We start from the raw sequence: 55,737 nt of genomic DNA, 5'->3' as shown, positions 1-55,737 counted from the left end.
GCACGTCGGGGACCAGGTCAGCGCGGGCGACGTCATCGCCGACATCGAGACCGACAAGGCGATCATGGAGCTCGAGGCCTACGACGACGGCGTGCTCGAGCGCATCCTCGTGCCGGAGGGCGCCAGCGCCCCGATCGGCGCGCCCATCGGGCTGCTCGGGGACGGCACGGGCTCCGCCCCGGAGCCGTCGGCGCCCGAACAGTCGGCCCCTGAGTCATCGACGCCGGAGGCGTCGGCGCCCGCAGCGGAGCCCGAGCCCGCGCCCGAACAGCAGGCGCCCGCGCCCGCTGCGCCCCGCGACGGCCGCCCGCCCGCCTCCCCACTGGCCCGCAGGCTCGCCCGCGAGCGCGGTGTCGACCTGGCCGGCGTGCAGGGCTCCGGCCCGCACGGGCGGATCGTCCGGGCGGACATCGAGGCGGCCGCCGCCGCGGCAGCGGCCGTCCCAGCCCCCGCCCCCGCACCCGCACCTGCGCGGGAACCGGAGAGCGAGGACGTCGAGGTGCTGCCGCTGCCGCAGATGCAGCGGGTCGCCGCCGAGCGCCTCACGCGCAGCAAGCAGGAGGCGCCGCACATCTACCTGACGCGCGCCGTCGACGTCACCGACCTCCTCGCGTTGCGCGTCACGCTCAACGAGACGCTGGCCGCGGCGGGCGAGGTGAAGGTCAGCGTCAACGACCTCGTCGTCAAGGCGGTGGCCGGGGCGCTGCGGACCCATCCGGAGATCAACGTCTCCTACGCGGGCGACTCGGTGCGCCGCCACCGCCGGGTGCACGTCGGTATGGCCGTGGCGGTCGAGTCGGGGCTGCTCGTGCCGGTGGTGCACGACGCCGACCGGCTGAGCGTCTCGCAGATCGCGGCGCGGACCCGCGACCTGTCCGCGCGGGCGCGCGAGCGCAAGCTGCGGCCCGAGGAGATGAGCGGCGGCACGTTCACCGTGTCCAACCTCGGGATGTTCGGCATCGAGCAGTTCACCGCGGTCATCAATCCGCCGGAGGCGGCCATCCTCGCCGTCGGTGCGGCCGTCGACGAGCTGCGCCCCGGCGACGCCGGGCCGGTCGTGCGGTCGGTCATGAAGGTGACGCTGTCGTGCGACCACCGCGTGGTGGACGGCGCCACCGGCGCCCGCTTCCTGCAGACCCTGGCCGCCCTGCTGGAGGCCCCGCTGCGGATCCTCGCCTGAGCCGCTGCGGAACCCTTCCCGACCACGCCCACCCCCGGTGACGGGCCCACCACCCGCAACGGTGACACCGCCCCTCCGATGAGACGGCCTTCAGGCTGTGCGGGCATCATCGTTGCGGAGCGCGTGCGTCCGAGCACGCCCGATCGAACGGGGTTTCAGTGGTCCAGGTCCGCAATTCGCCACCCGTCGCGCCTGCGCGGCAGTCCCGCACGTGGCGCAACCTGGCGTTGGGCGCCGCAGCGGCTGTCGTGGTGCTCGTCGCCGCGATCCTGGTGCTGGCGCCCGGACCGACCCCACCCCCGCCCCCCGGCCCGCAGCCACCACCGGCGCCCACCGGCCCGCAGCTCTACGTCGACCCCGCGGGCAACGACACGAACGACGGTTCCGCGGCCAGGCCGTTCAAGACCATCCAGCAGGCGCTGGACGAGGCCGGGCCGGGCACCACGATCAACCTGGCTCCCGGCGAGTACCGCGAGCAGCTCGCCACCCAGCGCGACGGCGCCCCCGGCGCGCCGATCACCGTCAAGGGGCCGGAGACGGGCCAGGACCGGTCGGGCCGCTACCAGGCCACCGTGTACGGCACCGACCGCGTCATCAGCGTGGACCACAGCTACTACGTGTTCGAGGGCTTCACGGTCGACGGCCAGGAGAAGCTCAAGGGCCGCGAGTTCCCCGAGGACCTGTCGCGGATCACGGCGTTCAAGCAGAGCGTCGCCCAGGACGTCGAGGACGGTCGCCTGATCTACATCGGCGCGTCCGAGGAGTCCCGCGACATCACCGGTGTCGAGATCCGCAACATGTTCCTGTCCGGGGCCGGCGGTGAGTGCGTCCGGTTGCGCAACAACGCCCACGACAACGTCATCACCGACTCGGTGATCCAGTACTGCGGCCTGTTCGGCAAGAAGAGCGACGACGGCGGGCGCTTCGAGTTCCACAACGGCGAGGGCGTCTACATCGGCACGAGCCCGAAGTCGGACAGCCAGCCGATGGCCGAGAACGACACGAGCTCGGGCAACCGGGTCGTCGGCAACATCATCCGCACGTTCGGCTCGGAGTGCTTCAACGTCAAGGAGAACGCGCACGACAACGTGTTCGAGAACAACCAGTGCTCGGGCAACGCGGAGACCGCCGAGTTCGACGGCAGCAACATCGAGCTGCGCGGCCACGACAACATCGTGCGCGGCAACACGATCACCGGCTCCGAGGGCGTCGCCATCAAGATCAAGAGCGACAGCGAGGAGTACGACAAAGGCGGCAACGTCGTCGAGGACAACGAGATCTCCGACGTCGCGGGCGAGGTGTTCCAGGTCGAGTCCGACGCCCAGCAGGGCGCGGTGTGCGGCAACGAGGTGCGGGGCGCGAGCCTCGGCGAGGACGCCCCACCGGGGGCCGACCGCCCCTGCTGAGAGCACGGCGTCACGCGGTGTGACATCAGGCGTATCTCGTTCGCCCGTTCGGGTGTTGTAAGGGCGTGAGAGAACGCACCGGCGGAATGGCCCGCCTACCGCTCGTCGCCGCCCTCGTCGCCGTGGCGTGCACGGTGCCCGCCACGGCGTACGCCGCGTCGGCGCCGGCGTCGTCATCGGCGGGGGACGAGATCGACACCGTGGTCGCCCTGGTCAACCAGGAGCGCGAGGAAGCGGGCTGCGACCCCCTCGGGGTCGACCCGAACCTCACCGAGGCCGCGGAGGACCACTCGCAGGACCAGGCCGACATGGACGAGATGACCCACACCGGGTCCGACGGCTCCAAGGTGGGCGAGCGCGCCACCCGGGCCGGCTACGACTGGAGCAGGGTCGGGGAGAACGTCGCATCGGGCACCACGTCGCCCGAGCGGGTGATGACGCTGTGGATGAACAGCGAGGCCCACCGCGACAACATCCTCAACTGCTCGTTCGAGGACATCGGCGTCGGGCGCGTCGGCGGCTACTGGACGCAGGACTTCGGCACGCCGCGCTGACGAGGGGACGGGCGGCCCGGCCGGGACTAGACTCCCGCGTCGTGGCCGCCCCGACCCGCCGGGCCCAGAACGACCTGCTGGTGCACCTGCGCCGGGCCCGTGACCACGTCGACCGCCACTACGCCGAGCCGCTGGACCTGGAGTCCATCGCAGCGGTGGCGGGGATCAGCAAGTACCACTTCCAGCGGTTGTTCACCGCCACCTACGGGGTCTCCCCCGCCACGCACCTGAGCCGCCGCCGCGTGGAACGCGCCCAGGACCTCCTGCGCGCCACCAACCTCACCGTCACCGAGGTCTGCCACGCCGTCGGCTTCTCCAGCCTCGGATCGTTCAGCAGCCGGTTCCGGGAGCTGGTCGGCGAGTCACCCAGCGAGTTCCAGCGCCGGTGGGCCACCAGCGGCGCCCCCCACATCCCGGGGTGCTTCGTGTTCATGTGGGGCCTCGCCGAGCGCCGCGACAGCGCAATCGAGGAGAAGCCGAGCGACGCACCGCGCTCCTAGCCTGAGCACATGATCACAGCAGTTTCGATCGCCAGCGTGTTCGTGAAGGACGTCGACGCCGCCAAGTCCTTCTACATCGACGTGCTCGGCTTCCAGGAGCACACCGACATCACCCTCGGCGAGGGCTACCGCTGGTGCACCGTCAAGTCCCCCACCCAGCCGGACCTGCAGATCCACCTCACGGTGCCGGGCCCGCCGATCCCGGACGACATGGTGGCCGCGATCAACCGCGCCCTCGACGCGGGCAACATGTTCGGCATCGGCGTGAACGTCGACGACTGCCGCAAGACCTACGACGACCTCACCGCCAAGGGCGTGGAGTTCATCCAGCCGCCCGAGGAGCGCCCCTACGGCGTCGAGGCGGTGGCCCGGGACAACTCCGGCAACTGGATGGTGCTGGTGGAGCCGAAGGCGTACACGGCGGCCGACTTCGCGTAGGTCACCGGCCGGCCCGATCGGCCGGCACCAGCCGGTACAGCAGCAGGGCGACGGCGCCGCTGACCACACCCACCAGGGTGCCGGTGACCAGGCTGGAGATCACCGCGCCGGCCCGGAGGACGCCCTCTGGCAGGGCGTCGCCGGCGCCGGCGGGGAACGCGGCGTGCCAGAGCAGCTGGTGGCCCAGCGCGAGGAACACCCCGTAGATCGCGCCGATCACCACGACGGTGGCGAAGGGCCGTGGGCCGCGGCGCCACAGCACCGCGGCGACCCAGCACGCGGGCGGGACGAGCACCAGCAGCACGTTCGCGAACGATCCGGCCTCCAGCATCCCGAGGTCGTGCAACACGACCCGCGGGACGGCAAGCGCGGCAAGTGCGACCAGCACCGGCCAGGAGAACCCCAGCGCCCGCTCCCCCCGGCTCACCGCCGCACCCCCGGCGGCACCTCAGCGGGCACGTCAGCGGGCCGGGTGGTGACATGGCGCAGCAGGGCGGTGAACGCCAGCGCCGCGGCCACCGCGCCACCGGCCAGGCGCACCCGGTGCCCCGCCACGAATTCCTGCGCCACCTGGCGCAGGTACTCCGGGGAGTGGGTGCCGAGGGCGTCCACGAACATGATCTCGTTGCGCGGCCAGAAGTACAGCGCCGAGAACACGAACTCGCACCCGATGAACACCGCGGCCGCGGCGAGCACCCACCACCGCACCCGCGGGTCCCGCATCGTGAGCAGCACGGCCACGATGCCGGTCAGCACCACGCTCGCGCCCAGCGGCGGGAAGTAGTCGCTCGGGCCGCCCGCCACCATGAACTCGCGCGCCCGCTCCAGCGACGCCGGGGCGTCGCCGAAGATGTTCGGGTACAGCATCACCGTCTCGGCGGCCACGCCGCCTAACGACATCATCGACGACCACACCAGCGCGATCAGCACCACCGTGGTCCACGTTCTGCGCGACATCCCTTCGCGTCTCCCGGTTCCCGTACTCGGCGGCCCGTCCGGGCTGCCCCTCTCCATCGACGCTAGGTCGCCGGTCGCCCACCCGGCTGCTGCTTCCCGGCGCGACCGGGTGTCGCTTCTCGACGTACGCCCGCCCGGCACCTGCCGCACTACTCTCGACCACCGTGCGAGAAGGCCGTCCCACCCGCTCGGACGCCCTGCTGGCCGTCGCCGTGTCCTGCCTCGTGGCGGCCGCCGTGATCACCGATGCCGGGCCGGTCGAGCACGCCCTGCCCGCGTACGCCTTCGCCACCGCGTTCGGCGCGCTGGTGCTGGTGAGCCGGCGTTGGCCGGTGGGGGCGCTGGTCGCCACCGCCGCCGGGCTCGTCGCGTACTACCTGCTCGACCTGCCCCCGATCGGCCTGGCGGCGCCGGCGGCGGCCACGCTGTACGCCGCGTCCGCGCGCGGGCGCCCGTTCGTCGCGGCGGCGGTCGGCGCCACGCTGCTGGCGGTGTCGGTGGTCGCCCGCCTGGCCGAGGGCGACGACATCGCCTACGTCCTGGGCCTCAACCTCGGCGCCGAGGCCGTCCTGATGTTCGCCGTGATCGCACTGGGCGATGCCGTGCGCAACCGCCGCGCGCTGCGGGCGCAGATGGCGCGGCAGGCCGCCGCGGCCGCCGAGGAGCGCCGCCGGGAGGCGGCGCGCCAGGTCGACATCGAACGGATCCGCATCGCCCGCGACCTGCACGACACCCTCGGCCACACCATGTCGGTGATCACCCTGCAGTCCGCGGTGGCGGAGGAGGCGATGGACGACGGCGCCGCCGCCGACGCGCGCGCCGCCGTCCGCACGATCCGGGAGGCGGCCCGCAGCGCGACGTCCGAACTGCGCGCGACCCTCGGCACCTGGCTCGGCGGCCGGCCCCGCGAACCGGCACCGGGGCTCGACCGGCTCACCGCGCTCGCCGACGGCGTCACCCGCACCGGCCTCCCCGTCGACCTCGAGATCACCGGCGACGCGGCCGCGGTGCCCACGGTCGTGGGCAGCACCGCCTACCGCGTCGTCCAGGAGGCGCTGACCAACGCGCTCAAGCACGCCGCCGCCACCCGGGTCACGGTCGCCGTCCACGTGTCCGCCACAGCGGTCACCGCCGAGATCCGCGACGACGGAGCGGGCGCTCCCGCCGGGGACCCCAGCGAACGCGGGCACGGGCTGCGCGGGATGGCTGAACGGGTCGCCCTGCTCGGCGGCACCGTCGACGCGGGCAACCGGCCCGGCGGCGGGTTCCGGGTGCACGCCCACCTGCCCCTGAAGGGAACCGCGCCGTGACCGACATCCGGGTCGTCCTCGTCGACGACCAGCACCTCGTGCGCGCCGGCCTGCGCGCCCTCCTGGAACGGGCACCGGACATCACCGTGGTGGGCGAGGCCGACAACGGCGCGAGCGGCGTCGCGGTCGTGCGCACCCACCGCCCCGACGTCGTGCTCATGGACGTCCGCATGCCCGGCACCGACGGCCTCGAAGCCGCCCGCCGGATCCTCGCCGATCCCGCCCTCAGCGGCGTCCAGGTCGTCATGCTCACGACCTTCGACGACGACGAGTACCTCTTCGAGGCCATCCGCGCGGGCGCGGCCGGCTTCCTCCTCAAGGACACCGACCCCGACGGCCTGCGCGAGGCCGTGCACGTCGTCGCCCGCGGCGACGCGCTCCTCTCCCCCTCCGTCACGCGGCGGGTGCTCGCCGCGGCGGCCCGGTCGACGGTGGCGCGGCCCGAACGCCTCGCCGGGCTCACCGACCGCGAGCGCGACGTCCTGGCCCAGGTCGGCGCCGGCCGGTCCAACGCCGAGATCGGCGCGGCCCTGCACATCAGCCCGGACACCGCCCGCACCTACGTCGGGCGCCTCCTCGGCAAGCTGGGCGCCCGCGACCGCTCCCAGCTCGTGGTGATCGCCTACGAGAGCGGCCTCGTCCGGCCCGGGGAGCGGTAGCGGCCCCGCGCGCCCCACCCCATGATCACCGGCCGGGAGCGAAACCCGACACCTGGCGTCGGGAAACGCGCCAATCCGCCGATCAAGCCCTGACATGGCCTGTCCCACGGTCATCCACCCGGGTTCCGCGGAACCCGGCCCGCGCAGCGATCTCGATGCGGAGGCCCTCCCGGGCCGCCTCCTGGCGGGCGCAGTGGATCAGGACCGCTGCTGCGCGAGGGCCACGAAGGGGTCCAGCGACGCCGGGTCGGCGAGGACGTCGCGGCTCATCACCTCGTCGGGGGCGGCGCCGAGGAGGATCCGCTTCACCGGCACCTCCAGCTTCTTGCCGGTGCGGTTGCGGGGCACGGCCGGCACGGCGAGGATCCGGTCCGGCGCGTGCCGCGGCGACAGGGCGGCGCGCAGCTCACCGGCGATCCGGGCGCGCAGGGCGTCGTCCAGGGTGGCGCCCGGTGCGGGCACGACGAAGAGCACCAGCTCACCGCGGCCGCCGGCCGCGTCGTCCAGGTGCACCACGAGGCTGTCGGCCACCTCGGGCAGTTCCTCGACCACGCCGTAGAACTCGGCGGTGCCGAGCCGGACGCCGCCGCGGTTCAGGGTGGCGTCCGAGCGGCCCGCGACGACGACGGTGCCGGCCTCGGAGAAGCGCACCCAGTCGCCGTGGCGCCACACGCCCGGGTAGCGGTCGAAGTAGGCCTCGCGCAGGCGGGTGCCGTCGGGATCACCCCAGAAACCGACGGGCATCGACGGCATCGGCTCGGTGATCACCAGCTCCCCCAGCTCGCCGACCACGGGTCGGCCGTCCGGGTCGAACGCGGCCGCCGCCACCCCGAGCGCGGGCCCCGAGATCTCGCCCTCCACGACCGGCTGCCAGGGCCCGCCCTGCACGATCCCGGAGCACACGTCGGTGCCGCCGCTGCCCACGTTGAGCAGCACGCCGGGCAGCTGCTCGGCCACCCAGCGGTAGCCCTCGGCCGGAAGCGGGCTGCCCGAGGAGCCGATCTGGCGCAGCCGCGACAGGTCGAGGTCGCGGCCCGGTGCGATGCCGGCGGCCCGGCAGGCCATCAGCCAGCCCGGCGAGGCGCCCATCAGGGTGGCCCCTGCCTCCTCCGCCAGCCGCCACTGCCACCCGATGTCCGGGTGCACCGGGTTGCCGTCGACCAGTACGAGCCCCGCCCCGACGAGCAGGCCTCCGACCAGCGCGTTCCACATCACCCATGCCGTGGTCGTGAACCACAGCACCCGGTCGCCCGGGCGTAGGTCCCAGCTCAGGGCGTGGTTCTTGAACTGCTCCAGCAACACGCCGCCGTGCCCGTGCACGATCGCCTTCGGACGGCCGGTGGTGCCCGAGGAGAACAGCACGCAGAGCGGGTGTGCGAACGGGACCGGGTCGAACGCGAGCTCGCCCGGCTCGGCGAGCAGCTCGTCCCACGCCAGCGCGCCCGGCACCTCCCCCGGGCCGTACGGGATCGCGACGACGTGCCGCACGGTGGGCAGGCCCGCCCGCACCGCGGCGACCTCCGCCGTGCGGTCGATCTGCTCCTCCCCGTGGACGTACCCGGGCACGACGAGCAGGACGGCCGGCTCCACCTGCCCGAACCGATCCACCACGCTGCGGGCGCCGAACTCGGGCGCGCAGCTCGCCCAGACGGCGCCGAGGCTCGCGGTGGCGAGGAACGCGACGAGGGTCTCCGGGAGGTTCGGTGCGTAGGCCACCACCCGATCGCCCTGCCCGACGCCGAGCCGTTGCAGGCCTGCCCGGGCGCGGGCCACCCGGTCGCGCAGCTGCGCCCAGGTGAGCTCGACGCGGTCGCGGGTCTGCGAGTACGCCACCACGGCCGTGCCGTCGTGGCCCACCAGCGCGTGCTCGGCGTAGTTCAGGGTGGCGCCGGGGAACCACTGCGCCCCGGGCATCTCGCGCCGGCCGAGCACCGCGGTGGGCGGCGTGTGGAAGCGGACGCCGGAGAACTCGGCGACGGCCGACCAGAACCCGTCGAGGTCGGTGACCGACCACGCGTGCAGGTCCCGGTAGGACCCGAACTCGAGCCCGCGGTGGGTGCGCGCCCAGTGGAGGAAGCGGGCGAGCTCGGTGCCGACCGGTGTCACCGGCTCCCGCCCGCGAACTCGGTGGCCGCTCGGGCACGCAGCTCGATCCGGCGCACCTTCCCGGTGGCGTTGCGGGGCAGCTCGTCGGCGAGCACGAGGTACTTCGGGATCTTGAAGCGGGCGAGGTGGGCCTCCAGGTGGGCGCGCAGCTCCTCGACCCCGGTGTCCGCGCCCGGGCGCAGCTGCACGTACGCGGCGCCGACCTCGCCCCACCGCGCGTCGGCGACGGCCACCACGGCCGCGTCGGCCACCGCGTCCAGTTGCACGAGCACGGCCTCGACCTCCGCCGGGTAGATGTTCTCGCCGCCGGAGATGATCACGTCCTTCACGCGGTCGACGACGTCGGCCCAGCCGTCGGGCGCCACGCGCAGCACGTCGCCGGTGCGGAACCACTCGCCGTCGACGAACGCGGCGGCCGACTCCTTCGGCCGGTTCCAGTAACCGGTGAACACGTGCGGCCCGCGCACGAGCAGCTCGGCCGGTTCGGGGCCGACCGGCGAGGGCTCGCCGTTGCGCAGCATCGCGACCTCGGTGGCGAAGTGCGGCACCCCCACCGACGTCGGCCGGTCGGCGCCCGCCCCGCGCGGCACCATGTACACGCCGGGGGCCGCCTCGGTCATGCCGTAGCCCTGCTGGACCTGCACGCCCCGGGCGAGCCACGCGCGGGCCACCCGCTCCTGCACGGGCGAACCGCCGTAGAGCACGGTGTGCAGCGTGCCCAGCTCCGCGGTCTCCCACCGCGGGTTCTCGACCATCATCTGCAGCATCGTGGGCACGGCGGACAAGCTCGTGATCCCGGCCTCGCCGATGCGGGCGAGCACGGCGCCGGCGTCGAAGGACGCGAGCGGCTCGACGCTGCCGCCCTTGAACAGCGTCGGCAGCGTGACCTGGCCGAGCCCGACGCAGTGGAAGAGCGGGGAGATGCAGAGCGCCCGGTCGGTGCTGAGCACGTCGACGTGCGCGAGCTGGTTGACGGTGTTCCAGGTGAGGTTGCCGTGTGTGAGCACGGCCGCCTTGGGCCGGCCGGTGGTGCCGGAGGTGTAGAGCAGGATCGCCGGGTGGTCGAGGGTGACGCGCGGCGGCGCGGCGAGCGGGTCGGCGGCCGCGATCGCGGCATCCAGCTCCGGGCCGACCCGCAGCACCGGCACGTCCGCACCCGTGGCGGCGACGAGGGTGTCGGCGTCGCCGCCGTGCACCAGTACCGAGGCGCCCGAGTCGGCCAGCATGTACCGGATCTCGGCGGCGGCCAGCCGGTAGTTCAGGGGTGTGGCGATCGCGCCGAGCAGCCACGTCGCGAAGTAGGTCTCGAACACGCTGATCGCGTTGACCCCGAGGTAGGCCACCCGGTCGCCGGGCCCGATGCCCCGCTCGGCCAGCACGTGGGCGAGCCGGGCGGTGCGATCGGCCAGCTCGGCGTAGGTGACCGTGCGCTCCCCCTCGACGAGCGCCGCGCGGTGCGGCGCGATCCGCGCCCGGCGCTCGGGCCAGCTGCCCAGGGCGGGCGCGGACGCGTGGCGCAGCGCCGGAATCCCGGCCGCGATCTCCATCGAACCTCCGGCCGATGACAGGTTCCCTGACAAGCCCGGGCGACCCTAGCCCGCGTCGTCGCGTCTGCGGAAGACCTGCTCAGCCGGGATCCGGGCGGTACGGGCAGTCGCGGCAGCGCTCGGCGGTGCGGGCGAGGCGCTGGCGCTCCGCCCAGTTGCGCCTGCGCTCCGCGGCGATCGCGCGCCACGCCCGCGCGGTGCTGCGCCGCTGGGTCACGCCGACCAGACCGATGGCGACCGCGAGCCCGATCAGGAGAACGATGCCGACCACGACGACGGCCACATGAAGATCCATCTGACGGCCCCTTCCCTGCAGGCCGGAACCTCGCGACACCACCCCGCAGACCGCTTGCTAGCTTAATGCCAGGTAGCAGATCGCACCACTCGTAACGCCTGCAGGCGGAGTGCAGGTAACAATCTGGCATCTCACCGCGAGCCTCCCGGGCGCCTGCTCGACGACCGAAAGGATCACTACGTGGCCGACTCCGCGGCGATGCGCCGCCGACTCCGCATCGAGCTCAGACGGGCGCGGAACACCGCGAAGCTCACCCAGCGCCAGGTCGCCGACGCGCTCGAGTGGTCGCCGTCCAAGGTGATCCGCATCGAGAGCGGCCAGGTCGGCATCAGCGTCACCGACCTCCGCGCGCTGGCAGGCCTCTACGGCGTGCACGACCCGGCCGTCCTCGGCGAGCTCGAGACGCTGGCCCGTGGCTCGCGGCGCCAGCCGTTCGCCGACTACCGCGACATGATCCCCGCGGACACGATCAAGTACTTCGGTTACGAGGCGTCCGCATCCCTCATCCGCCAGGTACAGCCGCTCGTGCTCCCCGGGTTGCTGCAGACCGAGGACTACACCCGCGCGCTCCTGCGGGCCTACGGCACCGAGGCCGCGGCGATCGACCGCGTGGTCGACAGCCGCCGGGAACGGCAGGCGCTGTTCGACCGGGCCGAGCCACCCCAGATCTTCACGGTGCTCGACGAGGCCGTGCTGCGCCGCCGGGTGGGCGGCACCGCGGTGATGACCCGGCAATTGGAGCGCCTGGTGGCGCTCGCCGAACGGCCACACGTCACCATCCAGGTCGTCCCATTCGACGTGGGTGCGTACGAGGCGATCCAGGGCCCGTTCATCCACCTCGAGTTCCCGGACGTCAGCGACCCCGACGTCGTCTTCCTCGACGGGCAGCAGGGCAGCGCCACCTTCATCGACGATCCGGAGATCACGGGTCGATTTCAGGAGTCGTTCCTCGCGCTCGAGGACCTCGCCTCGGCGCCCGATCAACTCCCGGCATACGTCGAACGCGCCATCCGGAGCTGGTGAGGCCACCGCCACCACCGCGGGCGCTGGCACCGCGACCGCCCGTTACCTAAGCTGTCGGGAGCGGCAGAGCCCGGGGGTGGGGGCGTGACGAGCCAGCGCGGCAATGAGCCGGAGTGGCGCAAGAGTTCGCAGAGCGGCCAGGGGAATGACTGCCTCGAGGTCTGTTTCGGTGACGACGGGGTACTGGTGCGCGATTCGAAGGAACGCGACGGCCACGTGATGCATTTCTCCGCGGCGCAGTGGCACGCATTCGTCGCCGCGGTGCGCTCCCGGGAGTTCGGCGACTAGTTCGGCGCCGGAGTTCGGCGCCTTGCCGGCGTCAGCTCATCCCCGGCGGCACGAGCCCTTCCCGGATCGCCAGCAGTGCGGCCTGCGTCCGCGAGGCGAGCCCGAGTTTCCCGAGCAGGTTGCTCACGTGGGTGCGCGCGGTGCGTTCGCTGATCACCAGCTCCGCGGCGATCTCCTTGTTCGACCGGCCCTCCGCCACGAGGCGCAGGATCTCGCGTTCGCGCGCGGTGAGCGCGCGCAACCCGCTGCGCGGCGCGCGGATCTCCTGGGCGAGCCGGCGGGCCACGGCCGCGTCCAGGAAGACCTCACCGCGAGCGGCGGCCTCCAGCGCGGCGGCGATCTCGGCCGGCCCCGCGTCCTTGAGCAGGTAGCCCGCGGCGCCCTCCTGCAGGGCCGCGTGCACCCGCTCGATCTCCCCGAAGCTGGTGAGCACCACGACCTGCACGGACGGGAAGCGCCGCCGGATCTGCGCGATCGCGGCGACGCCGTCCATGCCCGGCATCTGCAGGTCCATGAGCGCCACGTCGGGGAGCCCGCCGTGCGCGGCGAGGTCGGCGAGCACCTCCAGCGCGGCGGCGCCGTCGCCCGCCTCGCCCGCGACCTCGACGTCGTCGAGCACCTCGAGATAGGCGATCACGCCGCGCCTGACCACCGCGTGGTCGTCGACGACCAGCACCCGCACCCCCGCGTTCACGGGGTCATCATCGCGTGCCACCCGATCGCTACGTCAAATGACGCGGCGCTCGGCGTTGCGGTGGCCGTCCCGGTCGCGCCATTTCCCCGTGTCCGCGCGGGTACACCCGTTCCTAGCGTTGCTGCGACGACAGCACCGACTACCACACCGAGTCAGAACAGGGTGGCACGCATGAGCGCGAAGAACCTCCAGGACGTGTTGGACCAGGCAGGAGGCACCGTCGACCTGCTGCGCAACTCGCAGCTCGGCGCGTACATCTACCCGGTCGTGCCGGCCGAGTTCACCAACTTCCGCCGCGAGGTGATCGCCTGGCGCGAGTCGGCGGTGCTGTTCGACCAGAGCCACCACATGGTCAACCTGTTCATCTCCGGCCGGGACGCGCTGAAGCTGATCACCGACAACGGGATCAACAGCACCGCCAAGTTCCCGGTCGACACCGCCAAGCAGTTCGTCCCGGTGTCCCCCGAGGGCGGTGTGATCGGCGACGGCATCCTCTTCCGGCTGGCGGAGGACGAGTTCATCTACGTCGGCCGCGCCCCGGTGGCGAACTACCTGCAGTTCCGGGCCACGCAGGGCTACGACGTCGACATCAAGCTCGACCAGCGCTCGCCGATGCGCCCCTACGGCAAGGCCGTCTCGCGCGACCTGTGGCGCTTCCAGATCCAGGGCCCGCGCGCCTGGGACGTCATCGAGAAGCTCAACGGCGGCACCGTCGAGCAGACCCGGTTCTTCACGCTGGGCCACATGAAGATCGGCGGCGAGGACGTCCGCACGCTGCGCCACGGCATGGCGGGTGCCCCCGGTCTGGAGATCTGGGGCCCGTACGACAGCTACGACCGGGTGCGGGAAACGATCCTGGAGGCCGGCCGCGAGTTCGGGCTCGAGCCGTGCGGGTCGCGCGCGTACGCCTGCAACACGCTCGAGTCGGGCTGGATCCCCTCGCCGCTGCCCGCGATCTACACGAGCGAGGGCCTGCGCGACTACCGCCAGTGGCTCGGCGCGGACAGCTACGAGGCCACCAACGCCATCGCCGGCAGCTACGTCTCCGACAACATCGAGGACTACTACCTCAACCCGTGGGAGATGGGCTACGGGTCGTTCGTGAAGTTCGACCACGACTTCGTCGGCCGCGAGGCCCTCGCCGCGATCGAGCCGGAGAAGCAGCGCCGCAAGGTCACCCTCGCGTGGAACGCGGACGACGTGGCGAAGCTGCTGGCCTCGCCGGTGACCGACGGGCCGGACTACCAGTTCTTCGACCTGCCCAACGCCAACTACGGGCCGTCCAACTTCGACTCGGTCGTCGACTCCGACGGCACCCTCGTCGGGCTCTCGCTCTTCACCGGCTACAGCGCCAACGAGCGCAAGGTGCTCTCGCTGGCCACCGTGGCCCCCGACGTGCCGCTCGGCGCCGAGGTGCAGGTGATCTGGGGCGAGCCCGACGGCGGCACCCGCAAGCCCACCGTGCAGCCCCACGAGCAGCTCGCGGTGCGCGCGGTGGTGAGCCCGGCCCCGTACGCGGAGGTCGTGCGCGAGAGCTACCAGCCGGGGTGGCGCAGCAAGGTCACCGTCTGACCCTCCCCTCCCTCCCATCCCCAGCGCCGTCGGCGGGGCCGAGCACGAGCCGGCCCCGCCGACGGGTTTCACCGGGACCGCCGTGCAGGAGAGGATGCGGCTGTGGCCACCGTCCGGAACACCGTCCACGACCTGCTGCGCGCCTGGGGCCTGACCACGGTCTTCGGCAACCCGGGGTCGAACGAGCTGCCCTTCCTCGACGGCTTCCCACCCGACTTCCGTTACGTGCTGGGCCTGCACGAGGGCGCGGTGCTCGCGATGGCCGACGGGTACGCCCAGGCCACGGGACGTCCGGCGCTGGTGAACCTGCACTCGGCCGCGGGGCTCGGGCACGCGGTCGGCAACCTCGCCAACGCCCGCGCGAGCCAGACGCCGCTGGTGGTGACGGCGGGCCAGCAGAACCGCTCACTGGTGGGCCTCAACGCCGTGCTCGGCGAGCCCGACCTGGTGCGCGTGCCGGAGCCCCAGGTGAAGTGGGCGTGCGAGCCGGCCACGGCGCAGGACGTGCCCCGGGCGCTGTCCGAGGCGTTCCACCGGGCCACCCTGCCGCCCGCCGGTCCCGTCTTCGTGTCGCTCCCGATGGACGACTGGGCGCAGGAGGCCGACGCCGACGCCGTGGCCCTGCTGCCCTCCCGCCGGGTCGGCTGGGCGGGCGCCGCCGACCCGGACGTGATCGCGGAGCTCGCCGGGCGGATGGCGGCGGCCACCGCGCCCGCCCTCGTCGTCGGCCCCGAGGTCGACGACGAGCGGGCCCACGCCACGGTGGTGGCGCTGGCCGAGCGGTGGCGGGCCGCCGTGTGGACCGCGCCCACTCCCCCGCGCTGCCCGTTCCCCACCCGCCACCCGCTGTGGCGCGGTGTGCTGCCCCCGAGCATCGCCGGCGTGGCCGAGCACCTCGAGGGCCACGACCTCGTGCTCGTGCTCGGGGCGCCGGTCTTCCGCTACCACGCCCACCGCCCCGGACCGTGGCTCCCGGACGGCACCGATCTGGTGGCCGTCGGGTCGGACCCGGGGGTGGCGGCCCGGGCGGCGTTCGGCGACGCGCTCGTGGGCGACGTCGCCGCGATCGCCCGCCAGCTGCTCGCCGCGCTGCCGGCCGACCCGGACCGGGCCGCCCCCGCGCCTCGCACCGTTCCGCACGCCGAGCTGCCCGACGAGGGCCCGTTCCCGGCCGACGCCCTGTTCGCCGCGCTCACCGAGGCCCTGCCCGCGCACGCGCGCCTGGTGAACGAGTCCACTGCGAACACGACACAGTTCTGGACGCACCTGGACCTGCGCGAACCCCGCTCGCTGCTCTTCCCCGCCGCGGGCGGGCTCGGGTTCGGGCTGCCCGCCGCCGTCGGCATGGCGCTGGCCGACCCCACCCGCCCGGTCGTGGCGGTGCTCGGCGACGGCGCCACCCAGTACGGCATCGCGGGCCTGTGGAGCGCGGCGCAGCACCGGCTGCCCGTCACGTTCCTCGTGCTGCGCAACGGCGGCTACGGGGCCCTGCGCGGCTTCGTCCACCAGCTCTCCGTGCAGAACGCCCCGGGCCTCGAGCTGCCCGACCTGGACGCCGTCCGGATCGCCGAGGGCTACGGCGTGCCCGCCTGCCGGGTGTCCACCGCCCGCGAGCTCAAGGCCGCCCTCGCCGAGGTGGCCACCGCGACCGGGCCCCGGCTCGTGGAGGTCCCGGTGCCGACGGAGCTGCGGAAGCTGGGCTGAGCCCGATCCGGCGGCCCGTCAGCCGTCGCTGGCCGCAGGCAGCGCCTCTTCGGCGTGGTCGGGCACCCGCAGCGCCACGACGCCGAGCAGGCTGATGAGGCAGATTCCGGTGAGGTAGAGCGCGATGGGCGTGGACGAGCCGTATGCGGCGAAGAGCGCGGTGGCCGCGATCGGGGTGATCGCGCCGCCGATCATGCCGCCGATCTGGTAGGCGATCGAGGCGCCGCTGTAGCGCACACGCACGTCGAAGATCTCGGTGAACAGCCTGCCCTGCGCCCCGACGATGAGGCCCTGCACGATCGCCGCCACGCAGAACGCGATGAAGGCGAGGCCCGCGCTGCCGGTGTCGACCATCGCGAACATCGGCAGCGGCCACACGACGGCGGTGATCGCCCCGATCACGTAGATCGGCTTGGCGCCGTACTTGTCGGCCAGGACGGCCGACACGACGATGGTGGCGATCCACACCACGGTGGACAGCAGGATGAGCGTGAGCAGCAGCGGCCGGTCGAACCCGACGACCTGGGTGCCGTAGGTGAGCATGTAGACGATCACCGAGTAGCCGATCGCCGGTGGGGCGATGGCGGCGAGGCTCGCCAGCACGAGCGTGAGCGGGTCGCGGCGGAAGAGCTCGGCCACGGGGACCTTGCTCACCGCCCGCTCCTTCTTGAGCCGCTCGAACTCGGGGGCGTCCTGCAGCCGCCTGCGCACGAGCACCCCGACGACCACGAGCACGAGGCTCGCGAGGAACGGCAGGCGCCAGCCCCACGCGAGGAAGTCCTCGTTCGACAGCGGCGCCACGGCGAGGAAGGCGAGGTTGGAGGTGAGCACGCCGACGGGCACGCCGAACTGCGCGAAGCTGCCGTAGACGGCCCGCTTGCGCGGTGGGGCGTGCTCGGTGGCGATGAGCACCGCGCCGCCCCATTCCCCGCCGACGCCGAAGCCCTGCGCGATCCGCAGGATCACGAGCAGCAGCGGGGCGGCGATGCCGACGGCGGCGTAGGTGGGCAGCACGCCGATCAGGAACGTGGCACCACCGGTCATGAGCAGGGTGAGCACCAGCATCGACTTGCGGCCGAGCCGGTCACCGAAGTGGCCGATCACGGCGGCGCCCAGCGGGCGGGCGATGAACCCGACGGCGAAGGTCGCGAACGCGGCGAGGGTGCCCGCGGCCGGGGAGAAGTCCGGGTAGAACAGCTGGCCGAACACGAGCGCGGCCGCCGTGCCGAAGATGTAGTAGTCGTACCACTCGATCGACGTGCCGATGAAGCTCGCCACGAAGATGCTCTTGCGCGACGGGCTCGCGGCAGGTGTGGAATCGGGTGCTGTCACGGCTGCGCACTCCTTCGGACGCCGAACGCTGGGGTGATCCAAGCAGGGCGCCGGGGCGATTTCACCTGCTCGGGGACGCGTGCGGAGTACGTCATCTGTCCCACGTCGCGCCTCCTCACGCCTCGGTGTCGGACAGCCACGCGTCGGCCAGCCGCCGCCCCTGGTAGATGGGGCTGGGCCACAGGTCCTGCACCCGCTCGTTCACGATCGCGTAGTCGAACTTCTGGATCGGGTAGAACGCCTGGCGGATCTCGGTCTCCATCCGCACCTGCATCTGCCGGTAGATCTCGGCGCGGGCGGCGTCGTCCACGGTGGCCCGCGACTGCTCGACGAGCCGGTTGAGCTCCGGGTCGTCCACGAGGGCGTAGTTCTCGATCGAGTCGGGTGCGAAGTCGCGCCACACCTGGTCGGGCAGGTGCACGCCGCGCAGGGCCTTCGTGATCGCGAAGTCGTGGTTGCGGCGCCGGTCGATGCCGGTGGCCGGGTCCACGATCTCGATCTCGGCCTGGATGCCGACCTCGGCGAGGTCGGCCTGGATCCACTGCGCCTCGCGCACGTCCTCGTCGTCGACGCGCTGCACGAGCAGGGTGGTGGAGAACCCGTTCGGCACGCCCGCCTCGGCCAGCAGTGCCCGCGCGTGCGCCGGGTCGAACGGGCGCAGCTCGAGCACCTCCTCGGGGGTGAGCGCGGCCGGGCTGGTGTCCGGGCGCAGCATCGAGGTGAGGTTGAAGTGGCCGCGGATGTTCTCGCCCATGCCGACCCAGTCGACCGCCTCCATCACGGCCTGCCGCACCCGGATGTCGTCGAACGGCTCGACGGTGGGGTTGAGGTAGATGCTGATCGGGGCGCCCGGGGTCTCGGTCACCGTGAAGCCGCCGCGGTCGCGGAACTCGTCGGCCACGTTGACGTCGCTGGTGATGCCGGAGTCGAGCCGGCCGCTGCGCAGGGCCGCGGTGATCGCCGCGGTGTCGGACAGGATCGGGCGGCGGATCTCGTCGAGGTAGGGCCGGCCCGGGATGAAGTAGTCCGGGTTGCGCTTGAGCGCCCACTCGACGTCGGGGGTGTGGCTGTCGAGCATGAACGGCCCGGTGCCGATCGCCTGGGTCTCCAGGTCGAACCGCCCCTCCACGCCCTCCCGGGGCAGGATCATGTTGAAGTGGTAGGCGAAGTACTCCATCAGCGGGCCGTAGGGCCGCTCGAGCGAGAACACCACCGTGTGCTCGTCCGGGGCGCTGATGCTCGTGACCGGGTCGATCATCCACGTGTGCACGCCGGTGGCCTGCTTGAGGCCTTCGAACGTCGCCACCACGTCGTCGGCCACGAACGGCCGCCCGCCCACCGGCGGGACGTCGTGCCAGCGCACGTCGCGGCGCAGGTGGAAGGTGTAGGTGAGCCCGTCGGGCGCCACCTCCCACGACTCGGCGAGGTCGGGCACGATCTCCAGCGAACCCACGTCGGGGCCGGTGCGGAACTCCACCAGCTTGCTGTAGACCGTGCCGGAGATGATCCCCATCGTGGTCGGGTCGCTGGTGGTGAGCGGGTTGAGGCCCCGGCTCACCTCGGACGTCTGCTGCACCACGAGGGTGCCCCCGGGGCGCGGGTCCCCGACCGGCCCCGACCGGCTGCTGCGCCCGCCTCCTCCGCACGCCGTGAGGCCGAACGCGGCGGCCGAGGCCAGGAGCAGGGTGCGGCGCCTGATTTCCGTCATGCCAGCTCCTGGTCCAGTTCGCCGGTGACGTCGAGCGGGATCAGCGGCAGCGGCCCGGCCAGCTCGGAGGCGGGCGCCGGTGCGTAGGCGAAGTTCTTGGCCCGGGCACCGCCGTCCACCACGAAGTCGCAGCCGGTGATCAACCGGGCGTAGTCGGAGCAGAGCCAGGCGACGGCGTGGCCGATGTCGGTGGGGGTGCCGGTGGTGCCCATGGGCACGAGCGGGGCGCGCTGCCCGGTGAACCGGGACGGGCGGCGCCACTCCTCGTCACCGGTGGCTCCGCCGATGCCGTGCGCGCGCGGCCGGTCGAGCACGCCGCCCGCGCCGCGCTCCTTGATCAGCTCCGGGTTGTCCGGCGTGGGCGCCGTGGGGGTGAAGCTGTTGACGCGGATGCCGTAGGGCGCGAGGTCCATGGCCGCGGCCCGCACGAAGTTGTTCACCCCGCCCTTGTGGAACGCGTAGGCGATCACGCCCGCGGAGCCGGACCACCCGTTGGACGAGGAGATCGCGACGATCGAGCCGCGGATGCCGCGCTCGGCCATGTGCCGCCCGACGTGCTTGGTGTTGAGGAAGTTGCCCAGCGCCGCCACCCGCACGGCGCGGTCGAAGAACTCGGTGCTCTCGTCGAGCACGCCCTTCCCGCCGAGGAGCGCGGCGTTGTTGACCAGGATGTCGATCTGCCCGTACTCGTCGATCACCCGCGCGAGGTAGGCCAGCACCTGCTCCTCGTCGCTGACGTCGCCGGGCACCGCGATGGCCGTGCCGCCGTTGCGCTCGACGCGCTCCACCGCGGTCTTCGCGGCCGCCGGGTCGATGTCGTTGCACGCGACCTTCGCGCCGTACCGCGCGAGCGCCAGCGCGATGCCGCTGCCGATGTTCGGACCTGCCCCGGTGACCAGGGCGACTTTGCCCTCCAGCGAGATGTCCACGTTGCTCCCCTCTGAGCGGTCAGGTCTGGGTTCGGTCCCCGGCGTCCTTCTCGTCGGCCGCCCTCTCCACGGCCCGGGCGAGGCTCGGCGCGAGGCCCGCAGGCGGGCGGCCGCGCCCCCACCAGCGCCGGGCGGCCCTCGCCACGGGGCGCTGCAGACGCGGGTCGAGGTGGTCGCGCAGGGCGTCGCCGAGCAGGTTGAAGCTGAACACCGCCAGCGACAGCAGCGCGGCGGGCACGAGGATGATCCACGGCGCGCGCTCGACGTACCGCACGCCCTCGGACAGCATCGCGCCCCACGACGGCGTGGGCGGCGGCGCGCCGATGCCGAGGAACGACAGCGCCGACTCCGCGATGATCACGCCGGCGAAGATCAGGCTGCCGAGCGTGAACACCGGGGCGAACATGTTGGGCAGCACGTGCAGCGCCAGGATCCGCGGGGTGCTCGCCCCGGTGGCGCGCGCCGCCTCCACGTAGCGCTCCTGGCGGATGCGCAGGGTCTCGCCGCGCGCGATGCGGTTGAACGACGGGGTGATCACCACGGTCAGCGCGATCACGGTGTTGCGCACCGACGGGCCCAGGATCACGGCGATGAACAGCAGCAGCACGATCCCGGGGATCGCCTGCACGGCGTCCATCACGCGCTGGATCACGACGTCGACGGCGCGGCCGAAGTAGCCCGACACCACGCCGATCGCGGTGCCCAGCACCAGGCTGATTCCCGTGGTCGCGACGCCGATGAGCAGCGAGGTGCGGGCGCCGTGGATGGTGCGGCTCAGCACGTCGCGGCCCAGGTCGTCGGTGCCGAGCGGGAACTGCGCGGAGGGCTCCTCGAGGATGTTGCGGCGGAACTGCTCGAGCGGGTCGTGCGGCGCGAGCCACGGGGCGAGGACCGCCGCCAGCACGAACACGACGATCAGCACCAGCGCGACGGCGCCCAGCGGCTGCGCGCGCACGAACCCGCGCAGCGCGCCCGCCGCGTCGCGCAGCGGCGTGCGCCGGTCCGCCGCCCGCTGCGGGATCGTGGTCGTCACGACAGGGCCCTCCCGGTGCGGATCCGCGGATCGACCAGCGCGTAGAGCAGGTCGATGATGATGATCGTCACGACGAACAGGCCGGCGTAGAAGATGGTGCAGGCCACGACCACCGGGTAGTCGCGGTCTAGCACGGCCTGGTAGATCAGCTGCCCGGTGCCGGGGATCGCGAACATCTGCTCGAGGATCACCGTGCCCCCCAGCACCGTGGCCAGTTCGAGGCCGAGCAGGGTGAGCACCGCGATCGTGGAGTTGCGCAGGGCGTGCTTGAACACCACGGTGTGCTGCCGGGCGCCCTTGGCGTGGACGGTGCGGATGTAGTCCGAGCCCAGCGACTCCAGCATCGACGAGCGGGTCATGCGGGCGATCGCCGCCATGCCGCCGGTGCCGAGCGCGAGCACCGGGATGGCGATCTGCTGCAGCCAGCCGACGGGGTCCTCCGACGGTCCCGCGTAGACGATCGGCGGCGACCACGCGAACCACAGCGCGAGGAACGTGAGCACCAGCAGGCCGACGACGAAGTTGGGCACCGACAGGAACGCCACCGCGAACACGCGCACGGCGGCGTCGAGCACGGTGCCGCGGCTGACGGCGGCCACGATGCCGAACCCGACGCCGAGAAGCGCGCCGATCACGATCGCGAGCAGGCCCAGCTGCAGCGTGACCGGCACGCGGTCCAGGAACAGCTCCGCCACCGGCTCGCCGCCGTAGAACGAGGTGCCCAGATCGCCCTGCACGGCCCCGGCGAGCCACGCCGCCAGCTGCGCCCACACCGGCTGGTCGAGGCCGAACTGCGCCCGCAGCGCCTCGGCCTCCTCCGCGCTCACACCGGTCTCCTGCAGCTGCAGCGACACCGCGTCGCCGGGCACCAGCCGCATGACGACGAAGACGAACACGGTGACCAGCACCATCACGAACAGGCCGTAGCCCAGCCTCCGCAACGCGTAGCCGATCATGTCTGCTCCGGGACGGGGAGGTGGCGGACCGCGCCGACGAGGGTCTTGGTGTACGGGTGCTGCGGGTCGGCGAACAGCGCGTCCCCGTCCCCGCGCTCGACGATCTCGCCGAGGTGCATCACGCAGACCTCGTCGGACATGTACCGCACGACGTTCAGGTCGTGCGCGATGAACAGGTAGGACAGGCCGAGCTCGGCCTGCAGGCGCTTGAGCAGGTTCAGCACCTGGGCCTGCACCGAGACGTCGAGGGCGGACACCGCCTCGTCGCAGACGATGAGGTCGGGTCCGGTGGCGAGCGCCCGGGCGATCCCGATGCGCTGGGCCTGCCCGCCTGAGAACTGGTGGGCGTACTTGTGCAGGTCGCGGGCGCCCAGGCCGACGCGCTCGAGCAGCTCCACCACCCGGTCGGTGCGCGCCCTGCCCCGCGCGAGCCGGTGCACGGCCAGCGGCTCGCCCACCGCGTCGGCCACCCGCATCCGCGGGTTCAGCGAACCGAACGGGTCCTGGAACACGATCTGCATCCGCCTGCGCAGCGCCCGCACCTCGGCCCGGGAGGCGCGCAGCAGGTCGACGCCGTCGAAGGTGAGGCGGCCCGAGGTGGGGTCGAGCAGCCGCAGCGCGAGCCGCGCCACCGTCGACTTCCCGGACCCGGACTCGCCGACCAGGCCGACGGTGCGCCCCCGCGGGATCGTCAGCGACACCCCGTCGACGGCCTTCACGACGGCGCGGCGCATCCGGAAGTGCTTCACGAGGTCGTGCGCCTCGAACAACGGCGCGGGTCGCGGCGGGGTGAGCGCCTCAGCCGGCACGGGCCACCTCCTCGGCGGGGACGTGGCGCCAGCACCGGCTCGTGCGCCCCGGCGCCAGGGCGTGCAGCGGCGCCTCCTCGGTGGCGCACCGGTCGAGCGCGGCGGGGCAGCGCGGGTGGAACCGGCAGCCGCCGGGCAGGTCCGAGGGGTGCGGGACGTTCCCGGGGATCGCGGGCATCGGCAGGTCCCGAGGGGTGGCCGGCGTGGGGATCGACTCGATCAGCGCCCGCGTGTACGGGTTGCGGGGGTCGCGCAGCACCTCGCGCACCGGCCCCTGCTCCACGACCCGCCCCGCGTACATCACGAGCACCCGGTCGGCCATCTCGGCCACCACGCCCATGTCGTGGGTGACGAACAGCAGCGCCGTGCCGTGGTCGCGCTGTGCCCGGCGCAGCAGGTCGAGGATCTGGGCCTCGACGGTGACGTCGAGGGCGGTGGTCGGCTCGTCGGCGATGAGCAGCGCGGGTTCGCAGGCCAGCGCCATCGCGATCATCACGCGCTGCTGCTGCCCGCCGGACAGCTCGTGCGGGTAGGACCGCACCCGCCGCGCCGGGTCCGGGAGCCCCACCTCGGTGAGCAGCTCCACCGCGCGGCGGCGGGCGTCGCGGCGCGACACCGGGCGGTGGATCCGCAACGCCTCCGCGATCTGGTCCCCCACGGTGAACAGCGGGTCGAGGGAGCTCATCGGGTTCTGGAAGATCATGGCGATGTCGGCGCCGCGCAGGCGGCGCAGCCGCTCCGGGTCGGCGCCCACGAGCTCCTCGCCCTGGAACCGGATCGAGCCCCCGGTCACCCGGCCGCCGCCGAGCAGCCCGAGCACGGCGAGCGAGGACACGCTCTTGCCCGATCCGGACTCCCCGACCACGGCGAGGGTCTCGCCGGCACGCACGTCGAACGACACCCCGGAGACCGCCTCGATCGGCCCCGTCGGCCCCGGGAACCGCACCGTGAGATCACGGACGTCGAGCAGCGGAGCTGTCATGATCAGCTCGCGTCCGCCGGGTACACGAGCGTGATGTCGTCCTCCGGCACGCCGAGCGCCGCGTGCAGGATGTTGCGCATGAGCGGCTTGGGCACCAGGCATTCCTCGCACGCGTCCGGCCCCGCGGTGATCGTCACCTCGATCGAGCTCCCGGACTCGCTCACCGCCATCCGGTAGTCGTCCGCCTCGAGCGTGCTGCGCAGCCCGGAGAGCGCGCTCTCGTCGATGCTCACGGGGTGGGACCTCCTTCGGGCCGGATCGGGTGGGAGGTGCGCGACCAGCCGCCGAAGCCGAACGGGCGCACGACCATCGACATCGCGGCGTTGCGCGCCCCGGCCACGACGATCGGGATCTGGTCCGGGTCGGGCACCACGTGCAAGCCGTGCTCGTCGACGCCCGGCCCCTCCTGCCCGGCCAGGCTCTTGCCCGCCAGCTGCATCTCCTTGTGGGTGCGGAAGGCGTGCTCGGAGAGCCAGCGCTGCACGTCGGCCTTCGAGAAGCCGCCCGCCGCGAGCAGCTGGGCGTGCTCCACCCCCAGCACGAGGCCCGCCGAGGAGTGCCGCCCGATCGCGGCGCCGGTGCGCGCCACGGTGTCGGCGATGTCCCAGAGCACCTGCTCGGGATCCTCGGTGTGCCGGTTGTCGACGAATTCGCAGGTGCGCAGCAACAGTGCCGACACCGCGTCGGTGCCCGGGGGCAGCCCCAGCTCGGTGGCGAGGGGCTCCCAGGGGCTCTCCTCCTCGTTCTCCCCGATGCACAGCGTGAACCGGCCCGGGATGCCCTGGGTGGACTGCTCCAGCTCCTGGGGCCGGATCCCGAACACGTTGCGCACGACGAGCCCGATGGCGCGCGCGATCGTCGCGTTGGCCCGGAACCCCGGGCCGAGCACGCCCCCGGTGGAGTTGATGGACAGCTCCGCGCGGATCGGGCCGTTCACGACGATCAGCGGCGCCGGCCCGCTGGTGCTCTGCCAGCCGCCGCCGGTGACCACCCGCTGCCGCATCAGCGCATCCCACGCGGCCAGCACCACGGGCAGGTACTCCGGGCGGCAGCCGGCCATCGCGGCGTTCACCGCGATCTGCTCCACGGTGCACTCGCGCCCGAGGTGCGGCACCGCAGCCACGACCTCGTCCCGCGGGCGCGGCGTGGCGGCGAGGAACTCCTCCACCACGTCCGCGGTGACCGGCACGACCGGAAGCCCATCGGTCCAGCCCTGCTCGTAGGCGTGCTCGATGGCCGCCCGCGCGTAGTGCAGCCGGGTGGCGTCCTCCCGCACCGCCGTCACCGCGCCACCGCGGGCACCGGGTCGGTGAGCAGCCCGACCAGCTCCGGCAGGGCCAGGCGCGCCCGTTCCCGCACACCCGCGGCGTCCAGCGGCGCCACCGGGTGCGGGGTGGTGACGTAGGTGTAGCCGGGGCTGCCCTGCACCCGCGCCATCGCGTCGGCGCTCATCCGGAAGGCGTCGCTGCAGATCACCGCGGCGGGCACGCCCGCGGCCTCGAACGCGATCCCGTCGGCCACCGCCGCCGCGCTGCACGAACCGCAGTCGCCCACGCCGATGAGCACCACGTCGCAGCGCTGCACCAGCTCGTCGAGGGTGGCCGGCGGGATCGGGTCGGTGATGCTCGTCTTGCGGGTGCGCACCACGTCCGCCGCGCCGTGCTCGGCGGCCAGCAGCTCACCGACGGCGTCGAGGAACGGCTCCGCGTTCTTCTTCGGGTTGGCCACCAGCCCGACCACCAGCCCGTCCAGCCGGGCCGGGCGCGCCGCCAGCCGCGGCCCGGCGGCCGCGGCGGACGGGCCGCCGGTGGGATCGACCATCGCTTCGAACATCAGAGCCCTCCCCTGCGGGCGCTAGGCCCGCTCCGGCCCGAGCACGGATTCGTGCCACGGGATGATGAACCGCTTCGCCCCGTTGACGATCAGGTACAACAGGCAGCCGAGCACCGCGAGCAGCAGGATCACCGCGAACAGCTGCGGCGCGTCCAGGGCGTTGAGGCTCACCACGACCATGTAGCCGAGGCCCTCGCTGCCGCCCAGGTACTCGCCGACGATCGCGCCGATCACGGCGAACACGACCGCGACCTCCATACCCGCGAACACGTAGGGCAAGGTGCTGGGCAGCTCCAGGTCGCGGAACGTGGGCCAGCGCTTCGCGCCGAGCCCGAGCATCACGTCGCGGTGGCCGCGGTCGACCGAGCGCACCCCGAGCATCACGTTGAGCATGATCGGGAAGAACGCCAGCGTGGCCGCCATGATGATCTTCGACGTGACGCCGAAGCCGAACCAGATCACGAACAGCGGGATGAACGCGACCTTCGGCACCACCTGCACGGCCACCAGCACCGGCCGCAGCGCGCGTTCGAGCCACTGCGCGCGGCCCAGCACCACCCCGACGACGACTCCGGTGAGGAGCGCGACGAGGAAGCCCACCGTCACCTCGGCCAGGGTGATGAGGAGGTGGCTCCAGGTGGTCGCGTCGGTGAGCAGGCCGCCCAGCGACCCGGCGACCGCCGCGGGGGTGGGGAGGGTGAACTCCGAGACCCCGAACACCGAGATCGACAGCTGCCAGGCCAGCAGCACCAGCAGGAGCACCACCGGTGTGCTGACCCAGGGCAGCCACTTCATGCGCGGGTTCTGGTCCATCAGCCGCCCTCCTCGTCGAGCTCGTGCCGCAATCGCCGCACGACGTCCTGGAACGCGGGCTCGCTCTCCACGTCCAGCGAGCGCGGCCTCGGGAACTCCACCCCGGTCACCGACCGGATCCGCCCCGGCCGCGGGGACAGCAGCACCACCCGGTCGGCGAGGAACACCGCCTCGGTGATCGAGTGCGTCACGAAGACGACGGTGGCCCCCGTGACGACGGAGATCTTCTGCAGCTCCAGGTTCATCCGGTCCCGCGTGAGCGCGTCGAGCGCCCCGAACGGCTCGTCCATCAGCAGGATCGACGGGTCGTAGGACAGCGCCCTGGCGATCGCGGCCCGCTGCCGCATCCCGCCCGACAGCTCCCGCGGCAGCGACTTCTCGAACCCGCTGAGGCCGACCAGGTCGCACAGCTCCGCGGCGCGGGCCCGCCGGGCGCGCTTGTCCATCCCGCGCAGCTTGAGCGGCAGCGCGATGTTGTCCTCCACCGAGAACCACGGGAAGAGGTTCGCGTCCTGGAACACCAGGCCGAACCGCTCCGCGGCCTTGAGGTCGCGCTTGCCGCCCTGCCACAGGTCGCGCCCACCGGTGAGCACCTGGCCGCTGCTGGGGCTCACCAGGCCGGCCAGGATCCGCAGCAGCGTGGTCTTGCCGCAGCCCGAGCGGCCGACCAGCGAGATGAACTCGCCGGTGCGCACCGACAGCGAGATGTCCTTCAGCGCCTGCGTCGTCGCGCCGCTGCGCGACCGGTAGATCTTGTCGACCCCGCGCAGCTCCAGCTCGACGTTCCCGGTGCCCTCCTCTGCCGCCTCGACGGCCTGCTCGGCGGCCGCGTCGTCCACCGCCTCGGCGTGCGATCCCCGCGTCACGACGACGCCCCGGGCAGCAGCTCGTTGGTGAACCACGCGCTCGGGTCCAGCCCGCCGGGCACCTGGCCCACCTCGACGGCCTCGCCGTAGATGGCCTTCCACTTGTCGGCCGGGGTCTCCAGCAGCGGGCCCTTGTTGGCCTGCCAGCTGGCGATGTAGGTGCGCAGCGTCTCCTTCGCCACCTCGGGCTGCTGCAGCACCGGGATGTCGTACTCCGAGCCGAGCAGCTCGAGGGTCTGGTCGAGCGACTGGTCGGCGATCACCTGCTCCATGGCGGCCTTGATCGCGCGCAGGTAGCGTTGCACGACGTCGCGCTTCGCGGGGTCGCCGAGGGTCTCCTGCGAGGTCATGTAGACCTGGGTGCCACCGGCCATGAACTGCGCCGGGTCCAGCACCACCGCGGTCGGCTCCTGCTGCTTCACCACCACCGAGGCGTCCATCGCCACGAGGTAGGCGTCGATCCGGCCCTGCTTCACCAGGTCGAACACGCCCGGGCTCAGCCCCACCACCTGCTTGTTCAGGTCGCCCTCCGCGAGGCCCGCGGAGTTGGCGAGGGTGTCCACCAGCGTCTCGCTGGTGCCGCCCTCGGACGGGATGCCGATCATCTTGCCGCGCATGTCCTGCGGCGTCGCGACGGGACGCTCCGCCGACGACAGCACGCGCAGCGTCGACGCCTGGGACGGCTGGGCGACGGCCTTGACCGGGGCGCCCCGCTCCCCGGTGGCGACCATCATCTCGGTGTCCCCGACCCGCGTGATCTGAGCGCCACCGGCGATGACGGTCTGGATCGCCTGGGCGCTGCCCCGGGTCACCTGGAACTCGACCTCGAGGCCCTCCCGCGCGAAGTGCCCGCTCGCCTTGGCGATGATCTCCGGGGTGTAGGTCAGGCTCTCGATGGGGATGACGTTGAGGAAGGTCACGGGGGTGACCTCGCCCCCGCCGGGTGCTTCACCCGAGGTTCCACCACCGCCGCAGCCGGCCACGGCCAGGGCGAGACCCGCGCCGAGCGCGGCGAAAGCCCTGGTGAGTGGCCTGCGGCGGCGGGATCGGTGGGGTGGGGAGTTGTCGCGCATCGGGGGAACCCACTCTCTGACGGCGTCCATGCCGGATGTCCAGTCGGATGCTAGGAAGCCCCGGCATGGGGCTCGACCTGCAGATGTCCGCCGGGTCCTGCCGAGCCGTCGGGCGCGGGGCGGGTCAGATGTCGCGGTCCCCCGTCCCCGCCCGCCGGCACGTCCAGCGGGAAGTGGCACGACACGCTGTGCCCCGGGGCGCGCTCGCGCAACGCGGGCTCCTCGGTGGCGCACTTCGCCTGCGCACGGGGGCAGCGGGTGCGGAAGCGGCACCCGCTCGGGGGGTCGAGCGGCGAGGGCGGCTCACCCGTCAACGGCACCGGGCGCCGGGCGCGGCCGGTGTCCGGGTCGAGGCCGGGCACGGACGCGAGCAGCGCCGCCGTGTACGGGTGCAGCGGGCGGCGGTAGAGCGCGTCGGCGGGCCCGACCTCGGCGAGCTGCCCGAGGTGCATCACGGCCACCCGGTCGCTCACCTGCCGCACCGTCGCGAGGTCGTGCGCGATGAACACGTACGACAGGCCCAGCTCGGAACGCAACCGCTCGAACAGGTTCAGCACCTGCGCCTGGATCAGCACGTCGAGCGAGGACACGGCCTCGTCGCAGATCACCAGCGCCGGGTCGAGCGCGATCGCGCGGGCGATCGCCACCCGCTGGCACTGCCCGCCCGACAGCTCGCGGGGCCTGCGCCTGCCGAACACCGAGGGGTCGAGGCCGACCAGGTCGAGCAGCTCGTCCACCCGGCGGCGGCGCCGCTCGGCGCCCCGCACGCGGTAGCCCACCAGCGGTTCCTCCACCAGCTCCGCCACCCGCCAGCGCGGGTTCAGCGAGCCGTACGGGTCCTGGTAGACCATCTGCACGTGGCGGCGCGCGGCCACCAGCCTGCTGCCGCGCAACCGCACCAGGTCGGCGCCCTGGAACAGCACCTCCCCCGACTTCGGCCGGGGAGCCTGCACGAGCGACCGGGCGAGCGTCGACTTCCCCGAGCCGGTCTCGCCCACCACGCCGAGGGTCTCCCCCGCGTGCACCTCGAACGACACGTCCGACACCGCGTGCACCACGCCGCCGCGCAGGCCGCCCGCGCCGCGCACCGGGAACTCCTGCACGATGTTGCGGGCCTGCAGCAGCGGCTCGCCGACGGGCCGATCGAGCTCGGCGGTCGTCATCGCGCCTCCCCGGGGTGCGGCCCGGCCGCCGCGACCGGGTTCCAGCACGCCCACCAGTGGTCCGGTTCGTGCTCGACGAGCGCGGGCGCCGTCTCGCACTCGCCGGTGGCGGCGTCGCAGCGCGGCCGGAACGGGCAGCCGGTGGGCAGCGCGGCCGGGTCCGGGGGCTGCCCCGCCACCACCGGCAGCTGCGTGTGCGCCGGACGGTCCAGCAGCGGGATCGCGCCCAGCAGGGCGCGGGTGTAGGGCATCCGCACCGACGCGAACAGCGTGGCCGACGGCGCGCGCTCCACCGCACGCCCGCCGTACATCACCACGACGTCGTCGGCGTAGCTGGCCGCCAGCGCGAGGTCGTGGCTGATCAGGACCACCGCCGTGCCGAGCCGCTCCTGCAGCTCGACGAGCAGCTCCATGATCTGCGCCTGCGTGGTGACGTCCAGCGCGCTCGTGGCCTCGTCCGCGATGAGCAGCCGCGGGCGGCCCGCGAGCGCGATCGCGATCATCACGCGCTGGCGCATGCCGCCGGAGAGCTGGTGGGGGTACTCGTGGAAGCGCCGCTCCGGGGCGGGCAGCCGCACCAGCTGCAGCAGCTCGATCGCCCGTTCCTTCGCGGCGGCGCGGTCGAGCCGCTCGTGCGCCCGGATCGCCTCGGTGATCTGGACGCCGATGCGCATCGTCGGGTTGAGGGAGCGCGCCGGGTCCTGGAAGACCATCGCGATGTCGGCGCCGCGGCGGCGGCGCATCTCCCGTTCCGGCAGGCCCACCAGCTCCGCGCCGTCGAACCGCGCCGAGCCGCTCACCCGCGCCGTCGGCGGCAGCAGGCCCATCAGCGCGCGCGAGCTCACGCTCTTGCCGGAGCCGGACTCCCCGATGATCGCGAGCATCCGCCCGGCCTCGAGCCGGTAGGACAGGCCGTTCACCGCGTGCACGGTGCGCCCGCCGCGGGTGAACCGCACCCGCAGGTCGGTCACCTCGAGCAGCGGTGCCGGTCGCGGCTTCTCCATCGCGCGGTCGGTGTCGGTGTGGGCGTCGGGTGCCACCCGTCCGGTCGTCATCGGCCGCTCCACCGGGCGCGCAGGGTCTCGCCGAGCAGGTTGAACGCGAGCACGGTGACGAACAGCGCCGCGCACGGCCAGACCACCAGCATCGGCGTGGCCGACAGGCTCTGCTGGCCCTGCGAGATCATGTTGCCCCAGCTCGGGGCGGGGAGCGGGATGCCGAGCCCGAGGAAGGACAGCGCCCCCTCGATCACCATCACGATGCCCATCCCCAGCATCCCGAACGTGATCAGCTGCGGGGTGATGTTCGGGGCGACGTGGCGCAGCAGCACCCGCCACCCGGGCGTGCCGGACAGCTGCGCGGCCGCCATGAACGGCAGCTCCCGCAGCCGCAGCGTGGCCGCCCGGGAGATCCGCGCGAACGCCGGGATCGAGAAGAAGGCGAGCGCGAGGATCGTGTTGGTCTGGCTCGCGCCGAGGCTCTGCGCCACGGCGAGGGTGAGCACGAGCGACGGGAACGCGATGAGCACGTCCAGCACCCGCATGATCACGGTGTCGACCGCGCCGCCCGCGTAGCCGGAGAGCGCGCCGAGCGTGCCGCCGATCAGCAGCCCGAGCACGTTCACCGCCACGGCCACCACGAGGGAGGCGCGCCCGCCGTGCAGGATCCGGGACAGGATGTCGTTGCCGTTGGGGTCGGTGCCCAGCAGGTGCCCCGGCGACCCGGCGTCGAGGTAGGAGTCGAGCACGCTCCCGCCCACCGGTGGGGGCACCGGCAGCACCAGCGGGCCCAGGAAACACGCCGCGGCGATCAGCACCAGCACCGCGGCAGGCACCCCGAGCTCCAGGTGCCGCAGCAGGTTCCCGGTGCGGCGCGCGCCCGCCGGCTCGGCGAGCGCGGGGACGGCCTCAACGACTGCCATAGCGGATCCTCGGGTCGAGCACGGCGTAGAGCAGGTCGGCGGCCAGGTTGGCCAGCACGGCCACCACGGCGAACACCACGACGCAGCCCTGCACCACGGTGGAGTCCCGCGTGTTGATCGCCTGCAGCATCAGCTGCCCCATCCCGGGCAGGGCGAAGATCTGCTCGACGATCACGGTGCCGCCCAGCAGCGTGCCGAGGTTCAGCCCCACCACGGTGATCAGGCCGAACGCCGAGTTGCGGAACGCGTGGCGCAGAAGCACCTGCCACGGCCCGATGCCCTTGGCCCGCGCCGTGGTGACGTAGTCCTCCCCCTGCAGCTGGTCGACGAGGTCACCGCGCAGGAAGCGGGTGTAGAAGCAGAAGAGCGGGAACGCGATCGCGGCGGCCGGGAGCGCCAGCGAGTGCAGGTTCGCGCCCACGCCCTCCGACAGGGGCACGAACCCGATCGCCGGGAACAGCGTGAGCTCCACCGCGAAGACCAGCACCAGCAGCAGCGCGAGCACGTAGTTGGCCACCGAGAGGCCGGTGATGCTCACGAACATGCTCAGCCGGTCGAAGAGCCTGCCCGGCCGGTACGCCGCCAGCAGGGCCACCGGCACGGCGAACCCGAGCGACACGACGAACGCGAGCGCCACCAGCTCCGCGGTCACGGCCATCCGCTCCGCGATCAGGCCGCTGACCGACTGGCTGTTCACCAGCGACGTCCCGAGGTCGCCGGTGACCGCTCCGCCCAGCCAGTCCAGGTAGCGCAGCACCGCGGGCCGGTCGAGGCCGAGCTCCAGCTCGAGCGCCCGGATCTGCTCGGGGCTCGCCTCCGGCCCGAGCAGCTGCTGCGCGGCGTTGCCGGGGATCAGGTCGAGCACCCAGAACGTCAGGATGCTCACCCCGAGGATGATCGGGACGACCATCAGCAGCCGCCTGCCCACCAGCCGCGTGCTCGGCGACGCGGACCGGCGGGGCCTCGCCTTCGTGACCTTCGTGGCCGCTGTCATCGCGGCGCCCGCCAGACCTCGTCCCAGTGGACGCCGGTGTTGACGACGATCGGCGGGATCTTCGTGGTCAGCCCCGGTCCGTACACCCCCTCGGTGGCGAGGTTGGCCGGCGCGAACGCCAGGCCGAACGGCGCGTAGGCGTGGTCGCTGATGTAGCGCCCCGCGTCGACGTAGAGCTGCTCGCGCTCCGCGGGGTCGAGCGTGGCCTCCGCGGTGTCGAGCATCCGGTCCAGCTCGGGGTCCTTCACGCCGGTGAACGGCGAGTCGGAGGAGAAGCGGAAGCCCACGCCGACACCGGCCGCCGGGTCCCACGCCCCCGCGGTCTGCAGCATCGAGTCCCACTCGCCGGAGTTGAACTCACCGATCAGGGTGTTCAGCTCGTAGCTCTCGATCTGCACGGTGATGCCGGCCTCCTGCCACTGCGTCTGCAGCGCCGTCATCACCTGCTCGGCCACATAGCCCTTGAGCGTGCCGAGGGTGACGGTGAGCCCGCCGAGTTCGCCGACCAGCTGCCGGGCGCGCTCCGGGTCGTGGGCGGGGTAGCCCTCGACGGTCTCGTGGTGGAACAGCCCGCCCGGGCCGGTGAAGCTCTGGCTCACCGGGTAGCGGCCGCGGAACAGGCCCTGCGCGATGGCCCCGAAGTCGGTGGCGTGGTAGATCGCCTCGCGGGCCCGCTGGTCGTCGAAGGGGGCGTTCCGCGTGTTGAGCTGCACCACGTACGGCGAGGTGGCCGGCTGCACGGTGACGGAGATGCGGCCCGCCTCCTGCGCCTGCTCCAGCAGCGGCGTGGTGTTCAGCCCTTCGTACGCCTGGGCCTGGCCGGCCAGCAGCGCCTGGTAGGCGGGCTGGTCACCACCGATCGACTGGAACGTCAGCTTGTCCAGGTAGGGCAGCCCCTCCTTGAAGTACTCCGGGTTGCGCTCCAGCACGAGCTCGGAGCTGAGCTGGTTCGACACCACCCGGAACGGGCCCGCGCCCACCGGCTCCAGCGCGAACTGCTCCTCGCCCTTCTGCTCCAGGGCCGTCGGCGAGGCGATCCAGTTGACGTTCGTGGCCGGGAAGGCGTTGATCACCGCGGCGAACGGGCGCGTGAACGTCAGCACGACGGTGCGCGGGCCGTCGGTGGTGATCCCGTTCTCGGCCAGCGGCCACGTCGGCGAGCACGTGCACGGCGAGTCGACGGCCCGGCGGAAGTTGAACGCCACCGCCTCGGCGTCGAACGGGGTGCCGTCGGTGAACCGCAGGCCCTCCCGGATCGTGATCCGCACGGTGGTGCCGCCGTCGAGCAGCTCGTAGCTCTCGGCCTGGTGCGGCACGACCTCGGCGCCGCTGCCGTCGTCCGCGGCCTCCAACCGGAAGAGGCCGCCGTAGATCGCGCTCATCTGCGCGATGTTGGCGCCGCCGGTGGTGTTCGTCGCCGGGTCGAGCCCTGTGGGCCAGCCGCCCGCGAACGACGCGTTCTCCAGCACGGTGATCTCGCCACCGCGCTGCGGCGGTCCGGCCGGAGCGGCCGGGCCGGCCGCTCCCCCACCCCCACCGCCACCGCCCCCGCACGCGGCGAGGACGAGGAGCGCGGCGGTCAGCATCGATGCCGCGTGCATGCGTCGTCTCACGTGGTACTCCCCGTTCGTCGCGGGCCCGGCCGTGCACCTGACTGCTGGCGCACGTGACCGGGCTCACCCCAGGCGCCCGCACAGCCTCTTGCGCGGGGCGGGCCGGGGTGCAGATCGGTTTCGCGGGACGGAAGACATGTTGGGTCGCCCGGTAGCCCGGCGACGGATCCCGCGGCCCGTCTCGGACATATGTCGTAGAGCGCATGGGCAGGCGCGGAACGACCTCGGCCGGGGCGCCCAGAACCCTTGTGACGCGGCTCCCGCAATGGTGAGACTGGACCCGATCTCCGGCGGCCGCGCAGCGGAGGCGGACGCCGCAGGAGGAGTACGCAGACGAAGGGGTCGGCGTGACGGAAGTGCTCACCCGAGGCGAGCGGGTCACGGCGGTCTCGCGGTGCCCGCACTGCGGAGTCGAAGCGGTACCCGGCCCCGGACCGGACCGGGAGGACGCGCGGCGCGGGCAGCGCAGGCTCGCCGCGATCGCGCGCGCGGCCTCGAGCGTGGCCGACGCGGCGTCGCTGTCGGTCACCCTCGACGTCGTCGCCAACGAGGTGGTGCAGGCCGAGCACATCGCGGCCGTGCAGATCCTGCGGGTCGAGAGCGGCACGATGCGGGTGGTCGGCAAGGCCGGCTTCACCGACGCGGAGGACTTCACCGACCGGTTCGAGGAGTGCAAGCGCCTCGGCGCACGGATGATGTTCGTGGAGGCGTTCGACACCTGCCGCCGGGTGGTCGTGCCCCACCGCAAGGCCGCCGTGATGGCCGACCCCTCGTGGGGCCCGCTGCACCGGATCATGGGCGCCCCCGACTGGGACGCGTTCGCCGCGGTCCCGCTCGTGGTGCGGGGCCGCGCCGTCGGCGTGCTCAACGCCTTCTACAAGCCCGGCGAGCCGCCCGGCCCCGCCGCGCTCGAGTTCCTCGAGGCGATGGCCGACCAGGCCGCCACCGCCGTCGACTCGGCCGACCTGCTCTCCCGGTCCCGCCACGACGCCCAGGTGGCCGAGCGGGCCCGGCTCGCCCGCGAGCTGCACGACTCGGTCGTGCAGCAGGTCTTCTCGATGCGGATGCAGGCCAAGGCGCTGCAGGCCCACGTCGCACCGGGCCGCACCGTCCGCACCGAGCGCGTGCAGGCGGTGGCCGACGAGCTGCTCGAGCTGGCGCAGACCGCGCTCACCGACCTGCGCGGACTCGTGCTGCAGCTCCACCCGGTGGAGCTGGTCGAACGCGGGCTCGCCGGCGCGGTGCGCGGCCACGCCGAGTCGGTACGCGGCACCTCCGGGCTGGACGTCGACGTCGAGGTCCACCTCAGCCCGCACGTCGGGGACCTCCCGGTCGAGCTGCAGGAGGACCTGTACCGGGTGGTGCAGGAGGCGCTGCACAACGTCGTCAAGCACGCGGGCGCCACCCGCGCCACCGTGCACATCAGCACCAGCGGCCCGCCGGACCAGGTGCTGGTCGAGGTGTGCGACGACGGGAGCGGGCTCACCGCCGACGTACGGGCGGGTGCGCTCGGCCTGGTGTCGATGAGGGAACGAGCGGAGCGATGGGGCGGATCGATCGAGATCGCCAACCTGGACGGGAGCACGGGCGAGCGTGGACGCGGCTGCCGCGTGCGGGTGTGCGTCCCGGTGGGCGGACCGGGTCCGGCGCGGTGAGCGCCGCGCTCCCGGAGCCCGCCCCCACCGAGGACATCGGCGTGCTCGTCGTCGACGACCACGCGGTGGTGCGCCGCGGCCTCACGGCCTACCTGGAGAGCGCGGAGGGCATCGAGGTGCTCGCCGAGGCCGTCGACGGCAAGGACGCCCTCGACCAGCTGCAACGCCTCGCCACCGAGGGCAGGCTCCCGCAGGTCGTGCTCATGGACGTGCTCATGCCCCGGATGGACGGGATCGCCGCGATCCGCGCGGTGCTCACCTCCCACCCCGGGGTCCGGGTGGTCGTCCTCACGAGCTTCGGCGAGCTGGAACGCGTGCACGCCGCCCTGGAGGCCGGGGCGTCGGGCTACCTGCTGAAGGACGCCGACCCGGACGAGGTCGCCGCCGCGATCCGCTCCGCCGACCGGGGCGAGGTGCACCTCGACCCCACGGTCGCGGGCCGCCTCACCCGCAGGCTCGTGTCCCCGCCCACGGGCCTGGCCTCCCTCACCGCCCGCGAGCGCTCGATCCTCGCCCTCGTGGCCCGCGGCATGTCGAACCACCAGATCGCCGCCGAGCTCTACATCAGCGAGCGCACCGCCCGCACCCATGTCAGCCACATCCTCGCGAAGCTGCAGCTCACCTCCCGCACTCAGGCGGCGCTCGTCGCCATCCGGGAAGGACTCGTCACCCCGCCCAGCTCCTGACCCGCCCGACCGCCCACCAACGGAGGTGTGACATGACCCTGAGCCCGGACGTCCCGGCGCCGGCACCGCGCCCCGCCGTGCGGCGCCGTGGCCCCGGGACGGCCCGACCGACCGCCGCTGGGCGCGCCCTGTCGGTGCTCGACGCGTTCGGGCCGCGGCACCGCTGCCTCTCGCTCTCCGAGATCGCCCGCCGGGCCGGGCTCACCCTGCCCACCGCCCACCGGCTCACCCGCGAGCTCGTCGACTGGGGCGCACTCGAACGCGACAGCACCGGCCGCTACTCCGTGGGGCTGCGCCTGCTGGAGCTGTCCGCGCTCGCCCCCCGCGGGCTCGAGCTGCGCGAGGCGGCGTTCCCCCACGTCGAGGACCTGCACCAGATCACCCGCGGCAACGTCCAGCTCGGCGTGCGCGACGGCATGCAGGTCGTGTACGTCGAGGCCATCCGCGCCCGCGTCCGCGCCGTCACCAGCCGCGTCGGCGACCGCTGGCCCATGCACGCCACCGGCACCGGCCTCGTGCTCCTCGCCTTCTCCGAGCCGGACTTCCAGGAAGCCGTGCTGCGCTCGCCGCTGGAGCGCTTCAACCCGATGACCGTCACCGACCCCGCCGAGCTGCGCCGCACCCTGGCCCACGTCCGCCAGACCGGCGTCGCGGTGGCCCGCGGCCAGATCACGCTGCCCGACATGGTGGTCGCCGTGCCGGTCCGCGACCCGGCGGGCGAGGTCACGGCCGCCCTCAGCGTGGTGGTGGAGACCGAGGGCGCCCGGCCCCGGGAGCTCGCGGCCGTCCTCAAGCAGGCGAGCCGGGCGATCACCCGCGCCCTGGACCCCCGCCACTGAGGCGCCGGCCGCGGCCTTGATCGCCGGTTTGGCGCGTTTTCCGACCCGTTTAGTCGGGTTTTGCGCCGAAGCAACGATCATGCCCTCATTGCGCGGCCTCCTGGTGGCGCCGCGCATTCTGCGGGGCTCGCGGGCAGGCCAGGGGCCTGTCCGACCTGGCGCGCGGCGCCATCAGGAGGTGCTTCCCGCAGCGATCAGGGCGAACGGCCGGTCTCGCGGCAATCAAGGAGAAATGGTCGCTCTTGGAGATCATCTAGCGACCATTTGCCCTTGATCGGCGGCCAGGGGGCGCAATTTCGAGCCATCAGTTGCCCATGATCAGAGAGTTGGCGCATTCCCGGGTCGATTTCGCCCGGGAATGCGCCAAAGCCGTGATCATGCCCGGGAGACCGGCCTCCGGTGGCGCCGCGCGCCAAGTGGGCAGGCCCCGGCCTGCCCACGCGGATGCCCGGGAGGGGCAGCCCCGCACGATGCGCGGCGCCACCGGAGGCCCCTGACCCGTCATCGAGTGGCCGGTCAGCGCGGCGGGTCGATCCCCAGCCAGTTCCACGCGTTGTGCCAGGTGATCTGCTCCTGGACGTCCGGCTCCAGGTCCAGGGACCGCAGGGTGGCGCCGGCCGGCTCCTCGCGGGGCATGGCGGGGAAGTCGGAGCCGACGAGCAGGCGGTCGGCGCCGAGCAGGTCCACGAGGTAGCGCAGGGCGCGGCGGTCGAAGACCATCGTGTCGTAGTAGTAGCGGCGGGCGTACTCCAGCGGCGAGGGGCCGTCGGTGTGGGCGATGGCGCGCTCGGGGACGGCGGGCTCCTCGTTCCACGTGCCGCCCCAGAAGTACTGGGCCCTGGGCACCATCAGCGGGAAGCCGCCCGCGGCGTGGCTGAACGAGATCCGCAGGTCGGGGCACGCGGCCGCGGTGCCGCCCGTGATGATCGACGCCGCGGCCGTCGCGCCCTCCAGGCCCACGACGTACGTGCCGGCGGCCGAGCGGGGCAGCCGGTCGGTGGCCCCGGGCATGGCGTGCACGAAGATCGCGAGGTCGAGGCGCTGCGCCTCGGTGTAGAACGGCAGGAACCGCTCGTCGCCGATCGACGCGCCGAGCACGTTGGAGGCGATCTCCACCCCGCGCAGCCCCTGGTCGGCCACCGCCTTCAGCTCGGCGGCCGCGGCGTCGGGGTCCTGCATCGGCACCATGCCGAGGCCGACGAGCCGGTCGGGCGCCGCGGCGCACAGCTCGGCGGTGAACTCGTTGACGTGCCGGGCGAGCGACAGCCCCTCGGCGGCGGGCAGGTCGTAGCGCAGCAGCGGCGGCATCGGGCTCAGCACCTCGGCGTCGACGCCCGAGCGGTCCTGCTCCTCGATGCGGCGCTCCGCGTCGAAGAACGCGTCCCGGGCGCGGAACCGCGTGGCGCCGAACAGCAGGAGGCGGGCGGTGTCGCCGTCGATCGCCTCCATGCGGGGGAAGCACTCGGGGGCGTCGGCCGGGTAGTCGCGCGGCAGCAGGTGGGCGTGGGCGTCGACGAGCACGCGGGGACTCCTGTCAGAGGTTGGGGTGGACCGACACGTGCACCGCGGACTCCCCCGGCACCTCGCCGCCGAGCGTCTCGATGGCGCGGGCGGTGTCCTCCAGGCCGAACGTGTGGGTGTGCAGCTTCTCGAGGGGGAACCGGCGCGACTCGATGATCGCGATCGCCTCGGCGTAGCCGCGCGCGTCCACCCCGTAGGCGCCGCGCACGGTGAGCGCCCGGTTGATGATCAGGTCGGTCTTCAGCGGCACCTCCGCGCCGCCCTTGAGCCCGGCGAGGACCACGCGCCCGCCGTGCTTGGCGGCCAGCAGGGCGTGCGTGACGGGCGCGGCCGCCATCGGGGTCAGCTCGAGCACGACGTCGGCCATGTCCCCGCCGGTGATCTCCCGGACCCGCTCGACGGGGTCCTCGGCGTCCGGGCCGTCGACGACGATCGTGTGGTCGGCCCCGAACTCCTTGGCCAGCGCCAGCTTGTGCGCGTCGGCCTCCAGGCCGGTGATGATGATCGTCCCGGCGCCCGCCGCCCTGGCGGCGATCACCGAGGCGAGGCCCCGCTGCCCGGCGCCGAGCACGAGCAGGGTGTCGCCGAGGCCGACCTCGCCCAGGTGCACCGCCCAGCGCACACCGGCCCCGAGCGGGTTGAACATCACCGCGAGCTCGGCGGGCAGGGTCTTGTCCACCTTGTGCAGCACGGCGCCCGGGGTGAGGTAGAGGTGCTCGGCGAACCCGCCCCACAGCGACGGCGCCACGTCGATGCCGGTGACACCGTGGCCGAACTTGCGGTTGCGGCAGGACTGGTAGCGGCCGGTGAGGCAGTCGTGGCAGGACCGGCACGGGACGATCACCTCGAGGGCCACCCGGTCACCCGGCTGCACGCCCCAGCGCTCGGCCGCGCGGTCGCCGATCTCCTCGATGATCCCCATGGGTTCGTGGCCCGGGATGGTCGGGCCGCGCCCCATGCCGAGGTGCCCGCGGTAGGACTCGACGTCGCTGCCGCAGATCCCGTTGGCCTCGACGCGCAGCAGCCCGTCGTCGGCACCGATCGACGGGCGCGGGAACTCGCGCAGCTCGATCTGCCGCGGCGCCACCTGCACGGCCGCGCGCACCATGTCAGTCATCAGCAGGCTCCTTCTTCTCGACCGGGACCGCCGTGGCGGACCAGTCGCTGAACAGGCGGACCACCATCGAGATGCCGGCGTTGCGGGCCCCGGCCACGGCGATCAGCAGGTGGTTGGGCTCGCCGTCGGCGAGCAGGAGGTCGAACCCGTCGGGGCGCTCGCCGCTCGCGTGCCGGACGCCGTTGTCGCCCATGCCGTCCTTCCCGACGTCGGCGAGGTCGCCGACGGTGCGCCCGCACCGCTCGGCGAGCCACGCCCGGACCTTCGCGCGGTCGAACCCGGCCGCGGCGAGCAGCTGGGCGTGCTCCGGGCAGAAGACGACGCCCGCGGAGGCGTGCCGGAAGATCCAGGCGCCGGTGCGGGAGATCGTGTCGGCGAAGTCGGCGAGCAGCTGCTCGGCGTCGCTGGTGTGCCGGTTGTCCACGAACTCACAGGTGCGCAGCAGGGTGGCCGACACGGCGGACGTACCGGCGGGCAGCCCGGCCTCGACGGAGAGGGGCTCCCAGGGGCTGTCCTCCTCGTTCTCGGCAAGGCAGATCGACCACCGCCCGGGCAGCCCCTGGGTGGCCTGCTCGAAGACGTGCGGGTGGATGCCCAGCGCGTTGCGCACGATCAGCCCGATCGCCCGCGGGACGGTGGCGTTGGGCCGGAACCCGGGCCCGAACACCCCACCGGTCTTGTTGAACCCGAGCTCGTCGCGCACCGGGCCGTTCACGACGATCAGCGGGGCCGGGCCGCTCGTCGACTGCCAGCCCCCTCCCCCGGTGGCGCGCTCGCGCACCAGGGCGTCCCACGCTGCGAGCACCACCGGGAAGTACTCGGGCCGGCAGCCCGCCATCGCGGCGTTGATCGCGGCCAGCTCGACGGTGACCTCCCGGTCGACCTGCGCGAGCCGCCCGATCACCTCCTCGGGCGCCCGGGACGTCGTCGCCAGGAACCTGTCCACGAGCGGTCGCGACGCGGGCACCAGCGGCAGCCCGTCGGACCAGCCCTGGTCGTAGCAGTGCTCGATCGCGGCCTGGGCGGCGTCGGGGTCGAGATCGGTCATGCCGTCAACAGCTCCGCCACCGCGCCCGCCAGCTGCGCCGCCCGCTCCCGGACCTGGTCCGGGGTCAGGATCGCCACCGGGTGCGGGGTGGTGAGGTAGCGGTAGCCGGGCGCGCCGCGCAGCGCGGCCATCGCGTCGGCGGTGGCCACGAACGCGTCGCTGCAGATCACCGCGGTCGGCAGGCCCGCCCGCTCGAACGCCACACCGTCGGCCGCGGCCGCGGCGCTGCACGAGCCGCAGTCGCCCACGCCGGTGACCACCACGTCGCACGCGCGGGCGTACTCGGCCACGAGCTCGTCGGAGGCGGGCAGGGCGAACGCCTTCTTGGTGCGCATGAGCGTGACCGCGGCGGCGCCGTGCTCGCCGACGAGCAGCGCGCCGACCTGTTCGAGGAACAGGGCGGCGTTCTGCTTGGTGTTCTCCAGCAGGCCGACACGGGCCCCGGCGAGGTCGGGCTTGCGCTGCGCGAGCGCGAACGGCACAGCTACCGCGGACGCACCGCCGGTGGGGTCGAGGATCGCGTTCGGCACTGCTGCTCCTGTCAGCTCGCGAGGCGGGTGAGCCGGGACTTCATCTCGGAGCGTTCGAGCGTGCCGGGCGGCACGAGCGTGACCGCGGCACGCACCGAGAGCCGGTTGCGGATCAGCGTCTCGACGTCGCGGGTGAGCTCCGCGTGGTCGCCCGGCTCCTCGCCCCACTCGACCTCGACCGGCAACGGCGGCTCGACGCGCGGCCCGGCCTGCGGCAGCACGATCTGCACGGCGCCGGTGGTGCGCGGGTGCAGGGTCTGCACGAGGTCGCGCACCGCGGACGGGAACACGTTCACGCCGAGGACGATCAGCATGTCGTCGGTGCGGCCGACGCAGCGGATCAGCGGTGCCCCGTCGGCCGCTCGCCCGGTGACGACCACGCGGTCGCGCGTGCGGAAGCGCACCAGCGGGCAGCACTCGCGGTCAACCGAGGTGTACACCAGCTCGCCGGAGGCGCCGGGCTCGACGCCGATCGGCTCGCCGGTGTCCGGGTCGATCAGCTCGACGACGACGTGGGGCCCGCCGGTGAACCGCATCCCGCCGCTGCCCGGGGCCTCGCCGAACAGCACCGGGGCCATGTCGGCGTTGCCGAGCCCCTCGGTGACGGGCGCGCCCCACTCGCTCTCGACGTGGGCGCGGAACGCCGGCTCGCCGCCGCCGGGCTCACCGCCCACGAAGATCTTGCTGATCCCGAACTCCTTCGGGTCGCGCCCGAGTCCGCGGATGTACTCGGCCAGGTAACGGGCGTACGACGGTGTGGAGTGCAGCGCGGTGACGCCGAGTGTCTCGAGCGCCAGCACCGCCTTCTCCGAGGCCCCCGTGCCGATCGGCACCAGGGTGGAGCCGATGCGTTCGAGCGCGTCGCGGATCGGGAGGCCCCCGACGAAGAGGGTGAGCCCGGCGCAGTGCAGCACGACGTCCTCGCGGGTGGCGCCCATCGTGCGGAACGCGCGGGCCACCATGTCGGTCCAGGCGGCGGCGTCGCGGCGGGTCACCCCCACCCAGCTGGGCCGCCCGGTGGTGCCGGTGGAGGCGTGCACGCGCACCACCTCGCTCATCGGCACGCCCGCGTGCCTGCCCAGCGGCGGCGTGGCGGCCTGGGAGTCGCGCAGCATCTGCTTGGTGGTGAAGGGGAACTTGCGCAGGTCCTCGAGCGAGGCGAACGCCGCGGCGGTGACGCCGTGCTCGGCGAGGTGGTCGGCGTAGAGCGGCGACCGCGCGGGCAGCCCCTCCAGCTGCGCGCGCAGCAGCTCGGTGACGGTGTCGGCGTCCTCGGACGCGACGAACGTGGTGGATGCGTTCACGGCCTCAGTCCTCGTGGATGACGACGCCGCGGATGTTCTTGCCGTCGGTCATGTCCTGGTACCCCTGGTTGATCTCGTCGAGCCGGTAGCGCCGGGTGATCAGCTCGTCGAGCTTGAGGTCACCGGAGCGGTAGAGCCCGAGCAGCTTGGGCACGTCGTAGAGCGGGTTGCAGTCGCCGAAGAGGGCCCCGCGGACCTGGCGCTGGTAGCTGATCATCTGGCCGGCGTGCACGGTGACGGCGTTCTCGCCCAGCTTGCCGACGGCGGTGATCGTCACCTTGCCGCCCTTGCCCACCACCTGCATGGCGGAGCTCACGATCTCCTCGGTCAGCACGCCGGGGGTGCAGATCGCGTGGTCGGCGAGCTGGCCCCAGGTCGTCTCCACCACGAAGTCGTGGGCGGCCTTCGCGTCGGCGAACGTGTGCGTGGCCCCGAAGACCTTCGCCATGTCGCGCTTGAACTCCACGGGGTCCACCACGACCACGTTCTTCGCGCCCGCGTACCGGGCGCCCTGCACGGCGTTGCTGCCCACGCCGCCCGCGCCGTAGATCACCACGGTGTCGCCCGCGCGCACGCCGGCCGCGTGCACCGCAGAGCCCCAGCCGGTGGGCACGCCGCAGCCGACGAGCGCGCCGATCTCGAACGGGATGTCGTCGGCCAGCGGGATGCACGCCCACTCCGACACCACCGCGTACTGCGAGAACGAGCCGACGGTGCAGAAGCCGCCGAGGTCCTCGTCCCCGAGGTGGAACCGGAACGTGCCGTCCAGGAACATGCCGGTGCCCGCGTTGAGGCCCTTCACGCACATGTTCTGGTGCCCGGTGGAGCACGGCCGGCACGCCCCGCACGCCGGGATGTAGGAGCAGACGATCCGGTCGCCCGGCTGCACCCGGCGCACGTCCGGCCCGACCGACTCCACGATCCCCGCGCCCTCGTGGCCGCCCACGATCGGCAGTCGGACCGGGGCGTCGCCCTGGGTGATGTGGTCGTCGGAGTGGCACAGGCCCGACGCCGCGAACTTCACGCGCACCTCGTGCGCCTTCGGCTCGTCCAGCTGCAGCTCGACGAGCTCCCAGCCGGTGTGCGGCTGCCGCGCGATCGCCGCGCGGGTGGTGATGGTCATGCCGGAGCCCCCGTTCTGGACGGCGCCACGTGCGGCAGCACCTCGGCGCCGATCAGCGCGATGTGGTCGAGGTCGTGGATGTCGTAGATGTGCAGGTAGACGGTGTCGGCGCCGGCGTCGGCGAGTTCGCCGATCCGCTCGGCCACCTGGGCGGGCGACCCGATCGCGGCGTTGGCCCGCATGAGCTCCGAGCCGATCACCGCCGCGCGGCGCTCGGTCTCGGCAGGCGTGGCGCCGCACGCCACCGGGAGCACCGCGGAGCGGTGCGCGTCGGCCGGGTCGCGCCCGATCGCCGCGCAGGCGCGGGTGAAGTTCGCGAACCGCTCCCGCAGCGCCTCGGTGCCACCGCCGAGGGTCAGCGCCCCGTTGAACTCCGTGGCGTACCGGGCCGCGATCGCGGGCGTCCGCTTCGGGCCGCTGCCCCCGACGATGATCGGCGGGTGGGGCCGCTGCACCGGGCGCGGCGGCGTGCGGTTGTCCGCGATCCGGTGGTGGGTGCCCGCGAAGGTGCAGCCCGGCCCCGACCACAGCCCGGTGATGACGGCGAGCTGCTCCTCCAGGCGGTCGAACCGCTCGCGCCGGGACGGGAACGGGATGCCGAACGCCTGGTGCTCGCGCTCGTACCAGCCGGTGCCGATCCCCAGCTCCACCCGGCCGCCGCTCATGTCGTCCACCGAGGCGACGATCGCGGCGAGCAGCCCCGGCTCCCGGAAGGTCGCCGCGGTGACGAGCGAGCCCAGCCGCACCCGCGTCGTGTCGCGGGCCAGGCCACCGAGGGTCGTCCAGCAGTCGGTGGGCAGGTAGGACGGGTCGGCCGGGTCGACGCCCATCAGGTGGTCCGAGCGGAAGAACGCGTCGAACCCGGCCTCCTCCGTGGCCAGCGCGAGCGCCTTGATGTCCGCGTACCGGGCACCGTGGCGGGGCTCCATCAGCACCCGCATGCGCACCGTGGTCATCACTCGCGTCAGCTCTCGTGCACGATGACGCCGCGGACGTTCTTGCCGTCGAGCATGTCCTGGTAGCCCTCGTTGACCTGGTCGAGCCGGTAGCGGCGGGTGATCAGCTCGTCGAGCTTCAGGTCACCGGAGCGGTAGAGCCCGAGCAGCCGCGGGACGTCGTGCAGCGGGTTGCAGGCACCGAAGATCGCGCCCTGCACGCGCCGCTGGTAGCCGATCAGCATGCCGGCCGGGGCCACCACCGAGCCGTTGCCGACCGCGGTGATCGTCACCTGGCCGGTCTTGCCCACCACCTTCAGGGCGTTGGCGATCACCTCGTCGTGCAGCACGCCGACCGTGATGATGGCATGGTCGGCGAGCTCGCCCCAGGTCGTCTCCACCACGAAGTCGTGCGCCGCCTGCGCGTCGCCGAACGTGTGCGTGGCCCCGAAGACCTTCGCCATGTCCTGCTTGAACGGCACCGGGTCGACGACCACCACGTTCTTCGCGCCCGCGTACCGCGCGCCCTGCACCGCGTTGCTGCCCACGCCGCCCGCGCCGTAGATCACCACGGTGTCGCCCGGGCGCACGCCCGCCGCGTACACCGCCGAACCCCAGCCGGTGGGCACCCCGCAACTCACCAGCGCGGCGACGTCGAACGGGATGTCGTCCTGGATCGGGATGCACGAGAACTCCGACACGACCGCGCGCTCGGCGAAGGTGCCGAGCACGCAGAGCCCGCCGAGGTCCTCTCCGTCGAGGTGGAACCGGAACGTCCCGTCCGGGAACTCTCCGGTGGCCGCGTTCTTCCCGGCGTCGCACAGGTTCTGCCGCGCGGTGGAGCAGTACCGGCAGGACCCGCAGGCCGGGATGAACGAGCAGACCACGTGGTCGCCGACGGCCACCCGGGTCACCCCGGGCCCGACGGCCTCGACCACCCCGGCGCCCTCGTGCCCGCCGACCACCGGGAACCGCATCCGGGCGTCGCCCTTCTGGATGTGGTCGTCGGAGTGGCACAGACCGGCCGCGTGGAACCGGATGCGCACCTCGTTGGCGCGCGGGTCGTCGAGCTCGACGTCGGTGATCTCCCACGGCCTGCCGGGCTCGCGGCAGATCGCGGCGCGGGTGGTCATGCTCATGCACCTCACGATGCCCGGGTGAGCCCCCGGCCTCGACGGCCCTTTCGCAACGCGGAAGCTCAGCGCGCCGCAGGTTGCTCCAGTACCTCCAGCGACCCGTCGGCGTCGGCGGGCAGGCTCTTCTGGATGCGCCCCAGCACCACCAGCAGCACCACCATGGCCACCGGGAAGAAGCCGAACACGAAGAAGGTGCCCCGCGCGTCGAGGCCGTGGTCCATGACGAACCCGGCCAGCCACGGGCCGAGCATCGCGCCGAACTTGGCCACCGACGTGGCCCAGCCGGCGCCGTTGGCGCGGATCGCGGGCCGGTAGAAGATCCCGCAGATCGAGATGATGCCGCCGTGCCCGCCGATCACGAACACGTGGGCCAGGACGATCACGGCGATGTACGTGGGGGCGTTCAGCGGCACCAGGCCGATCACCATGAGGCACGGCACGGCCAGCAGCGGCATCCAGGCGATCGTGCCTGCGCCGCGGTTGTCGATGAAGCGCCCGATGAGCAGCTGCCCGGCCGCCCCGGCCACGGCGGTCCACGCGGCGAGCGTCGCCGCCGCGGACACGCTGAACCCGATCCGCTCGTTGAGGATCGGCCCCCAGAAGGCGAGGTAGAACACGATCGCCGACGAGCACATGTACGCCAGCCACACCAGCGGCGTGATCAGTGCCAGGCGGCCGCCGCGGAACAGGTCGGCCGGCCGGAAGGAGGAGCGGTCGAGGCCACCGGTGCCGACGACGAACCGCGCGTCCGCGGGCAGCGTGACCTCGGGCATCGCGCGCCGCAGGATCCCGGCGATCCGGTGCTGGCGCAGGTCCTTCTGGGCGAGGAACTTGACCGACTCCGGCAGGAACAGCACCACCGGGATCACCGCGAGCAGCGACGCCACCCCGCCGGCGATGAACACCGCCTCCCAGCCGAACCGCGGGATGAGCGCATTGGAGACCGGGCCGCCCGACGCGCTGCCCAGGCTGTAGCCGATCATCGTGATCACGACGGACGTGGAGCGCAGCCGGGCCGGCGCGAACTCGGTGACCACGGCCCACACCAGCGGCAGCGCCCCGCCGAGGAACACGCCCGTGGCGAACCGCAGGAGCACCAGCTGCGTGTAGTCCTGCGCCACCGCGAACAGCAGCATGAACACGCCGAAACCGACCGTCGAGACGACGATCGCGGGTTTGCGCCCCACCCGGTCACCGAGGTAGCCCATCGCGATGCCGCCCAGGAGCGTGCCCACCACACCCACCGTGCCCAACGTGCCGAGCTGGGTGTTGCTGAGGGCGAACGACTCCTGGATGTAGCGGCCCGCGAAGGAGATGATCTGCAGGTCGAACCCGTCGAGGAACGTCACCGCCCACGACACCGCGAACAGCACCAGCCAGAAGCGGCCGACCTTCTGGTTCTCGATCAGCGGGACGACGTCGACGACGGGACGGGAGTCGACCTTCTCAGCCATGGCACACCCCTTCGTGCGCGTCGGATCCGCGATCACGCTACGAACGCGGCCCCCATGCACGGAAATCACGAGTTGGCATGCGCACCATCAACGCGGTGGATGACGGCGGTGCGCGTGATGCGCTGATGTAGCATCATCTGATGCGCACCACCCTCGACATCGACGACGGCGTGCTCGCCGCCGCGCGTGCCATCGCCGAGGCGGAGAACCGCTCGCTGGGCTCGGTCATCTCCGAGCTCGCCCGCCGCGCCCTGATCCCCGAACAACGCACCACCGGCAATTTCCCCACGTTCGACGTGCCGCCGGATGCCCCGGCGATCACGCCTGACATGGTCGACCGCGCTCTCGACGAGTAACCGATGCCCGTCGCGCTGCTGGATGTCAACGTACTGATCGCGGCCGCGTGGCCGAACCACGTGCACCACGGCGCCGCCCGCCGGTGGTTCGAGAGGTCGAGCGCCTCCGGATGGGCCACCACCGCCGTGACCGAGCTCGGCTTCGTCCGCGTCTCGTCGAACAAGAACGTCATCCCCGGTGCCGCCACCCCCGGTCACGCGCTCGGCGTTCTCCGGGCGCTCTGCGACCTGCCCGGCCACGAGTTCTGGCCCGACGAGGTGCGGCTGATCGATCCCCCGTTCCCGACCGACCGGCTCGGCACTCACAAGCAACTCACCGACGTCCACCTCGCGGCGTTGGCCGCGGTGCGCGGGGGCAGGCTGGTGACCTTCGACCGGGGAGTCGCGCACGCGCTGCACCCGGCCGACCGGGGGGTGGTCGAGTTGCTCCCGGTCACCTGACGGCGCCGTCGTCGGCCGCCGCCCGTTGCACCATCGATCGGAACCAGGTGTGGGCGTCGTCCTCGTCGTTCTTGGCGTGCCACCAGAGGGTCTCGACGATCGGCGGCGGGTCGCCGGGGCACTCCAGCACCCGCAGGTCGGGCCGGTCGGCGAAGCGCAGGGCGAGGCGCCGCTGGATCACCGCGATCCGCCGCGTCCCCGCGACGAAGTACGGGGTGGCCTGGTAGCTGTCCACCCGCACCGCCACCTGGGGACGCGCGGACAGCCGGGCGAGCAGCGGCGCGAGCGGCGACGTGGGCGGGTACTCGCCGTCGGGGTGGTGGGGCACCACCCAGGGCAGGCGTTCGAGGTCGGCCAGCTGCAGCCGGTCGCCCACGGGGTTGTCCGCCGAGACGACGCAGACCCAGCGGTCCCGGAACAGCTCCCGGCCGCGGATCCCGGTGACCTGGAACCGCGGCATCGGCACGGACACGATGCCGTCGATCACGCGGAGGGTCTCCAGCAGGTCGGCGGGCATCGCCTCGTGCACGACCTTGACGTGCAGCCGGGTGCCGGGCGCCTCCTCGTGCATCACCCGCGACAGCGGCTCGCCGATCGCGGCGAGCACGTAGTCGGGCACCAGCACCACGAACTCCCGCTCGGAGTCCTGCGGCCGGAATGCCGGGTCGGTGGAGAAGAGCCGCTCCACCCCGGCGCACACCGTCTCGATCTGCGTGGCCAGCTGCGCCCCGAGCGGGGTGAGCACGAAGCCGCCGCGGGTGCGTTCGAGCAGCTCGTCGCCGAAGTGCCTGCGCAGCCGCCCGAGCGCCGCGCTCGCGGCCGGCTGGGTGATCCCGACCTGCCGGGCCGCGCGGGTGACGTTCCGCTCGCGCAGCAGCTCCCGCAGGATCACCAGGAGGTTCAGGTCGAGGTTCGCCAGCGACGTCGCCCGCCTCACCACCCCCTCAGTATGACCGCGCCAGCAGCTCCCGCAGCGCGACGATCGTCTCGGCGGGCCGTTCCTCCGCGACGTAGTGCCCGCACTCGAGCGCGTGGCCGCATGCGCCGGGTGCCCAGGCCCGCCAGGTCCCCAGCGCGTCGGGCTCGCGCCCGACCGGGCCGCTGGTGCCCCACAGCACGAGCGTGGGGCAGCCGATCGTGCGCCGCCCGCGGTCGGCCTCGTCGTCGGCGACGTCGAACGTCGCGCCCGCCCGGTAGTCCTGGCACATGGCGTGGATCACCTCGGGCCGCGACCACGCCGCGCGGTAGGCGGCCAGCGCGTCGGGCGCGAACGGCGCGGGCCCGCGCAGGAAGAACGCGTCCGGGTCGGCGCCGATGAGCCGCTCCGGCAGGTCGCCGGGCTGGGCCAGGAAGAACCAGTGCCACGCGCCGCGGGCGAACGCGGCGTCCACCCGGGCGAAGACGTCCGCGGTGGGCAGGATGTCGAGCACGCCGAGCGCGGTGACGGCGTCCGGGTGGTCCAGCGCCAGGCGGTAGGCGCACCGGGCGCCGCGGTCGTGCCCGACCACCGCGAAGCGCTCGAAACCGAGCGCCGCCATCGCGGCGACGACCTCGGCGGCCATCGCCCGTTTCCCGAACGCCTCCACCGGGGCGGCGGGAGGCGCGAGGCTGTCCCCGTACCCGGGGAGGTCCAGCAGCACCACCGTGTGGTCGCGGGCGAGGTCGGGCGCCACGAGGTGCCACATCGCCGAGGTCTGCGGGTAGCCGTGCAACAGCACCACCGGCGGTCCGCTGCCGGCGGTGCGCGCCCGCAGCCGCGCCCCGCCCGGCGTCGTGACGTCGGTGGGGGTGAACGCGTCGAGCATCAGCCCTGTCCGCCTCAGCCCAGCGCGTACCACTCGGCGGCGTTCCCGCCGAGCACACGCTCCCGCTCCTCGTCGGTGAGCGCCGCGAGCAGGCGCTCACCGCCGGTGCCGTGGTCGTGCGGGTGGTCGCTCGCGTACAGCAGCATCGATCCGGCGTCGAGCAGGTCGAGCGCCTCCCGCACCTGCACCGGGTCGTGGGGCAGCTGCGCGGGCGCGGTGGTGAGCCGCAGGTGCCTGCGCGCGGTCTCCGAGGGCTTGGCGTCCAGCCACGGCACCTCGCGCCACACCCCCTTCCAGTCCTTGTCGAACCGCCACAGCAGGGTGGGCAGCCAGGAGAAGCCGCATTCCAGCAGCGTGACCCGCAGGTCCGGGAGCTGGGCGAACACCCCCTCGGTGATCAGGCTCGTGACCTGGGCCTGCACGATGATCTGGGAGTTGGCGACGTAGTCCTCGAGGTAGGTGTGGGTCATCCCGCTGGACGTCGGGGCGTTGCCGATCCGGCCCCACGCGTGCACCCCCACCACGAGGTTGCGCTCGGCGGCCGCGCGCAGCACCGGCCGGTGCCGGACGTTGCCCCACGGGGCGTCGGTGCGCACCGGCAGGAGCACCTGCACGATCCGCGGGTGGTCGCCGATCCGCTCGATCTCGGCGACGGCCGCCGCTGTGTCCAGCGTGGGCACCACCATGCTCGCCCGCAGCCGGTCGTCGCGCTCCAGCCACTCGGCCACCAGCCAGTCGTTCACCGCGCGGCACAGCGCCGCCTCGTAGTACGGGTTGCGGTTGCAGTGGAACGACGTGGTGCAGTTCAGCACCGCGAGCTGCGGCCCCGCGACGTCGAGGAACCCCTCGCGCAGCTGCTCGACGGACGTGGCCGCGGGGGTGCCGCTGGTGGGCGCGGCGGGCGGGTACGCCCCGCCCTGCGTGGGCGAGAGCGCGATACCGCCCTCAGTGATGTAGCCGCGCCAGTACGGGTCGAGGTGGGGTGAGAGGTCCGCCAGGGACTTCGGCGCGCAGTGGACGTCGGTGTCGATCACTGCGGTCTGTACCGCCGTCTGGGTTGCGGTCACGCCGCCGCCCCCCGCTCCGGCAGGCCGTAGAGCCGGCAGGCGTTGGCGCCCATGATGTCGCGGCGCAGCGCCGCCGGGAACAGCTTCGGCGCCTGCTGGGGCGAGTCGAAGTCCCAGTGCGGGTAGTCGGAGGCGAACATGATCCGGTCCGGCATCCCGATGTGGCGCAGCGCGACCTCGAGGTGCTTCGGGTCGTCCGGCTCCTCGACGGGCTGGGTGGTGAACCACACGTGCTCGCGGATGTACTCCGACGGCGGCTTCGTCAGGTGCGGCACGTCCTCGCGCAGCCGCGGCCACGCCTCGTCCAGCGCCCACATCAGCGGGCCCGCCCAGGCGATCCCGCCCTCCACGCAGATCACCTGCAGCGTCGGGAACTCGGTGAACACGCCCTCGCAGAGCATGCTCGTGACCAGCGAGGCCATCGTGTTGCCGTTCCACACGTGCTCTTCGAGGTAGAACGAGGGCCAGCCGGCGCCGCGGTGCTGCTCGAGCCCACCGGTGTGGGCGGCGATCGGCAACCCCGCCTCGGCGGCGGCGGCGTAGATCGGCCAGTAGCGGCGCACCCCGAAGCCGGACTCGCCGCCCGTGGACAGCAGCACCTGCGCGAACCGCGGGTCCTGCGCGCGGCGGGCGATCTCCTGCGCCGCCAGGTCCGGCGACTCGTGCGCGATCGCGATGGAGCTGCGCAGCCGCGGCTCCGGGTCGAGCCACTCCTCGACGATCCAGTCGTTGAGCGCCCCGCACAGCGCGGCCGCGTAGTGCGGCTGCTCGACGCCCCAGCTGTGGCCCTGCAGGGGGATGAGGATTCCGTGGTCGACGCCGAACTCGTCGAGCAGCTGGGCGCGGGTCATCTGCAGGTCGCTGCCCGGGAAGCCGCCCTCCGGCCAGGAGTCGAGCCGGAACCCGGAGTTGCGCACCCGCGGGTAGATCTCCGGCGGGCCGGGCACGCGGCTGCCGAACATCTCGAACCGCCTGCGGTGCTGCGCCGACAGCCGCGGCAGGATGTCGCGGCCCAGCGCGTGCGGGTGGATGTCGGTGTCGACGATCGTGTAGCCCGTCCGCGGGGCCGGTGGGGCCGTCTGTTCCAACGTGCTCGTCATCGCGAACCTCCGGCAGCTCGAACACCCGGCGCCTTCGCGGCCGGGCGGGGCGTGGTCTCGACCACGACGTAGGCGTCCTCGACGTGCACCGGGAACGTGTCGGCGACGTAGGGCCCGGGCATCCGGCCGCCCCGCGGCGCGGCCGCGGGCGCGGGCTCGTCCCCCGGCTTCTCGGCCTCGACGGACACCTCGTACGTGCGGACCGGCGGCTCGCCCGGCCCGAGGAAGGACTGGCCGGTGGCGAGGTCGTACTCCCACCCGTGCCACGGGCAGGCGAGCAGGGCGTCGTCCTCGTCGAGGACGAACTCCCCCGGCCCGCCGGAGCTCACCCACGGCTTCGTCCGGCCCCGGCACAACGGCCCGCCCATGTGGGGGCAGTGGTTGTTGATCGCGTAGAACCGGTCACCCACCCGGAACACCCCGATCGACCGGCGCCCCGCCTGCACGATGCGCCGCTCACCGGGCGGGAACTCGTCGAGCCGACACACCACGATCCGCATGTATCGCACGGTAGGAAGCCGCCGGGCGGACCGGAAACAGATAGTCGGGATGGATGGCATCAACCCCGTCTATAGGATCACCGCGTGCCGAGCCGAGCGCAGCCTGCAGGGCGCGGAGTGCTCGGGCGCTTCGTGCGGATCATCCGGGTCGAGGGCGGCAGCATGGAGCCCACCCTGCGCGACGGCGACCGCCTCCTCGCGGTCCGGCCGGGGCCGTGGCGGCCGCTGCGGCCCGGCGCGATCGTCGTCGGGCGGGTTCCCGCGCACGCGGGCGGCGACGGCTCCGCGCTGTTCGTCAAGCGGCTCCTGGCGTTGCCCGGGCAGGTCGCCCGGGTGCCGCTGGACCGCCTCGCGGCCGGTCGCCCGGTCGGGCCGTACGCCGCCACGATCGACGGCACCGACGCCACGTGGCCGGTGCCTGCCGGGCACGTGTTCGTCAAGGGCGACGCGCCGGACAGCGCCGACTCGGCCAGCTGGGGCCCCGTGCCGCGCGGCGACCTCGTCGGGGTGGTGGTGATGCGCCTGCTCCGCGCCGACGACCAGGACGGCGACGACCAGGACGGCGACGACCAGGACGGCACTGCGTCCAGCTGATTCCGGTGCGCTACCCGCCGGTCCCGCCGCGGTAGAGCTGCGCCAGCAACCCGACGAGGTCCGCGGTGGCCGGGTGCGGGTCGTCGCGCCACCAGACCAGCCGCACCGGCACCGGCGGCGCGTCGCGCAGGCGGCGGAACACCACGCCCTGGCGCCTGTACTGGGTGAGCGTGCTCTCCGCGGTGACCCCGGCGCAGCGACCGGCCGCGATCACGGCGAGCCAGTCGTCGACGTCGTGGACCTCCTCCGCCGCGGGGCGGGACTCGGACGGCCACAGGTCCACGGTGGTGGTGCCGGTGCGCGGGTCGACGGCGACCACGCGGTCGGCCAGGTCGGCGAGACGCAGCTGGTGTCGGCGGCGGGCCAGCGGGTCGTCCGCGGCGAGCGCGCAGTAGCGGGCCTCCAGCCCCACCACGGCGCTGTCGAAGCGGCGGGAGTCGAGGCGGGCGGCGCCGGGTGGGCTGCGGACCACGGCGACGTCGCAGGCGCCCTCGGCGAGCCCGCCGGTGGAGGTGTTGGTGCGCACCAGCTGCAGCGGCACGCCCGGGTGTGCCGCGGCCCAGCGGCGCTGCAGCTCCACGGTGTGCGCCCCGATCGCGGCCCACGCGTGGCCGAGCCGCAGGCGGGTGTGGCCGCTGCGCGCCTCCTCGGCGAGGTCGTCGACCTCGGCGAGCACCCGGCGCGCCCGCGCCAGCACCCGCTCCCCCGCCGACGTGAGCACGACCTCCCGGCTGGTGCGGCGCAGCAGCCGCACCCCCAGCGCGGCCTCCAGCGCCGCGATCGCACGCGAGACCGACGGTTGCGTCATCCCGAGCTGCGTGGCGGCGCCGGTGAACCCGCCCGCGTCGACCACCGCGACCAGGTGGCGGAGGTGGCGCAGCTCCACGGCGTCCGTGCCGGCATCCATACGTCGAGCGTATCGCTGCGCCTGAAGATGCATTTTGTGAATGTGCAAGCGACGCGCATGCTGACGGCCGTGGACACGGAGATCCATGCGCAGACCACCGCCCCCGCCCGGACCCACCCGGCGGGCGTGGCACTGATGGTGGCGAGCGGGCTGGCCAGCCAGAGCGGGGCGGCGATCGGGTCCTTCGCGTTCGACGCGATCGGGCCGGTCGGCGTGGTGGCGGTGCGCCAGTGGGTGGCCGGAGTGGTGTTGCTGGCCGTGGGGCGGCCGCGCCTGCGCGCGTTCACCCGGCAGCAGTGGTGGCCGGTGCTCGGGCTCGCGGCGATGTTCGCCGTCATGAACGTCTCGCTGTACAGCGCCATCGACCGGATCGGGCTCGGCCTCGCGGTCACGCTCGAGTTCCTCGGGCCCCTCGCGGTGGCCCTGCTGGGGTCGCGGCAGCGGGCCACGGTGGCGTGCGCGCTCCTCGCCGCGGCCGGCATCGTGGTGCTCACCCGCCCGCAGCCCTCCAGCGACGCCGTCGGGATCGGCCTCGCCCTGCTCGCGGCCCTGTGCTGGGCGGGCTACATCCTGCTCAACCGCACGGTCGGGCGCCGCGTCCCCGGCGTGGCGGGCTCGGCCGCAGCCGGGGCCGTGTCGGGTCTGGTGTACGTGCCCGTCGGCATCGCGGTGCTCGTCGCGCACCCGCCCACACCCGCCGCGCTGGCCTGCGCCGGGGCCGCGGGCGTGCTGGCGTCGGTGGTGCCGTTCCTGGCCGACCTGCTGGCGCTGCGGCGCGTGCCCGCCCACCTCTTCGGGATCTTCATGAGTGGCAGCCCGGTCTACGCCGCCACCATCGGCGCCGTCGTGCTCGGCGAGGCGCTCGGCCCGCTCGACTGGCTCGGCATCGTCCTCGTCGTCACGGCGAACACGGTGGCCGTCACCCTCGGACGGCGCGCCCGGGCTCACTCGACCACGATCACCGCGATCGCGGCGGCCGACTGCGCAGGCACCAACAGGAGGAAGTGGTAGGCGATCGCCGGGTAGGCGAGCGCCCGCGCCACGCCCGCACGCGCCCCCAGCCGCCGCAGGTCCCGGAAGGGGGTCGCGGCGCCACCGTGCTCGCCCGAAGGCGCGAACACCCAGAGGAACGGTGCCGTGACGGCCAGGCCGGCGACCAGCAGGAGGATCGTCAGCGTGGGCAGACCCGCCCGGTGGGCGAGCGCCCCGCCCAGCCCCGAGAGCGCGACCACCGCCACGAGCGCCAGGTAGTAGCCGCTGATCACGGCGAGTGCGCGCCCGACGCTGCCCCGCGCCTCGCGCACCAGCCGGCGCTGGACGGTCCGCTCGCGGCGGATCGCGGCGTAGATGCTCCAGCCCAG

The 55,737-nt window shown here is 73.3% G+C and carries 58 protein-coding genes (2 of these 58 only partly in view); 18 read left to right on the top strand and 40 right to left on the bottom strand.

The window, feature by feature from the left end; genetic code table 11:
• From ACFPL3_RS20120 to ACFPL3_RS20100, 5 genes are all read left to right on the top strand, one after another.
• Window positions 1-1,180: the 3' portion of a dihydrolipoamide acetyltransferase family protein gene (locus ACFPL3_RS20120; protein ID WP_379589509.1), read on the top strand. The gene continues 68 nt to the left of window position 1, outside the view; 1,180 of the gene's 1,248 nt are visible here — the last part of the coding sequence; its start codon lies off the left edge, out of view; it ends in the stop codon at window positions 1,178-1,180.
• Between the two features lie 158 nt (window positions 1,181-1,338).
• On the top strand, window positions 1,339-2,586 hold the full coding sequence (locus ACFPL3_RS20115; protein ID WP_343946454.1) for a DUF1565 domain-containing protein: 1,248 nt from the start codon (window positions 1,339-1,341) through the stop codon (window positions 2,584-2,586).
• 65 nt (window positions 2,587-2,651) lie between these two features.
• Window positions 2,652-3,140: a CAP domain-containing protein gene (locus tag ACFPL3_RS20110; protein WP_343946453.1), complete on the top strand. Its 489-nt coding sequence runs from the start codon at window positions 2,652-2,654 to the stop codon at window positions 3,138-3,140.
• 41 nt (window positions 3,141-3,181) lie between these two features.
• On the top strand, window positions 3,182-3,640 hold the full coding sequence (locus tag ACFPL3_RS20105; protein ID WP_343946452.1) for an AraC family transcriptional regulator: 459 nt from the start codon (window positions 3,182-3,184) through the stop codon (window positions 3,638-3,640).
• A gap of 9 nt (window positions 3,641-3,649) precedes the next feature.
• Entirely contained in the window at window positions 3,650-4,078 is a 429-nt protein-coding gene (locus ACFPL3_RS20100; protein ID WP_343946451.1) for a VOC family protein, read from the top strand.
• A gap of 1 nt (window position 4,079) precedes the next feature.
• On the opposite strand, the gene ACFPL3_RS20095 is transcribed toward ACFPL3_RS20100, so the two are convergent.
• Both ACFPL3_RS20095 and ACFPL3_RS20090 read right to left on the bottom strand, forming a co-directional pair.
• Window positions 4,080-4,505: a hypothetical protein gene (locus ACFPL3_RS20095; protein ID WP_343946450.1), complete on the bottom strand. Its 426-nt coding sequence runs from the start codon at window positions 4,503-4,505 to the stop codon at window positions 4,080-4,082.
• A complete protein-coding gene (locus ACFPL3_RS20090) occupies window positions 4,502-5,035 on the bottom strand; it encodes a DUF1772 domain-containing protein (RefSeq protein ID WP_343946449.1) in 534 nt (177 codons plus the stop codon). Before ACFPL3_RS20090 ends, ACFPL3_RS20095 begins: the two co-directional genes overlap by 4 nt.
• A 164-nt stretch (window positions 5,036-5,199) precedes the next feature.
• Between ACFPL3_RS20090 and ACFPL3_RS20085 the strand changes: the two genes are divergently transcribed.
• Both ACFPL3_RS20085 and ACFPL3_RS20080 read left to right on the top strand, forming a co-directional pair.
• On the top strand, window positions 5,200-6,345 hold the full coding sequence (locus ACFPL3_RS20085; RefSeq protein WP_379589506.1) for a sensor histidine kinase: 1,146 nt from the start codon (window positions 5,200-5,202) through the stop codon (window positions 6,343-6,345).
• Window positions 6,342-7,004 carry a response regulator transcription factor gene (locus tag ACFPL3_RS20080; protein WP_343946447.1) on the top strand — a complete coding sequence of 221 codons (663 nt, stop codon included), beginning with the start codon at window positions 6,342-6,344 and terminating at the stop codon, window positions 7,002-7,004. Before ACFPL3_RS20085 ends, ACFPL3_RS20080 begins: the two co-directional genes overlap by 4 nt.
• Window positions 7,005-7,202: 198 nt before the next feature.
• Here the strand turns inward: ACFPL3_RS20080 and ACFPL3_RS20075 are convergent, their stop codons facing one another.
• The 3 genes from ACFPL3_RS20075 to ACFPL3_RS20065 all read right to left on the bottom strand — a co-directional run bounded on the left by ACFPL3_RS20075 (window position 7,203) and on the right by ACFPL3_RS20065 (window position 10,952).
• Complete coding sequence (locus tag ACFPL3_RS20075) at window positions 7,203-9,110, bottom strand: acetoacetate--CoA ligase (RefSeq protein WP_343946446.1); 1,908 nt, start codon at window positions 9,108-9,110, stop codon at window positions 7,203-7,205.
• Window positions 9,107-10,657: an acyl-CoA synthetase gene (locus ACFPL3_RS20070; protein WP_343946445.1), complete on the bottom strand. Its 1,551-nt coding sequence runs from the start codon at window positions 10,655-10,657 to the stop codon at window positions 9,107-9,109. The genes ACFPL3_RS20075 and ACFPL3_RS20070 overlap by 4 nt, the downstream gene beginning before the upstream one ends.
• Window positions 10,658-10,736: 79 nt before the next feature.
• On the bottom strand, window positions 10,737-10,952 hold the full coding sequence (locus ACFPL3_RS20065) for a hypothetical protein (protein ID WP_343946444.1): 216 nt from the start codon (window positions 10,950-10,952) through the stop codon (window positions 10,737-10,739).
• A gap of 180 nt (window positions 10,953-11,132) precedes the next feature.
• On the opposite strand from ACFPL3_RS20065, the gene ACFPL3_RS20060 reads away from it, so the two are divergent.
• Both ACFPL3_RS20060 and ACFPL3_RS20055 read left to right on the top strand, forming a co-directional pair.
• Window positions 11,133-11,975, top strand: a complete 843-nt coding sequence (locus ACFPL3_RS20060) for a helix-turn-helix domain-containing protein (protein ID WP_343946443.1) — start codon at window positions 11,133-11,135, stop codon at window positions 11,973-11,975.
• An 84-nt stretch (window positions 11,976-12,059) separates the two neighbouring features.
• On the top strand, window positions 12,060-12,263 hold the full coding sequence (locus ACFPL3_RS20055; RefSeq protein ID WP_343946442.1) for a DUF397 domain-containing protein: 204 nt from the start codon (window positions 12,060-12,062) through the stop codon (window positions 12,261-12,263).
• Window positions 12,264-12,294: 31 nt separating this feature from the next.
• Here the strand turns inward: ACFPL3_RS20055 and ACFPL3_RS20050 are convergent, their stop codons facing one another.
• Window positions 12,295-12,957: a response regulator transcription factor gene (locus ACFPL3_RS20050; RefSeq protein ID WP_343946441.1), complete on the bottom strand. Its 663-nt coding sequence runs from the start codon at window positions 12,955-12,957 to the stop codon at window positions 12,295-12,297.
• Between the two features lie 171 nt (window positions 12,958-13,128).
• Here ACFPL3_RS20050 and ligM point away from each other — a divergent pair, with 171 nt between their 5' ends.
• A complete protein-coding gene (gene ligM, locus ACFPL3_RS20045; protein WP_343946440.1) occupies window positions 13,129-14,529 on the top strand; it encodes a vanillate/3-O-methylgallate O-demethylase in 1,401 nt (466 codons plus the stop codon).
• Between the two features lie 102 nt (window positions 14,530-14,631).
• Window positions 14,632-16,233: a benzoylformate decarboxylase gene (gene mdlC, locus ACFPL3_RS20040; RefSeq protein WP_379589503.1), complete on the top strand. Its 1,602-nt coding sequence runs from the start codon at window positions 14,632-14,634 to the stop codon at window positions 16,231-16,233.
• Between the two features lie 18 nt (window positions 16,234-16,251).
• On the opposite strand, the gene ACFPL3_RS20035 is transcribed toward mdlC, so the two are convergent.
• The 18 genes from ACFPL3_RS20035 to ACFPL3_RS19950 all read right to left on the bottom strand — a co-directional run bounded on the left by ACFPL3_RS20035 (window position 16,252) and on the right by ACFPL3_RS19950 (window position 34,258).
• Entirely contained in the window at window positions 16,252-17,565 is a 1,314-nt protein-coding gene (locus ACFPL3_RS20035) for an MFS transporter (protein ID WP_343945339.1), read from the bottom strand.
• A 115-nt stretch (window positions 17,566-17,680) separates the two neighbouring features.
• The gene (locus ACFPL3_RS20030; protein WP_343945340.1) at window positions 17,681-19,273 is read right to left on the bottom strand and encodes an ABC transporter substrate-binding protein; all 1,593 of its coding nucleotides are present in this window, start codon (window positions 19,271-19,273) and stop codon (window positions 17,681-17,683) included.
• The gene (locus ACFPL3_RS20025) at window positions 19,270-20,202 is read right to left on the bottom strand and encodes an SDR family NAD(P)-dependent oxidoreductase (protein ID WP_343945341.1); all 933 of its coding nucleotides are present in this window, start codon (window positions 20,200-20,202) and stop codon (window positions 19,270-19,272) included. The genes ACFPL3_RS20030 and ACFPL3_RS20025 overlap by 4 nt, the downstream gene beginning before the upstream one ends.
• Before the next feature lie 19 nt (window positions 20,203-20,221).
• Complete coding sequence (locus tag ACFPL3_RS20020; RefSeq protein ID WP_343945342.1) at window positions 20,222-21,235, bottom strand: ABC transporter permease; 1,014 nt, start codon at window positions 21,233-21,235, stop codon at window positions 20,222-20,224.
• The gene (locus ACFPL3_RS20015) at window positions 21,232-22,191 is read right to left on the bottom strand and encodes an ABC transporter permease (RefSeq protein ID WP_343945343.1); all 960 of its coding nucleotides are present in this window, start codon (window positions 22,189-22,191) and stop codon (window positions 21,232-21,234) included. The genes ACFPL3_RS20020 and ACFPL3_RS20015 overlap by 4 nt, the downstream gene beginning before the upstream one ends.
• Window positions 22,188-23,000, bottom strand: a complete 813-nt coding sequence (locus ACFPL3_RS20010; protein ID WP_343945344.1) for an ABC transporter ATP-binding protein — start codon at window positions 22,998-23,000, stop codon at window positions 22,188-22,190. Before ACFPL3_RS20010 ends, ACFPL3_RS20015 begins: the two co-directional genes overlap by 4 nt.
• A complete protein-coding gene (locus ACFPL3_RS20005; protein WP_343945345.1) occupies window positions 22,990-23,982 on the bottom strand; it encodes an ABC transporter ATP-binding protein in 993 nt (330 codons plus the stop codon). The genes ACFPL3_RS20010 and ACFPL3_RS20005 overlap by 11 nt, the downstream gene beginning before the upstream one ends.
• A 2-nt stretch (window positions 23,983-23,984) precedes the next feature.
• A complete protein-coding gene (locus tag ACFPL3_RS20000; protein WP_343945346.1) occupies window positions 23,985-24,215 on the bottom strand; it encodes a hypothetical protein in 231 nt (76 codons plus the stop codon).
• Window positions 24,212-25,267, bottom strand: coding sequence for a hypothetical protein (locus tag ACFPL3_RS19995; RefSeq protein WP_343945347.1), 1,056 nt, complete (start codon window positions 25,265-25,267; stop codon window positions 24,212-24,214). Before ACFPL3_RS19995 ends, ACFPL3_RS20000 begins: the two co-directional genes overlap by 4 nt.
• Entirely contained in the window at window positions 25,264-25,815 is a 552-nt protein-coding gene (locus tag ACFPL3_RS19990; RefSeq protein ID WP_379589498.1) for a UGSC family (seleno)protein, read from the bottom strand. Before ACFPL3_RS19990 ends, ACFPL3_RS19995 begins: the two co-directional genes overlap by 4 nt.
• 21 nt (window positions 25,816-25,836) lie before the next feature.
• A complete protein-coding gene (locus ACFPL3_RS19985) occupies window positions 25,837-26,628 on the bottom strand; it encodes an ABC transporter permease (RefSeq protein ID WP_343945349.1) in 792 nt (263 codons plus the stop codon).
• Window positions 26,628-27,494 (bottom strand): ABC transporter ATP-binding protein, encoded by an 867-nt coding sequence (locus ACFPL3_RS19980; RefSeq protein WP_343945350.1) that lies wholly within the window; start codon window positions 27,492-27,494, stop codon window positions 26,628-26,630. Before ACFPL3_RS19980 ends, ACFPL3_RS19985 begins: the two co-directional genes overlap by 1 nt.
• Window positions 27,491-28,597: an ABC transporter substrate-binding protein gene (locus tag ACFPL3_RS19975; RefSeq protein ID WP_343945351.1), complete on the bottom strand. Its 1,107-nt coding sequence runs from the start codon at window positions 28,595-28,597 to the stop codon at window positions 27,491-27,493. Before ACFPL3_RS19975 ends, ACFPL3_RS19980 begins: the two co-directional genes overlap by 4 nt.
• 20 nt (window positions 28,598-28,617) lie before the next feature.
• Window positions 28,618-29,730: an ABC transporter ATP-binding protein gene (locus tag ACFPL3_RS19970; protein ID WP_343945352.1), complete on the bottom strand. Its 1,113-nt coding sequence runs from the start codon at window positions 29,728-29,730 to the stop codon at window positions 28,618-28,620.
• On the bottom strand, window positions 29,727-30,785 hold the full coding sequence (locus ACFPL3_RS19965; RefSeq protein ID WP_343945353.1) for an ABC transporter ATP-binding protein: 1,059 nt from the start codon (window positions 30,783-30,785) through the stop codon (window positions 29,727-29,729). Before ACFPL3_RS19965 ends, ACFPL3_RS19970 begins: the two co-directional genes overlap by 4 nt.
• The gene (locus ACFPL3_RS19960) at window positions 30,782-31,651 is read right to left on the bottom strand and encodes an ABC transporter permease (protein ID WP_343945354.1); all 870 of its coding nucleotides are present in this window, start codon (window positions 31,649-31,651) and stop codon (window positions 30,782-30,784) included. Before ACFPL3_RS19960 ends, ACFPL3_RS19965 begins: the two co-directional genes overlap by 4 nt.
• On the bottom strand, window positions 31,638-32,645 hold the full coding sequence (locus ACFPL3_RS19955; protein ID WP_343945355.1) for an ABC transporter permease: 1,008 nt from the start codon (window positions 32,643-32,645) through the stop codon (window positions 31,638-31,640). Before ACFPL3_RS19955 ends, ACFPL3_RS19960 begins: the two co-directional genes overlap by 14 nt.
• Window positions 32,642-34,258, bottom strand: a complete 1,617-nt coding sequence (locus ACFPL3_RS19950) for an ABC transporter substrate-binding protein (RefSeq protein WP_343945356.1) — start codon at window positions 34,256-34,258, stop codon at window positions 32,642-32,644. Before ACFPL3_RS19950 ends, ACFPL3_RS19955 begins: the two co-directional genes overlap by 4 nt.
• A 347-nt stretch (window positions 34,259-34,605) precedes the next feature.
• On the opposite strand from ACFPL3_RS19950, the gene ACFPL3_RS19945 reads away from it, so the two are divergent.
• The 3 genes from ACFPL3_RS19945 to ACFPL3_RS19935 are packed head-to-tail and all read left to right on the top strand — an operon-like array spanning window position 34,606 to window position 37,438.
• On the top strand, window positions 34,606-35,913 hold the full coding sequence (locus ACFPL3_RS19945; protein WP_343945357.1) for a GAF domain-containing sensor histidine kinase: 1,308 nt from the start codon (window positions 34,606-34,608) through the stop codon (window positions 35,911-35,913).
• The gene (locus ACFPL3_RS19940) at window positions 35,910-36,599 is read left to right on the top strand and encodes a response regulator transcription factor (protein WP_343945358.1); all 690 of its coding nucleotides are present in this window, start codon (window positions 35,910-35,912) and stop codon (window positions 36,597-36,599) included. The genes ACFPL3_RS19945 and ACFPL3_RS19940 overlap by 4 nt, the downstream gene beginning before the upstream one ends.
• A 32-nt stretch (window positions 36,600-36,631) precedes the next feature.
• The gene (locus ACFPL3_RS19935) at window positions 36,632-37,438 is read left to right on the top strand and encodes an IclR family transcriptional regulator (protein WP_343945359.1); all 807 of its coding nucleotides are present in this window, start codon (window positions 36,632-36,634) and stop codon (window positions 37,436-37,438) included.
• Window positions 37,439-37,954: 516 nt separating this feature from the next.
• Here the strand turns inward: ACFPL3_RS19935 and ACFPL3_RS19930 are convergent.
• Genes ACFPL3_RS19930 through ACFPL3_RS19890 form a run of 9 tightly spaced genes read right to left on the bottom strand, consistent with a single transcriptional unit; the run spans window position 37,955 to window position 47,606 of the window.
• Window positions 37,955-38,959 carry an amidohydrolase family protein gene (locus ACFPL3_RS19930; protein ID WP_343945360.1) on the bottom strand — a complete coding sequence of 335 codons (1,005 nt, stop codon included), beginning with the start codon at window positions 38,957-38,959 and terminating at the stop codon, window positions 37,955-37,957.
• A 13-nt stretch (window positions 38,960-38,972) separates the two neighbouring features.
• On the bottom strand, window positions 38,973-40,076 hold the full coding sequence (locus ACFPL3_RS19925) for a zinc-dependent alcohol dehydrogenase (RefSeq protein ID WP_343945361.1): 1,104 nt from the start codon (window positions 40,074-40,076) through the stop codon (window positions 38,973-38,975).
• Entirely contained in the window at window positions 40,069-41,124 is a 1,056-nt protein-coding gene (locus tag ACFPL3_RS19920) for a hypothetical protein (protein ID WP_343945362.1), read from the bottom strand. The genes ACFPL3_RS19925 and ACFPL3_RS19920 overlap by 8 nt, the downstream gene beginning before the upstream one ends.
• Window positions 41,121-41,654 (bottom strand): UGSC family (seleno)protein, encoded by a 534-nt coding sequence (locus ACFPL3_RS19915; protein ID WP_343945363.1) that lies wholly within the window; start codon window positions 41,652-41,654, stop codon window positions 41,121-41,123. Before ACFPL3_RS19915 ends, ACFPL3_RS19920 begins: the two co-directional genes overlap by 4 nt.
• Window positions 41,655-41,665: 11 nt before the next feature.
• A complete protein-coding gene (locus ACFPL3_RS19910; RefSeq protein ID WP_343945364.1) occupies window positions 41,666-42,958 on the bottom strand; it encodes a phenylacetate--CoA ligase family protein in 1,293 nt (430 codons plus the stop codon).
• Between the two features lie 4 nt (window positions 42,959-42,962).
• Entirely contained in the window at window positions 42,963-44,081 is a 1,119-nt protein-coding gene (locus ACFPL3_RS19905) for an NDMA-dependent alcohol dehydrogenase (RefSeq protein WP_343945365.1), read from the bottom strand.
• A complete protein-coding gene (locus tag ACFPL3_RS19900; protein ID WP_343945366.1) occupies window positions 44,078-45,037 on the bottom strand; it encodes an LLM class F420-dependent oxidoreductase in 960 nt (319 codons plus the stop codon). Before ACFPL3_RS19900 ends, ACFPL3_RS19905 begins: the two co-directional genes overlap by 4 nt.
• A gap of 8 nt (window positions 45,038-45,045) precedes the next feature.
• A complete protein-coding gene (locus tag ACFPL3_RS19895; RefSeq protein WP_343945367.1) occupies window positions 45,046-46,155 on the bottom strand; it encodes an NDMA-dependent alcohol dehydrogenase in 1,110 nt (369 codons plus the stop codon).
• 59 nt (window positions 46,156-46,214) lie between these two features.
• Window positions 46,215-47,606, bottom strand: a complete 1,392-nt coding sequence (locus ACFPL3_RS19890) for an MFS transporter (protein ID WP_343945368.1) — start codon at window positions 47,604-47,606, stop codon at window positions 46,215-46,217.
• A gap of 140 nt (window positions 47,607-47,746) precedes the next feature.
• Here ACFPL3_RS19890 and ACFPL3_RS19885 point away from each other — a divergent pair, with 140 nt between their 5' ends.
• Complete coding sequence (locus ACFPL3_RS19885) at window positions 47,747-47,962, top strand: hypothetical protein (protein ID WP_343945369.1); 216 nt, start codon at window positions 47,747-47,749, stop codon at window positions 47,960-47,962.
• A 3-nt stretch (window positions 47,963-47,965) separates the two neighbouring features.
• On the top strand, window positions 47,966-48,403 hold the full coding sequence (locus ACFPL3_RS19880; RefSeq protein ID WP_343945370.1) for a TA system VapC family ribonuclease toxin: 438 nt from the start codon (window positions 47,966-47,968) through the stop codon (window positions 48,401-48,403).
• Here the strand turns inward: ACFPL3_RS19880 and ACFPL3_RS19875 are convergent.
• From ACFPL3_RS19875 to ACFPL3_RS19855, 5 genes are read right to left on the bottom strand one after another with little or no spacing between them, the layout of a single operon-like run.
• On the bottom strand, window positions 48,396-49,343 hold the full coding sequence (locus ACFPL3_RS19875) for a LysR family transcriptional regulator (protein WP_343945371.1): 948 nt from the start codon (window positions 49,341-49,343) through the stop codon (window positions 48,396-48,398). The genes ACFPL3_RS19880 and ACFPL3_RS19875 overlap by 8 nt on opposite strands.
• 4 nt (window positions 49,344-49,347) lie before the next feature.
• Window positions 49,348-50,208 (bottom strand): alpha/beta fold hydrolase, encoded by an 861-nt coding sequence (locus ACFPL3_RS19870; RefSeq protein ID WP_343945372.1) that lies wholly within the window; start codon window positions 50,206-50,208, stop codon window positions 49,348-49,350.
• 14 nt (window positions 50,209-50,222) lie between these two features.
• A complete protein-coding gene (locus ACFPL3_RS19865; RefSeq protein ID WP_343945373.1) occupies window positions 50,223-51,275 on the bottom strand; it encodes an amidohydrolase family protein in 1,053 nt (350 codons plus the stop codon).
• Complete coding sequence (locus ACFPL3_RS19860) at window positions 51,272-52,375, bottom strand: amidohydrolase family protein (protein ID WP_343945374.1); 1,104 nt, start codon at window positions 52,373-52,375, stop codon at window positions 51,272-51,274. Before ACFPL3_RS19860 ends, ACFPL3_RS19865 begins: the two co-directional genes overlap by 4 nt.
• On the bottom strand, window positions 52,372-52,875 hold the full coding sequence (locus tag ACFPL3_RS19855) for a Rieske (2Fe-2S) protein (RefSeq protein ID WP_343945375.1): 504 nt from the start codon (window positions 52,873-52,875) through the stop codon (window positions 52,372-52,374). The genes ACFPL3_RS19860 and ACFPL3_RS19855 overlap by 4 nt, the downstream gene beginning before the upstream one ends.
• A gap of 84 nt (window positions 52,876-52,959) precedes the next feature.
• Between ACFPL3_RS19855 and lepB the strand changes: the two genes are divergently transcribed.
• Window positions 52,960-53,469 carry a signal peptidase I gene (gene lepB / locus ACFPL3_RS19850; protein ID WP_343945376.1) on the top strand — a complete coding sequence of 170 codons (510 nt, stop codon included), beginning with the start codon at window positions 52,960-52,962 and terminating at the stop codon, window positions 53,467-53,469.
• 10 nt (window positions 53,470-53,479) lie between these two features.
• On the opposite strand, the gene ACFPL3_RS19845 is transcribed toward lepB, so the two are convergent.
• Window positions 53,480-54,376 carry a LysR family transcriptional regulator gene (locus ACFPL3_RS19845; RefSeq protein ID WP_343945377.1) on the bottom strand — a complete coding sequence of 299 codons (897 nt, stop codon included), beginning with the start codon at window positions 54,374-54,376 and terminating at the stop codon, window positions 53,480-53,482.
• A gap of 69 nt (window positions 54,377-54,445) precedes the next feature.
• On the opposite strand from ACFPL3_RS19845, the gene ACFPL3_RS19840 reads away from it, so the two are divergent.
• Window positions 54,446-55,387, top strand: coding sequence for an EamA family transporter (locus tag ACFPL3_RS19840; RefSeq protein WP_343945378.1), 942 nt, complete (start codon window positions 54,446-54,448; stop codon window positions 55,385-55,387).
• On the opposite strand, the gene ACFPL3_RS19835 is transcribed toward ACFPL3_RS19840, so the two are convergent.
• On the bottom strand, window positions 55,321-55,737 hold the 3' portion of the coding sequence (locus ACFPL3_RS19835) for a hypothetical protein (RefSeq protein WP_343945379.1). Its footprint extends 48 nt past the window's final position; 417 of the gene's 465 nt are visible here — the last part of the coding sequence; the start codon falls outside the window, past its right edge — the gene reads right to left on this strand; it ends in the stop codon at window positions 55,321-55,323. The genes ACFPL3_RS19840 and ACFPL3_RS19835 overlap by 67 nt on opposite strands.

The organism is Pseudonocardia zijingensis, from assembly GCF_042657305.1.
Lineage (GTDB): Bacteria > Actinomycetota > Actinomycetes > Mycobacteriales > Pseudonocardiaceae > Pseudonocardia > Pseudonocardia zijingensis.
This window is presented reverse-complemented; position numbering and strand designations above follow the sequence as displayed.

Excerpts from the sequence above, each read along its gene's own strand:
- ACFPL3_RS20030 (WP_343945340.1), bottom strand. The coding sequence starts at position 19,273 with ATGACGGAAATCAGGCGCCGCACCCTGCTCCTGGCCTCGGCCGCCGCG.
- ACFPL3_RS19890 (WP_343945368.1), bottom strand. The coding sequence starts at position 47,606 with ATGGCTGAGAAGGTCGACTCCCGTCCCGTCGTCGACGTCGTCCCGCTG.
- ACFPL3_RS20065 (WP_343946444.1), bottom strand. The coding sequence starts at position 10,952 with ATGGATCTTCATGTGGCCGTCGTCGTGGTCGGCATCGTTCTCCTGATC.
- ACFPL3_RS19970 (WP_343945352.1), bottom strand. The coding sequence starts at position 29,730 with ATGACGACCGCCGAGCTCGATCGGCCCGTCGGCGAGCCGCTGCTGCAG.
- ACFPL3_RS19965 (WP_343945353.1), bottom strand. The coding sequence starts at position 30,785 with ATGACGACCGGACGGGTGGCACCCGACGCCCACACCGACACCGACCGC.
- ACFPL3_RS19990 (WP_379589498.1), bottom strand. The coding sequence starts at position 25,815 with ATGTTCGAAGCGATGGTCGATCCCACCGGCGGCCCGTCCGCCGCGGCC.
- ACFPL3_RS19885 (WP_343945369.1), top strand. The coding sequence starts at position 47,747 with ATGCGCACCACCCTCGACATCGACGACGGCGTGCTCGCCGCCGCGCGT.
- ACFPL3_RS19895 (WP_343945367.1), bottom strand. The coding sequence starts at position 46,155 with ATGAGCATGACCACCCGCGCCGCGATCTGCCGCGAGCCCGGCAGGCCG.
- ACFPL3_RS19975 (WP_343945351.1), bottom strand. The coding sequence starts at position 28,597 with ATGGACGCCGTCAGAGAGTGGGTTCCCCCGATGCGCGACAACTCCCCA.
- ACFPL3_RS19920 (WP_343945362.1), bottom strand. The coding sequence starts at position 41,124 with ATGACCGATCTCGACCCCGACGCCGCCCAGGCCGCGATCGAGCACTGC.
- ligM (WP_343946440.1), top strand. The coding sequence starts at position 13,129 with ATGAGCGCGAAGAACCTCCAGGACGTGTTGGACCAGGCAGGAGGCACC.
- ACFPL3_RS20090 (WP_343946449.1), bottom strand. The coding sequence starts at position 5,035 with ATGTCGCGCAGAACGTGGACCACGGTGGTGCTGATCGCGCTGGTGTGG.
- ACFPL3_RS20100 (WP_343946451.1), top strand. The coding sequence starts at position 3,650 with ATGATCACAGCAGTTTCGATCGCCAGCGTGTTCGTGAAGGACGTCGAC.
- ACFPL3_RS19880 (WP_343945370.1), top strand. The coding sequence starts at position 47,966 with ATGCCCGTCGCGCTGCTGGATGTCAACGTACTGATCGCGGCCGCGTGG.
- ACFPL3_RS19985 (WP_343945349.1), bottom strand. The coding sequence starts at position 26,628 with ATGGACCAGAACCCGCGCATGAAGTGGCTGCCCTGGGTCAGCACACCG.
- ACFPL3_RS19855 (WP_343945375.1), bottom strand. The coding sequence starts at position 52,875 with ATGCGGATCGTGGTGTGTCGGCTCGACGAGTTCCCGCCCGGTGAGCGG.
- ACFPL3_RS19960 (WP_343945354.1), bottom strand. The coding sequence starts at position 31,651 with ATGGCAGTCGTTGAGGCCGTCCCCGCGCTCGCCGAGCCGGCGGGCGCG.
- ACFPL3_RS19900 (WP_343945366.1), bottom strand. The coding sequence starts at position 45,037 with ATGACCACGGTGCGCATGCGGGTGCTGATGGAGCCCCGCCACGGTGCC.
- ACFPL3_RS19860 (WP_343945374.1), bottom strand. The coding sequence starts at position 52,375 with ATGACGAGCACGTTGGAACAGACGGCCCCACCGGCCCCGCGGACGGGC.
- ACFPL3_RS19925 (WP_343945361.1), bottom strand. The coding sequence starts at position 40,076 with ATGACTGACATGGTGCGCGCGGCCGTGCAGGTGGCGCCGCGGCAGATC.
- ACFPL3_RS19905 (WP_343945365.1), bottom strand. The coding sequence starts at position 44,081 with ATGACCATCACCACCCGCGCGGCGATCGCGCGGCAGCCGCACACCGGC.
- ACFPL3_RS19870 (WP_343945372.1), bottom strand. The coding sequence starts at position 50,208 with ATGCTCGACGCGTTCACCCCCACCGACGTCACGACGCCGGGCGGGGCG.
- ACFPL3_RS19935 (WP_343945359.1), top strand. The coding sequence starts at position 36,632 with ATGACCCTGAGCCCGGACGTCCCGGCGCCGGCACCGCGCCCCGCCGTG.
- ACFPL3_RS19955 (WP_343945355.1), bottom strand. The coding sequence starts at position 32,645 with ATGACAGCGGCCACGAAGGTCACGAAGGCGAGGCCCCGCCGGTCCGCG.
- ACFPL3_RS20015 (WP_343945343.1), bottom strand. The coding sequence starts at position 22,191 with ATGATCGGCTACGCGTTGCGGAGGCTGGGCTACGGCCTGTTCGTGATG.
- ACFPL3_RS20070 (WP_343946445.1), bottom strand. The coding sequence starts at position 10,657 with ATGGAGATCGCGGCCGGGATTCCGGCGCTGCGCCACGCGTCCGCGCCC.
- ACFPL3_RS20005 (WP_343945345.1), bottom strand. The coding sequence starts at position 23,982 with ATGACAGCTCCGCTGCTCGACGTCCGTGATCTCACGGTGCGGTTCCCG.
- ACFPL3_RS19845 (WP_343945377.1), bottom strand. The coding sequence starts at position 54,376 with ATGGATGCCGGCACGGACGCCGTGGAGCTGCGCCACCTCCGCCACCTG.